Raw genomic sequence first — 56,273 nt, forward strand, 5'->3', positions numbered from 1 at the left:
CAACAACTGGCCATGGGTGGACTCACGCGGCAGGGATATGCTGAAGTAGAAACCCTGAAGCCACTTCAAGGTCAAGCCAGCATGAAAATCGGAGCCCTCGCCCTGGCCGCTCATTGCACCACCGAAACCATTCGATTTTATGAAAGCGCAGGCTTATTGCCGCCCCCCGCGCGCACGGCAGGCAATTACCGCCAATACGACGAGCAGCATCTGGACCGGCTGCGCTTTATTCGCAATTGCCGCGCGCTGGATATGACACATGCTGAAATCAAAACGCTGCTGCAATTGAGAGATATGCCGACTTCCGAATGCGGGCCGGTTAATGCGCTTATTGATCAACACCTGGCCGTCATTGATCGCCGCATTGCAGAACTACAGCATTTGCGCGCGGAAATCCGGGTTTTGCGTGACTGCTGCGTGGCGGTGCACGAAGTTTCAGATTGCAAGATCTTGCAGGGTATTTCGGAGATGCCCGCCGATGCCCGGCTTGGCCGAGGCCGCGTGGGCAATACCTAGAGGCAAAAAAGCCCGGAATAATCCCATTAATGGCGGGGTTTTCCGGGCTTTTGCGAAGTTTGGCGACTTCTGCGCAGGGCGCATTAAATGACTTTAATAACAGATGCTGATTGGAAATCCTTTTTCATCCTGGCTCTCAATGAGCTTGGCTGCGGCAGCTCGTCAGCCGCCAGGAGCTCATCCTGGTGCTCCTTGGACCACCTTCCAAAGGTTGACCGAAGACTGCGGGTACTGGCAAAGCGGATTGCCTCGCAAGATTGACATTTCTGATATTGGAATTGCTGATGGTGGCCCCTGGATGCAACCGTTCAATTATTCCGATATCGCCCATAATCATCCCTGCCGAGTTCTACTGGGAAATCCCCTCGCAAGCAGGATTTGAAAGCGGATTTCGTACTCAGAAAATCAGTGTTTTATCGGAAAGACTGGACAAGCCAAAACATTCCACACCGTCTTACTAACAGGATTCTTGAGATGAAATTTTATTAGGCGGGCCACCGCGCTCGTCTGCAAGAAGTCACATGCATTTGCACCACTTGAACGAAAGGCACCATAAAGACCGCGTGAACACGCCCGAGGCGGTCCAGTTCGCATACGCGCCCACGTATTCATCGAGAATGTGGGAGATCGATATGGCGATGATCGTGGGTCAGATATCAACCTTTATCATGTCGATAATTTCCTGGGTGGCGGCAAAGAAGTAGTCCGCGTCTGGAAGCTCGGCCCGGTTAACGGCACATATCAAAAAATCAAATTTATAGGTTAATCAGATGTTCAAACGATTTCTGTTTTGCTTTGTGCTGATGGCGGTGTCATCAATTTCGAATGCAAATGGCACTGTCGATTTCCAGACCGACATTATCCCATTGATAAACCAGAAGCCTTTCTTTGCAAAATTCCTGACCGATCACCTTGAGTTCTATCCTGCGGGTGACGCGATAACGATTGGCCGTGAAGTGAACCCCAATCTTGCGCTGGTGCGAATTGGCCCGTACACCCTGAACGCCCGTGAGAAGGGAAGCAAGGGACTATGACATTGAAGTCACCATCTACACGGTCACTCATTTTTTCCTGAAAAATGGCAAAGAAGTGAACGGGCCTCAAATCAAAGGCGTTGTTAAGTTCACGGAAGACTTCGACAGTATTGCTGTAGCAAAGTCAGAGACGCCAATGCGAGCGGACAAGGCAAACTGACCCTGCTCAATCGCCCGCGCGAAAAGTGCAAGAAACTGCAAGATTCCGCGCGAATCGCGCCCTCGCAAAACGGGCCGACCCGCCGCGCCAGCTAAAGGCGTTGGCCAAACTGCAAGACTGCAAGAAAAGTGCCCCATTTAGCGGGCAGGCGTGGCGGGGAGACGACTGCGCGCCACGGCGAAAGGACCAGCGCCGTTCGGCACCGTGGGGCCGCGGCTCAGGGCGTGATAAAAGCGAGCGCAGTTATTAACTCACACCGCTACGAGATCGAATTGCCCGACGGTTCAATCATTTCCGGCACGACCGACGAAGGCGGCTTGACCGATAAGGTTGCCGCTTCAAATGCAGGTCAGGCGAAGCTCAAGGTATTTGACTTTGAGGTAAGCGAAAATGACTAGGCGCGTATTGCACCGGCAAGCCGGCACGCTCACCCCAACCAGCGATGCCGCCCCATAAATGGCACGCGCTAACAATTTGCCGCAGTGACCGCATCGGATGTCTGACATCAAAAGGTCCTTAGAAAATAGAACGATCGTTCTATTTAGCCACATCAGCGATTAGAGGGCTGGCGCGAAAGTGTCGGTGTCAGCCATCAAACTGCGCAGGCCATGCCAAGCGCTTCAGTGACTCGTGGAAGCGTTCTTGGAATGCCGTAGCGCAATGGAAGGAATCTTGCGCGCGACCGCTCGCTAGATCCGCGCTGCCGACGATCAGCGCAAATTGACCCCCTGAACCAGCAGGCGCAACTTGCGCGTTTTGTAATGATTACAAACGCAATGGCTATGAAGCGAATCATCCGCGTCGGCGACAGAACCGATCACGGCGGCACGGTACTGGAGGGTTTCCCGGAGTGGGTTGTTGATGGCAAGGCGGCGTCAGGTGTCGGTCATCGGGGCACATGCCCGAAGTGCAAAAAGGAATTCGTAATCGTCGAGGGCGCCCAGACCGTAATCGTGTTCGGTCGGGCCGTCGCACTGGAAGGCATGATGACGAGCTGCGGAGCAGTCCTGATTGCATCGCAAGACATGGCGACGGTCGACGTTTACTCGGCAGCGGCCGCTGGATCTTCTGCGGCGATATCGGGCGCCTACGCAGCGATGCCTCAGCGCGCTCAAGCGCGGCAGTTGACCGCCGCCGAACGCGCGCAAGAACGCCTCGAACGCGCTGAGCAGCGCCAAGCTGACCGCCGTGCTGAAAATGAGCAGTATCTTCTGAATCCGAACGTGAAGGCCTTGCTGGATACAATCGCGTGGGCGGAGGGTGGCGAATACAATTTCAAGTATGGTGCGAATCCCGGTAACGCGCCCCGCTGGAGGTTTGATGACTACAGCACGCATCCGGGCGTGGGCTTGGGAGGACGGATGACCGCAGCCGGTCGCTATCAGATTACGCAGCCGAGCTGGCATCAGAATGGTGCCATCATGCAGGGGATTACCGATTTCAGTCCGCACTCTCAGGACTTGATGGCCGTCGAATTAATACGCTCCAATCACGTTCTTGATCGCTTGATTGCGGGCGACCTGCCCGGAACACTGGATAAATGCTCGTTCACCTGGTCATCGTTGCCAAGGGGGCCGGGTTTACCGAATCGTTACCCGGGTCAACCCTACAAGCATTACGAAGATGTACTGCACACCTTCATATCAAAGGGAGGCACCGTTTCGCAATGATTCTTGCTGCACGCAGTATCTGTCTGGCAGTTGTGCTAATCGGTGCGCAGCCTGCTATAGCCTCTGACAATCCTTCGTGGCTGAACAAGCAGATGACGTTCAAGCAAGCTCGCCGCGCCATTTTGCGCGCTGGCTGGCAGCCGATCCGCTCCGATGATCGAGACCATGACTATGGTGTTGTCAGCGCGCTGCATCACAAGGGGGTGAAAGAGATCACCCAATGCTCAGAAGGCGAGAGTTTCTGCAACTTCTATTATCGTAAACAAAATGAATGCTTACGCCTGATCACCATTGGCGAACAACTGCCCGCCCTCAAGGTCTACGATTGGACCTCGGAGTGCCCTGACGAATAGTGTGGCCCGGTGTTGGTCCACCGGTCAGTCCACCGGTCAGTCCACCGGTCCGTCCGCCGGTAGTTGTTCCCGCCCGGCGTATGCTGAACCACACTGGGCCCTTCGCCACAGCAAACCAGGCGAGGCCACACGATGGAAGCGATCAACTTTTCGCGACCCAGTGTCGAACGCATCATTCAGTCCATGCGCCAGCACATCGCAGGTTTACCGATGGACAGCATGGACGAGCGGCTCGAGCTGGCCGCATGCGCGCACCTCAAAGCCTCTTTCGACAACGGGACGTCGCGCGGATGCCCATTCTTGGTTTTTGGCAGATGCGCCAACCGACGGGAGAAATCCACGTAATGCCACTCGAGGGCGCATATCTCTCCCGCACGCATTCCGGTTTCAATCGCGAACAGCAAAGCCGCCCCGACCCGCGCCATCTGCGTGACGCACAATTCTTCGGCGCAATAGCCCGTCGCCAACGTTAGCCGCTCGATGTCATCAAGAGTAACGCGCCGAGTGCGTGCCGGCGCTTGCGGGGGCCGCTCAACACTCGACATGGGATTTTCGGCAAGCCAGCGCCACTCACATACAGCGATTCCGCAGGCGTGTGACAGGCTGGCCCACTCGCGTCGCACGCTATTTGGCGTGACCTCTTTCAGGCGACGGTTGCGCAAATCCGCGAAGTGCTCCGGTCCAAGGTCTGGCAGACGGATATTCGCAAGCTTTTCATCGCGCGCAATGCGTTGCATGCGAAGGGTGTCCGGCCGCGCCCCCGTTTGGTGGGAATCACTTCTTCGATATAACGTTCAAGCAATTCCCCAAAGGTGCGATTCGGTGCCGCGCCGCGTTTGCCGGCGGCAATATGGCTCTCTATCTTCGCCGCCCATGCAAGAGCTTCAGCTTTGGTGCGAAAGCTGTCAGAAACGTCAACCTCGCCTTTACGGATGCGAGCGCGATAGCGCCCAGCGCGCTTCTCAATGGTGGCCATCTTTTTTAGGACAACCAGTGGGACAAATTTGGGACAAGGCAGAGTGTAAAACGGGGGAAAACTGCGGTAAATAATGGCCGTAAAAGTAAAAAAGCCCGGAAACCCGTCAATGACGGGGCTTTCCGGGCTTTTGCGAAGTCTGGCGACTTCTGTGTCTGGTGCGAGCGGGGAGACTCGAACTCCCACGCCTTTCGACACTGGAACCTAAATCCAGGGCGTCTACCAATTCCGCCACGCTCGCATTGCCTTGTGCACCCGTTGCCGGGATGTCAAAACGGTCTGGCACCTACTTGTAAAGCCGTCCGCGCCGACCGCCGTTTTCAGGCAGACCGGGAGTATAAAGGATATGTCGCACCAAAAACAAACGCTGCGCTCGCCCCTGCTGGCCGCGCGCGGTTTATGGCATACTCGCGCCGTCAAACGGGGCTAAACTCCACGCCGATCTATAGTAAGCAAAGGCTGGCTTTTTTGCCGCATTCATCCTGCATTGAGTGACCGTATTCGTGAGCCTTTCCCCGACTTCTTTTGCCACCCTGCGCGTCGTTATCGACGGGCCGCCCTCGCCGGATACGCCGGTGCGCTGGTGTGGTATCGAGCCTTCCGGCCAGCTGCAACATGGCAGCGGCACGGTGGCGCAATGGCCGCACGCTGCCGCGATCGAGCTGCTGGTGCCCGCTACGCGTTATTCGCAATACCTGCTGGCGCTGCCGGCCCAATCGATGCAAAAGCTGCGCGCGCTCTTGCCGCATGCGCTGGAAGAACGCGTGCTCAGCGACACCAGCGCGCTACATCTGGCCGCAGGCCCGGCCGCCAATGCCGAAACGCGTGTGGTGGCCACGGATCGCAACTGGTTGCGCGGTTGGGCCGGTTTGCTGGCCAACACGCAGCATCGTCCGCGCGCGGCCTATGCGATTTCCGATCTGGTTGAACCCGCTGATGAAACCTCGCGCGCCGTGATGGATGGCGGCGTGATGCTGGTGCAGCACGACGAAGTGGCGTGGTTTGACGACGCGCAGGTGGCAACCGCCTGGATGGCCGACCGGCCGGTGCAGGATCTGGCATGGCCCGATCTGTGCGGCGATCCGGCGCGCGTTGACGCGATCAATCTGTTGCAAGGCGAGCTGTCGCCCAAAGTGCGCGTGCCTGTCGATGTGCTGCGCTTGCGTCGCGCCGGTATCTTGCTGGCGGCTGTGGTGTTGGTGGCGTTGGTTAGCGCGTTAATCAGTTGGTGGTCTTTGCGCAGCGATGTGGCCTCGCTGCAACGCGAGTTGCGCCAGACCTTTGCCGCCGCCTTCCCGGGCGTGCCCATTGTGGACCCGGTGTTGCAGTTGCAAAGCCAGTTGCACAGCAGCGGCGCGGATCGCGGCAACAACAGTACGGGCGATCTGACCGCAATGCTGCAAAAGCTCGATGGCATTGGTCCGCTTAGCCTTAAGCGTTTGCGCTATGACGCCGGCCAGTTGCAGATCGACGTCGCCACTGCGGACGTGGCCGCCGTGCAGCAAAAATTGACCAGCGCTGGCCTTAAAGCCGACGCGCAAGCCGGGGCCGGTGGCGTGACCACGCTGCGCCTGGGCGGAGCCGCACAATGAAAGCCAGATTCCTTGCCTTCTGGTTAGCACGCGCGCCGCGCGAACGCGCCATGCTGGGCGCGGCAGCGGCCGTTATCCTGATTGCCTTGTTATATGTGGCGCTGTGGGAGCCGCTGGTTAACCAGCGTGCCGTGCTGGCCAAACAATTGCCGCGTTTGCAGGCCGATCTGGCGCAAATGCAGCGCAGCATCGCCCTGATCAAAGCCGCTGGCGGCGCACCGGGCGTGGCGCGCAGTGACGATCTGCGCCAGGCCGTTACCGCTAGCCTGGGTCAACGCAATATCAAGGCTGATATCCAGGCCCAGCCCGACAATCGCTTGAAGATTGATGCCACTGAAGTGGCGTTTAGCCAGGTGCTCGATTTACTCAGCGGTTTGCAGCGCGAAACCGGCGCCCATGCCGTTAGCGCGGATATCTCCAGCCAGCAAAGCAATGGCATTGTCCACTTCACCGCGGTGGTGACTCGATGAAACGTTATCGTCACCCTTTGATGTGGCTGGGCCTGGTGCTGTTTGGTCTGTTTGCGTTGCTGCGCTTGCCCACCGTGTTGTTCGCGGCAACTTTGCCTGCGCCGATGCAGGCGGGTGATGTCAGCGGCACCTTATGGGAAGGCCGCATCGGCCAGTTGGGCATAGGCGGCCAGCAATTGCTGCAAGACGTGCGTTGGCGTTGGCAACCGGCCGCGCTGCTGAAAGGCGCGCTGGCTTGGCAACTGGATACACGTTATGCCGACACGCCACCGGGCAGCGCGCGTGCCGTTCTGTCGGCGGCAGGATGGCGACTGGAAAACGTGGCGCTCACCGTGCCCGCCAGCCCGCTGATGGCACAAGTCAAAATGCTGTCGCCGTTCCAGCTGGGCGGCGATCTGCAGATCCGCGCGCTGGCCCTGGCGCAAAACCATTACGAGCAGACCAGCGTGTTGTGGCAAGACGCCAGCTCGCTGGTTACGCCGCAGGTTAATCCGTTTGGCAATTATCTGATCAATGTGCAGCAACAAGGCAGCGCTACCAACTGGTCCATGCAACCGCAGGGCGGCATGCTGGCGATCAGCGGTGGCGGCGGCATCAGCAATAACGGCCCGACCGGCGCACTGACCTTTACCCCGACGGCAGGCAAAGAGGCGATGTTTGCCGCGCTGCTGGACCGCATGGGCCCCAGCCATACGCTGCAATTAGGATCACGCTGATCGACACGGTTGCCGCGCGCCGGGGCGCAGCTATACTGGCCACAGATTGCAGGCAACCCGCACACTCGTTTTTACAGGACCGAAAAAATGAAAAAAATCGAAGCCATCATCAAGCCGTTCAAACTGGACGAAGTGCGTGAAGCGTTGTCCGAGATCGGCATTTCTGGCCTGACCGTCACCGAAGTCAAAGGCTTCGGCCGCCAGAAGGGTCACACCGAGTTGTACCGTGGCGCGGAATACGTGGTCGACTTTCTGCCCAAGATCAAGGTTGAAGTGGTGCTACCGGCCGACAAGGTCGACGCCGCCGTCGAAGCCATCCAGGTGGCCGCGCGCACCGGCAAGATTGGCGATGGCAAGATTTTTGTCACCAGCGTCGAACAAGCAGTGCGTATCCGTACCGGCGAGACCGACGAAGACGCGATCTGATCGCTGGCTGCCACCGCCCCCCAAAAAAAACCGGCCCACGCCGGTTTTTTTATGCCTCAGACGGATCGATATCGATATACCAGCGCACGCCCGGCGCTTTCTTTTGCAATAACTCGCCCATCAAAAAACGCATGGCGCTTTGCAAGGCCGGCCGCGACGAGGAAGACACCAGCACCTGCGCACGTTCCTGATTGGCTTTGCGCATCATCAAAGCCGGGATCGGGGCACCGGCGTGGATGCCTGGTTGCGTGCGCAGCAACTGCACTGCCTCGCGCAGATAGGTGACCGCGCGCATCAATGTTTTTGATTCGGCGCGCAACATGGCCCACGCCGAATACGGCGGCAAATCGTTGGCCTTGCGTTCCTGCAATACGCGATCAGCAAAGGCCGCATAATCGCCCGACATCAGTTGCGGATAAAACGGATCATCGTGATAGCGCGTCTGGATCAGCACGCGTCCAGGCAAGCCCGCGCGCCCTGCCCGGCCCGCCACTTGCAGCAGTTGCGCAAACAGCCGTTCTTGCGCGCGGAAATCGGTAGAGAACAGCCCGGCATCGGCATTGACCACCACCACCAGGCTCAGCCCGGCAAAGTCATGCCCTTTGGCCAGCATCTGCGTGCCGACCAGCAAACGTGCTTCTCCGGCGTGCACTTGCTGCAACATTGCGTCCAGACTGCCCTTGCGCCGCGTGTTGTCGCGATCGATGCGCAGCGGCGGCGTGTCAGGAAATAAACCGGTCAGCGTTTCTTCCAGGCGCTGCGTGCCAAAACCCAACGGTTGCAGATCGGCGTTGCCGCAATCGGGGCATTGCGCGGGCGGCGGGCTTTCCCAACCGCAATGGTGACAGCGCAGGCGCCGGTCTTCGCGATGCAGCACCAGACGGGCGTCGCAGCGCTTGCATGATGCGATCCAGCCGCATTCGTGGCACGCCAGTACCGGCGAATAGCCTCTACGGTTGATAAACACCAGCGCCTGTTGCCCGGCATCCAGACAATCACGCAGCGTATTGATCGCGGTCTGCGTCAGGCCATCAAACAAGCGCTGTTGTTGTGTGGAGATCAAGGTCATCTGCGGCGGCTTTGCACCCGTCACTGCGCGCTGGCCCAGCGTCAGCAGCGTGTAGCGACCTTCGCGCATATTGCGCCAGCTCTCAATCGCAGGCGTGGCGCTGCCCAGCACGATCGGCACTTGCGCCTGGCGCGCCCGATACACCGCCACATCACGCGCGGAATAACGGAAGCCCTCTTGCTGCCGGTAGGACTGATCGTGTTCCTCATCCACCACAATCAGCGCCAGATGCGGCAAAGGCGTAAACACGGCCAGCCGCGTGCCCAGCACAATGCGCGCGCGGCCTTGCGCGGCCAGCAGCCAGTTGCGCGTGCGTTCGCCATCGGCCAGGCCGCTATGCAGCGCGACGATGTGTTCATGCGGAAAGCGCAGCCGAAAGCGCGCTTCCAGTTGCGGCGTGAGATTGATTTCGGGCACCAGCACCAACACCTGGCCACCATGCGCCAGTCGCGCTTCGATTTCGCGTAAATAGACTTCGGTTTTGCCGCTACCGGTTACGCCGTACAGCAAGAACGGTTGATAGCCTTGGGCGGCATTCAGCCTGGCCACGGCGCTGGCCTGGCATGCGGTTAGATCAGGATGTGCACTCGCCTGGGGCGGCGCGGTATCTGCTTGCGGCACGGCCTCGACCACCCAACCCGCCGCGATCCATTCTTTAAGCCAGCGTCCGCCATCGTGGGCCACGGCGCGCACTTGTTCGATGCTGCGCGGCACGGCCAGCGCCTCGGCCACGGCACGCTGCTTGTGCGCGCGGGGGCTCAGTTGGCCCAGCAATGCCGTCACGTCCAGCGCCTGCCAGAATTGCAGCGCCTGGCCGCCCTGCCACGGTTGTGGCTGGCGCAAGGCGCCGGGCAATGCCGCAGCAATCACTTGCCCTAATGGCCAGGCGTAATAGTCAGAACAGAATTTGCACAGCGCCAGGATGTCGGCGGGCAACGGCGGCATGTCGTCCAGCACCGCTTGGGACGCTTTGAGCTGGGCCACGGTCAGGCCTCGGGCGGGGTCGAGTTCGGCGCTGACGGCGACCACCACACCGGCCAGCGTCTGCTTGCCGAACGGCACGACAACGCGGCTGCCCACTGTTGGCGCAGGGCCTGCCCAAAGGTAGTCAAAAGTGCGCTGGAGCGGCACATCAAGTGCCACTTGTAAGTAACTGACGACCGCAGCGTGCACCAGTTTATGCCATCCAAAAATACCCACAGTTATTGTGGATAACTTTGTGAGAAAAATGCGGGTATGCGCCCCTAACCCGCATTACATCTTGATCACAGCTAGGTTGCCTATTTTTTACACGAGAAATTAAAGTCGTTTAAAAACAGCAACTTAGAAAAAATGACACGTTTTGTCGATTCATTGCGCAGAGGGCTTGACAAAGCCCGTTGAGGCTGCCCAACGCTGTGTATAACTCATCTCTACTTGACGCGGTGCCGCATTAGCGATACGGGCAAATGTATCGCTTTTAAAAAAACGGCAAAATCTTAGTCATGATAGGGTAATGAAAGCTTATGCACGCTTTCGACCAAGGCGGCGACATTTTCGGGCGGCGTAAACTGGCTGATACCATGTCCCAGATTAAACACATGGCCTGCGCCATGACCGTAGGAAGCCAGCAAGCGGCCCACTTCAGCTTTGATCGCATCGGGCGATGCCATCAGCGCATTCGGGTCAAAGTTACCTTGCAACGCGACGCGGTCACCCACACGGCGGCGGGCAGCGGCCAGGTCCACCGTCCAGTCCAGACCCAAGGCATCGCAACCGGTATCGGCCATCTGTTCCAGCCACAAACCGCCGCCCTTGGTAAACAGGATTACCGGCACTTTGCGGCCATCGGCTTCGCGCTTCAGCCCGCTGACCACCTGCTGCATGTAACGCAGCGAGAATTCCTGATACTTGCCGGCAGCCAGCGCACCACCCCAGGTATCGAAAATCATCAGCGCTTGCGCGCCGGCGTCTACCTGGGCATTGAGATACTCGACCACGGTGCGCGCATTCACATCCAGGATGTGGTGCAGCAGTTCGGGCCGGTCGTACAACATGGTTTTAACGCGGCTAAACGTATCCGAGCCGCCGCCCTCGATCATGTAGCACGCCAGCGTAAACGGGCTGCCACTAAAACCAATCAACGGCACACGGCCATCCAGCGCCTTGCGGATGCTGCTGACGGCGTTGAATACATAACCCAGTTCCGCGCCGACATCGGGCACGGTCAATGCCTTGATCGCGGCTTCGTCGCGCAGCGGGCGTTCAAACTTGGGGCCCTCACCTTCGGCGAAGTACAAACCCAGGCCCATGGCGTCCGGCACTGTCAGGATGTCGGAGAACAGAATGGCGGCATCCAGCGGAAAGCGTTCCAGCGGCTGCAGCGTGACTTCAGTCGCGTAATCCTGCGATTTGCACAGATCCAGGAACGAACCCGCCTTGGCGCGCGTGGCCCGGTACTCCGGCAGATAACGGCCCGCCTGACGCATCAGCCACACCGGCGTGTACGGCACCGGTTCGCACATCAAAGCGCGCAAGAAAACGTCATTCTGCAGTGGGCTAGCCATCGAGCGGGGTGTCCTGTTGTGGTCGCGTGGGCAAAGCCAACGCGGGGCCGGATGTTGCCAAGGGGCACGGATAATACCGGCTTGCGGCAACGGTGCCAAGCGGCAATCAGCGACAAAGCGCGGATTTATAACTCAAATCCGCACTTGGGCTGGCTGGGCCGCACTGTAAAGATCGGGTGTTACAGCGTCAGGTAAAAGCGCTGGCGCTCGCTGCAAGCAGTGCGTCGCAAAATCAGAATCAGCAAGGCCGCTGGGTCCAGCCGCCGCGCTGGCATTTCCAGTCTTGCCGTGCGTGCGTAATTTGCCAGGTCTTGCCGACAAAGGCTTGCTGCAGCTCATAGCGTTCGGCACTGCGCGGCGTGTTGCGCAGTCCTTGCAGCAACACCGTCACGCTAACGTGCTGCAAGTCTTTGCTATAAGCCAGTTGGGTAATCTGCAGGCGCTGATATTCAAACAAGCCGTGCTCGTCCGAAACATGCTCGTTCAGAAAACCCAGCGCCACCTGCACCGGATGTTCGCCTTCGCGCCCGATATACACAGGACGCGTCAGCGCCGCGGCCACGCTGGCGGTTGCCGGCGAGGGCGCTGCGCCAAGGTCCAGCGCGTCATCGTCGCCGGCCGCCAATACCAGCGCGGGCAACAGCGCCAGCGCCGCGCCGCAGCGCAACCAGCCCGCGCGCATCACGCCTGGCCCTGGGTGGCCCAGGTGTCTTTCAGCGTTACCGTGCGGTTAAACACCGGTTTGCCACCCGCCACATGGTCTTTGCGGTCGGTCACAAAGTAACCAAGGCGCTCAAACTGATAGCGCGTTTCGGGCGCGGCATCACGCACCACCGGTTCTACGTAACCGGTAATCACGGTCAGCGAAGCCGGGTTCATAAATTGTTTGAAGTCGACATATTCGCCGTCATCACCGCGCACCGCATCGGGCCGCGCCACGGTAAACAGACGGTCGTACATGCGTACTTCGGCCTCGATAGCGTGTTCGGCCGAAATCCAGTGGATTACGCCCTTCACTTTGCGGCCCACCGGGTTCTGGCCCAGCGTGTCTTTGTCCAGCGAGCATTTCAGCTCAACCACCATGCCTGCGCTGTCTTTGATGACTTCGTCACACTTGATCACATAGGAATAGCGCAAACGCACTTCGCCACCAGGCGTCAGGCGCTGCCACTTGGGCGGCGGCACTTCGGCAAAGTCTTCGCGCTCGATATAGATTTCACGCGCCAGCGGAATCTCGCGCTCGCCCCATTCTTCATGATGCGGATGGAATGGCGCGCTGCGGCTGCCGGTAACGCCCGGTTCAAAGTTGGTCAGCGTTACCTTGATCGGATCAAGCACGGCAATCACGCGCGGGCTGGCTTCTTCCAGCGTTTCGCGCACTGCGCCTTCCAGCGAGGCAAAGTCGACCACATTAGGCGTCTTCGACACACCGGCGCGCTGCGCAAACAGGCGGATGCCTTCCGGGCTGTAACCACGGCGGCGCATCCCGCTGATGGTAGGCATGCGCGGGTCATCCCAACCCGTTACCAGATGTTCTTCCACCAACTGGCGCAGCTTGCGCTTGGAGGTGACCACGCTGAGCAATTCCAGACGCGAAAACTCGATCTGTTGCGGGTGCGCCGGGATGGTGATGTTGTTCAGCACCCAGTCGTACAGCGGGCGATGGTCTTCAAATTCCAGCGTGCACAGCGAATGCGTAATGCCTTCCAGCGCATCCGAGATGCAATGGGTGTAGTCGTACATCGGGTAGATGCACCACTTGTCCCCGGTTTGATGGTGCGTGGCGCGGCGGATGCGATAGATCACCGGGTCGCGCAGATTGATGTTGCCCGAGGCCATATCAATCTTGACGCGCAAGGTCTTGCTGCCATCGGCAAACGCGCCATCGCGCATCTGGCGGAACAGCGTCAGATTTTCATCGGGCGTGCGGCTGCGATACGGGCTTTCTTTGCCCGGCTCGTTCAGGTTGCCGCGGTACTGGCGCATTTCTTCGGGCGTCAGATCATCCACATAGGCTTTGCCAGCCACGATCAGCTCTTCGGCATAGGCGTACAGCTGATCAAAATAGTTGGAGGCATAACGCACCTCGCCTTGCCACTGGTAACCCAGCCACTGCACGTCTTCCTGAATGGCGGCAATGTATTCGTCTTCTTCTTTTTCCGGATTGGTGTCATCCATACGCAAATTGCACAGGCCGGTGTAATCCTCAGCCAGACCAAAGTTCAGGCAGATGGATTTGGCGTGGCCGACGTGCAGATAGCCGTTGGGCTCGGGCGGAAAACGCGTGACGATGCTGGCGTGCTTGCCGGAGGCCAGATCGGCATCGATGACTTGACGGATGAAGTTGCTGATCGGTGCGGGGGCTTCGTGGCTCATAGCGGGCTTGCAGTAAGAGGCAAAGGAGCGATTGTAGCGGAATTTTGTGGCGGCCAATGCAACTGGCAATCCCGTTTGGGGGCGGGTATGGCGCGGGCCGCCTGGCGCGCCGGATCGAAGCAAACGTAAACCGGCTTTTGAGCACGTGCCCATCGCCAAGCCGGGCGGCATCGGGACGCCCTGCCAGACGCGTCCGTCCGCGCACTGCTGGACGGCAGATCGTTTGCCCGTATCAAACAGTCGAAGCCTGTGGCGTAGTCATGACGTTGGCATGGTGCCACACGCCGGTCACGCCACAAGGAGCTGACCATGGATCGTGCTGCCTTCTCTGATTATTCCCACATGCTGGTCTCCGACCATCAAGGCTGGGACCGCCTGCATGCGCATACGCCCACCGCGCGCCTCACCTTCTTGCGCATGGTATTGCCGCTCTCGGCCTTGCCCACGCTGATGTTGTTGTACGCCGGGGCCAGCAATGGTGGCTATTACGCGCCGGGGCTGGCGTTATCGGGCTGGGCCGGCTTTGCGCTGCTGTTTATGGCGGCGGAGTTGTTTACCGTGCGCTTGATGGGCGAGCTGATCCATCGGCTCGCGCGCGGCATCGCGCCGCACACCTCGTTTGATAGCGCGTTTTTACTGGCCTCGCTAGCGGCCGTGCCGTTGTGGATTTCGTCGCTGACGCTGTTCGTGCCCAATGTGCCGTTCAATATTGGTTGCGCGCTGGCGGGCATTATCGCGGCCTGCGCCATGCTGTATCACGGCGTGCCCGCGATGTTGAGCCACGCGCGCGATGAAGACACACGCGATTTGACCTGGCTAACCCTGTGGATCGGCGTGGGCGCGTGGGCCATCCTCAGCGCCATCGCAGCCTTGCCGGTGATGGTGCGCTGAGGCTGCGCGGGGCATGCGGCCAAGCCGCTACGCTCAGTTGGTCAGCACCTTTAGCGACAGCACGGTTTCCGCGATATACGCGGTGCCATCGAGGAAGTTGTCGCCAATAATCCGCTCCAGCGACAGCGACGGCACGATGGGTTGGCGCGGGCCGCTGCCGTTACCGGTGGCCAGCGAATAGTCGATGCCAAAGCGGGTAAGGCGCGAGAAACGGCGATTCATGCCCGGATTGATAAACAAATCCTTGGCGGCGTTGCTGGCGGCATGAAATTTAAGCCGCCACAAATAGCCGCCAGGGTAGTAATCGCCCTGGATGCCGATATAACCGCCGGCCGCCGTGCCACTGGTTTGCCCTTCCGGCACTTCGGCCAGATGGTCGACGTAAACGCCCGCCAGCGGATAGACAAACCACGACATACGGCCGCGCGTATACGGCTGCCCGGACACCAGCAAATTCGGCACGATCAACCGCGTATCCACCGCGATACCTTGCGTTAGCGTATCGGCTGCCTTGTCCTGGCGTATGTTGAAGTTGGCTGAAGTGCCCAGCGCAAAGCCATCGCGATCGGCATCGAACACCGTGCCCGCCGCGCCCACTTGCAAACCGCGTGAATTGGAGGGGCTGGACGACGCCGAATTGTGGTTGGCCCAGATTGACGAATACCAGCTCCAGCCCCAGTCGTGCAGTTGCTGTGGCAGAAATTTATTGCCCATCCGCCACGTCAGCGCGGCCTGAACCAGCGAGGACGAATTCTCGTCGCCGCTCTTGGTGACCGAGATCACCGCCGGGTTGGTGGCGTTGGGGCCGGGCGCATCGCGCAAGGCAAAGTCTTGCCAGAAATGATGCTCGGGCTTGGCGGCAGCCACGGCTGACGCGTCCGCGCCCGCAGGCGCCGAGGCGTCGGCCACCTTGGCGGCGGCCGGCGCGCTGGCGTCGGAAACATCGCCGCTAATGGGCGGAATGGCAGCGTCCGGCTTGCCAAACCACTGGTCATAGCAATTAAGGCGCTGGTTGTTATCCACCAGATCGTGACACGGTGTGGCGAACACAAACGCCGCACTGAACGTGGAGCTCAGCGCCAGCAAAAAGGTCGAAGTGCGCATGGCGGGCCGGACTTGGTTGTCTACGTTTGTCAGGCTAAAGACATCCTGCCGCCAACGCTATCGGCCGATGACCTACACGCTGCCGGGCAAAGCGCTCACCTGATACAAACGCGTTACAAGCCACCTCACAAATAGAATTCAAGGCCATTGTCGGGCACATCCAGTTCCATATGCGGCCACGTCATATTGGCGCTCTGGTACGGGTACAAAGGCTCGCCGCTGGTCTTGCGGAATTCGCTGGGGCTGACGCCCACGCGCTTGCGAAACACGCGCGAAAAGTAGAGCTGGTCTTCATAACCCACCGTGCCGGCGATGCGTGCGATCGGCGTTCGCGAGCTATGCAGCAAATGCTTGGCCAGAATAATGCGTTGGTCCTCGCGCCAGCGCAGGATATTGACGCCCACCTGCTCGCGAAACAGATGCGCCAACCGTGATGGCGACAGGCAAACATGCCGGGCTATTTCATCCAGACCAATATCCTGGCCCAGATTACGCGTAATAAACTGACAGGCTTCCTGCACCCGCGCATCCAGCGATTTGGGCTGGTTTTCGGGCGAGACTTCATACGCGCGGATCAGCAGGCGTTCCAGCAAATTGATGGCCAGCTCCTCGCTGGTGACACGGCCTTCCCGGTGCGTGCGATCGATCTGCTGAAAGAGTTCGTCAAACTCCGCCACCAGCTGCTTGTCCGGAAGCCGCAGTTTGCCCACCTGGCGCGTGTGGTCTTGCCACTTCAGCCACGGCGCCCAGTAGGCGCGTGGTCGGAAATAAATCCAGCGGTGATACCAGTTGGGGCTGCCGGGCGCGCGGCCGTAGTAATGCACGGTTTCCGGCGCAAACAACAATAGATCGCCCGGATCGGTATAGAAGGCATCTTCGCCATCAAACACCTTGCCCTGCCCGGCCACCGTCATATTAATGATGTAGCCCTGCATGCCTTTGGGCCGGTCGATCACAAAATCGAGCGGGCCATCTTCGATGATCGGCGTAATGCCGGCCACCAGATACAGATTGAACGAATAACCCGGCATCAAAGGATCTAGCGTCTGCGATTCTGGCGAGGACAGCGGCATGGTTATCCTGTTAGGTCAAAATCAGTGGCCACGCCCTCGTGGCGTGGCCTGAGCTGAATAGGGGGACGGAACTGGCTCGGCCTCAGCCGCCAGACTCAAACGCGCGCCTTGGCTTTCTGTTTGTAGCGATCAAAGATCACGGCCGCCAGCAGGATCAGACCACGCACCACGTATTGCGCAAACGGCGAGATATTCATCAGGTTCATGGCGTTTTCAACGGTGCCCAGAATCAGCACGCCCGCCACCACATAGCTGATCTTGCCGATGCCGCCTTTCAACGACACGCCACCCAGCACGCACGCCGAAATCACAGTCAGCTCCAGCCCCAGCGAAGTCATCGGCTGGCCGCTGGTCATGCGCGACGCCAGCACCACCCCCGCAAAACCCGAGATCAGACCCGACAGCGAGAAGATGGCAATCTTGGTGCGCACCACGTGCACACCGGCCAGCCGTGCGGCTTCTTCGTTGCCGCCAATGGCCAGCGTGTTACGGCCAAACAAGGTGCGCCGGATAATGAAGCCAAACACGATAAAGCACGCAATGGTGATCCATACCGGCGTGGGCAGGCCGAAGAATGACGAATTGCCCAACGTAAAGAAGCTCTCCTCGGATACGCCCACTGCCTTGCCGTCCGAAATGATATAAGCCAGGCCGCGCGCAATCTGCATGCTGGCCAGCGTGGTAATCAACGCATTGATGCCCAACCACGCCACGATAATGCCGTTGAGCAAGCCAAACACCAGCCCGGTGGCCAGGCCCGCGAGCACGCCCCACGTTACGCTGCCGGTGGCATTGATGATGGTGGCGCAAGACACGCCGGCGCACGCCACCACCGAGCCCACCGACAAATCAAAGTCGCCCGCGGCCAGACAGAACAACATGCCGCAGCCGACCATGCCCGCCAGCGACACCGCCAGGCCCAGGCCGCGCATGTTCATCATCGATAAAAAGTTGGGGATAGTGCTGGCGCACGCGATAAACACGACGGCAAACACCACCAACATGCCGTATTTGTCCCAGATATGGGCCAGCACATTACGGCTGGGTAATTCAATCGCCGGTACAGCGATACCGGGTGTTGCATTGGCTTTAGACATGATGGCGCCCTCAAGCGACGGAAGCAGAAACGGGATTGATCGGGTTATTGGCCGGCTCGCTCTGGCGCAACATCGCCAGGGCCAGCGCCTTTTGTTCGGTAGCTTCGTCGTGCAGCAATTCGCCCACGATGCGGCCTTCGCGCATCACGATGATGCGATCGGCCAGGCCCAGCGCCTCGGGCAGATCGCTGGACGCAAACAGCACCGAGATGCCGTGCTCAGCCAGGTCGTAAATCACGCGATAGATTTCATGTTTGGCGCCCACGTCGATGCCACGGGTGGGTTCGTCCAGCAACATGATTTTCATGTCCTCGGATAACCAGCGACCCAGGATGGCCTTTTGCTGATTGCCGCCAGACAGATTCATGATCAATTGATCATCGCTGGGGGTTTTGATGTTCAGCTCGCGCACCATTTTTTGTGCGTTGCTGCGTTCCCATTTTTCGTTGATCAAACAACCGGCGCTGAGCGTGCGGCGGCGCGCGCTGATATTGATGTTGTCGCGCACGCTATGCACCGGCACGATGCCCTCGGCCTTGCGGTCTTCCGGGCACAGCATCACGCCTTGAGCGATGGCGTCGCCCGGACCGCGGAAGCGGCGCGTTTTGCCGTCCACCGCGATATGGCCGGAGAACAAGGGCGATGCGCCAAAGATGGCCTTCATCAGCTCGGAGCGCCCCGCGCCCACCAGCCCGAACAGCCCGACGATTTCGCCGCGTTTTACCTGCAACGACGCGGGCGCGCGCAAACCGGGCGCCAGCACATCACGCACTTCCAGCCGCACTTCGCCGTGTTCGCGCGGGCGATAGCCATAGATATCACCCAATTCCCGCCCGACCATCGCTTGCACCAGCTGTTCGTTGGACACCTGGCTGATATCGCTCCACGTATTTACATAACGGCCATCTTTAAACACGGTAATCGCATCGCATAAATGAAAGATTTCTTCCATGCGATGCGAGACGTACAGAATCACACGGCCTTCGGTCTGCAATTCGCGGATAACGCGAAACAATTGTTCGATCTCGCGCGCCGATAAAGAACTGGTGGGTTCGTCAAAGGCAATCACTTGCGCATTACGCGTCAAGGCCTTGGCGATTTCCACCATCTGCCATTGCGCAATCGACAAGCGCCGCAATGGCGTATCGGGGTCGATATGCATGCCCAGATGCTGCAGGCGCTCCGCCGCCATGTCGCGCAGCCGCTTGCGATCCACCACGCCGAATTTATGCGGCAATTGCCCCAGGAAAATGTTTTCAGCCACGCTCATTTCGGCGGCCAGATGCAATTCCTGATAAATAATCGCCACGCCCGCATTCAAGGCATCAAGCGTGTTATTGAATTCAATCTTGTTGCCGCCGATTTCCAGATGCCCGCCGCTCGGCTGGTACATGCCCGACAGGATTTTAAGCAGCGTTGATTTACCCGCCCCGTTTTCGCCCATCAGCGCGTGGATCGAACCTTGCCCACAGGTAAACGAAATATCCTGCAGCGCTTTAACGCCCGGAAACACCTTGCTGATATTGCGAAACGCCAGATAAGCACGATCAGTATTCATGGCAGCAACTCTCATACAACTTGCATTCAGACAGTCTGGACCAACGCCAGAAAACGCGGGTGGCAGCGCCCGTGGCGCACCACCCGCCGGGGCGATTACAGACCCTTTTTCTTCAGCTCATCTTTGTAGTTGTCGCGCGTAATCAGCACGGCATCGGTTACTTCGGTGAACTTGGCTGGCGCTTTGTTATTGGCCACCCACTCGTGCAGCATCTTGATGGACTGATAGCCATGCACATCCGGCGCCGGCAGCAGCGAACCATAGAAGCCGGTGGCGCTGGATTTGCTCAGTTCGTTCTTGGCATCCACACCATTGATCCCGACGCCGATCACGTTAGCCGCCTTGAACCCCTGGCCCTCGGTGGCACGCACGCCGCCCAGCACGGTGTTGTCATTCATGCCGATGACCAGCCAGTTCTTGACGTTGGGATGTTGCACCAGCATCGAATTGGCAGCGTCCAGCGCGCCAGGGATGTCGTTGGTTTTGGTCGGTACGGTGTAGATCTGGCCAGCCGGAAAGCCCGCTGCCTTCAACGCGCTCATCGAGCCATCGGTACGGCGGCGTGCGGTATCGAGTTCGTTGGCGGTAATGGCCAGCACGCCGGTGTCTTTCACGTTCCAGTTACGCTTTTTCATTTCTTTGTACAGCTCTTGACCCTGACGCTCGCCCATCTTGGTGGCGGCCATCATCAGCAGCGGCACATCGGTCATCGGCGCGCCTTTGGCGTTGACGAACTGGTCATCCACCGTCACCACTTTAAGGCCCAGCGAATTGGCCTTGGCCATGATGGCCGGGCCCAGTTTCGGATCAGGCGTGCAGATCACAAAACCTTTGGCGCCGCCTGCGGCCAGCGTATCGATGGCGTTCAGCGTTTTTTCGCCATCGGGTACGGCAATCTTGATGACTTCGAAGCCCATGTCCTTGCCGGCTTTCTCGGCAAAGGCCCATTCAGTCTGGAACCACGGCTCTTCGGGTTGCTTGACCAGATAGCCCAGCTTTTCTGCGGCGTAGGCACTGCCTACCGACGCGAACATTGCACAGCTCAAGGCAAGAATTTTGACCATTTTGTTCATATTCGACTCCGTTATCAGTGTGCTTTGCGAGTGTTCGTACCTGATTTCCCTGTAATACGTGCCTGAACATCCCACACACGTCGCGCCGGGCATTTCTTATAAATCGGGCTGCAGGCCGCGCTATATAAGAATTCGACAATTCAGACGCTGCTCAAGCTGGGCGGATTATAGGGCCGCAAGTTCGTAGTCAAAATGATCAAATTACAGTTTAGCGAATTTGTGCATATGTTCGGCAGATTTGTGCGGGTTTGTCCATGTAAGCCACGTCAATTTACTGACATCAAGCGTTTAGTCCATATCTACAACCAAGCCTTCCTTATTTGACTGAGCGCAGCGGCCCTATTCTTGCGCAAAACCACAAACCACCAGAAAAAGGGCTGCGCTGTGACATCAGTCAATATATCCATAGGGCTGGATTTCGGTAGCGATTCGGTACGCGCACTGGCGGTGTCGTGTCAGGACGGATCCGAGCTGGCGACCACAGTTACTTACTATCCACGTTGGCAAAAGGGCCAGTTTTGCGTAGCCACGCAAAACCAGTTTCGTCACCACCCGCTCGACTACATCGAAGCCATGCAGTCCGCCGTGCGTGGCGTAGTGGCGCAGTTGTCGCCCGAACAGCGCCTGGCCATCGTCGGGCTGGGCGTGGACACCACGGGCTCAACGCCTGCGCCTGTGAATGCGAATGGCGATGTGCTGGCGTTGTTGCCGCAATTTGCCGACAACCCCAACGCCATGTTTGTGCTGTGGAAAGACCACACCGCGATCGAAGAAGCCGAACGCATTACGCGTCTGGCGGGCGAGCACGGCGACTACGCGCGTTATATCGGCGGGATTTATTCGTCGGAATGGTTCTGGGCCAAGATCATGCATGTATCGCGCGCCGACGCCGCCGTGGCCGAGGCCGCAGTCAGTTGGGTGGAGCTGTGTGACTGGGTGCCCGCCTTGCTAAGCGGCACCACTGCGCCGGACCAACTGAAGCGCGGCCGCTGTGCCGCCGGCCACAAAACCTTGTGGCATCCGCAATGGGGCGGCCTGCCACCCAAAGACTTTGTGCAAGCGCTCGACCCCATCCTGGTCGAACAACTGCCCTACCCGCTGTTTACCGATACCTACACCGCCGATGTGCCAGTGGGCCGCATTACGCCGGAATGGGCCAGCAAGCTGGAACTGCCCGAACACGTGATCATCAGCGGCGGCGCTTTTGACTGCCACATGGGCGCAGTGGGCGCCGGTGCGGGCGAACACGCGCTGGTTAAAGTGATCGGCACCTCCACCTGCGACATCCTGATCGCCGACGACGCGGTCATCGGCCCGCGCGCCATTGCCGGCATCTGTGGCCAGGTGGATGGCAGCGTGGTGCCGGGCAAGATCGGCATGGAAGCGGGCCAGTCGGCCTTTGGTGATATGTATGCCTGGTTTGGCCGCCTGCTGGCCTGGCCGCTGCAACAAGCCAGCACCGCCAAGCCCCATCTGGCGGCCGACCTGGCCGAAATCCAGGCCAACTTGTTGCCCGCGTTGGCCGAAGCCTGGGCCGCCAACCAGAACCTGCAGCATCTGCCGCTGGTGCTGGACTGGTTTAACGGCCGCCGCACACCGTATGCCAACCAGCGTCTGCAAGGCGTGATCGGCGGCGTTAACCTGGGCACCGACGCGCCCGCCTTGTTTGGTGGCTTTATCGCCGCAACCGCCTTCGGCGCGCGCGCCATCATGGAATGCTTTACCACGCAGGATGTGGCGGTCAGCAGCGTGCTGACGCTGGGCGGCATTGCGCGCAAATCGCCCACCATCATGCAAGCCTGCGCCGATGCAATGAACCGGCCGGTGGACGTGGTGGGCTCGGACCAGTGTTGTGCGCTGGGCGCCGCGATTTTCGGTGCGGTGGCTGCGGGCGTGCACGCCGACGTCGCCACGGCGCAAGCGGCCATGGCCAGCAAGATTGAACACACGTATCAGCCCGACCCCACGCGCGTACCGCAATACGAAGCGCTGTATCAACGCTATCGCCGCTGGGCCGCCGCCACCGAACCGCTGTACGCCAAGGAAGCCTGAAATGAGCCTGCTCGAGCTTAAACAGCAAGTGCTGGAAGCCAACCTCGATCTGCCGCGCCATGGTCTGGTGACGTTTACCTGGGGCAATGTCAGCGGCATCGATCGGGCGGCGGGCCTGGTCGTCATCAAGCCCAGCGGCGTGGAATACGAACGCATGCAGCTCGACGACATGGTGGTGCTAACGCTGGCGGGCGAGCGCGTGGAAGGCACGCTGCGCCCGTCCTCGGACACCCCGACGCATCTGGCGCTGTATCGCCATTACGCGGACATCGGCGGCATTGTGCACACCCATTCCACGCATGCCACGTCGTGGGCGCAAGCCTGCCGTGCCATCCCGGCGCTGGGCACCACGCACGCCGATTATTTTCATGGCGCAATTCCGTGCACGCGGCCGCTCACGCCGCAAGAGGTGGAAGAAGCCTACGAGGCCAAAACCGGCAGCGTCATCATCGAAACACTGGGCGAGATCGAGCCCTTGGCCATTCCCGGTGTGCTGGTCAGTGAGCATGCGCCGTTTGCCTGGGGCAAAGACGCCCACGCCGCCGTACACAACGCCGTGGTGCTGGAAGAAGTGGCGCGCATGGCCTTGTACACGCTGATGATCAACGCTAGCCAGCACGCCATTCCAGACCATCTGCTGGACAAACATTACTCCCGCAAGCACGGCAAGAACGCCTATTACGGCCAGACCAGCCAGCCTGCCTCCTCCACTCCCGTTTCCACGACCGCGGCACGCCGCGTGGCTTGATCGCCGTATATATCAAAGGACCTTCGCAATGGATTTTTTCAAACAACTGGAAGTCTGGTTTGTGGTTGGCAGCCAGCATCTGTACGGCAAAAAAACCCTGGCCCAAGTGGCGCAGAATGCCGAACGCATCGTTAATGGCCTGAATAGCGAAGGCAATCTGCCGATCAAGCTGGTACTGAAGGAAACCGTCACCTCGCAAGACGGCATTCTGCAAGTGTGCCGCGACGCCAACCACGACCAGAACTGTGTGGGCGTAGTGACCTGGCTGCACACCTTCTCGCCCGCCAAGATGTGGATCAATGGCCTGCAGGTGCTGGAAAAACCGATGATGCAACTGCATACGCAGTTCAATTCGGTGGTGCCGTGGAACACCATGGATATGGACTTCATGAACCTGAACCAGACCGCGCATGGCGGCCGCGAGTTCGGCTTTATCGGCGCCCGCATGCGCAAGGCCTATCACGTGGTGGTGGGCCATTGGCAAGACCCGCAAGTGGCCACCGAGCTGGGTGAGTGGATACGCGTTGCTGCCGCCGTGCATGACAGCAAGCAACTGCGCATTGCCCGCTTTGGCGACAATATGCGCGAAGTGGCCGTAACCGAAGGCGACAAGGTCGCCGCACAAATCCAGTTTGGCTACGCCGTACATGCCTACGGCCTGGGCGATCTGGCCAAAGTGGTAGAAGAAGTCACCACCGAGCAAATCGACGCGCTGGTGGGCGAATACGAAGCCACCTACCAACTGACTGACCATATCGGTTCGCAAGGCGAAAAACGCCAGCATCTGGTGGACGCCGCGCGTATCGAGATCGGCATCAAAACCTTTCTGGATAAAGGCAACTTCAAAGCCTTTACCACCACCTTTGAAAACCTGTACGGCCTGACCCAATTGCCCGGCCTGGCCGTGCAACGCCTGATGGAACAAGGCTATGGTTTTGGCGCGGAAGGCGACTGGAAAAGCGCGGCGTTACTGCGCGCCGTCAAGGTGATGGGCGCGGGCAAGCAAGGCGGGTCGTCCTTTATGGAGGACTACACCTATGACTTCACGCCGGGGAATGAACTGGTAATCGGCGCGCACATGCTGGAAGTGTGCCCGTCCATTGCCGGCGACCAGAAAGCGGTGCTGGATGTGCAACCACTGTCGATCGGTAAAAAAGCCGATCCGGCCCGATTGATTTTCAGCGCCAAAGCCGGCCCCGCACGCAACGCCACGCTGATCGATATGGGCAATCGCTTTCGCCTGATCGTCAACGAACTGGACGTGATTGACCAGCCGAAACCGCTGCCAGTGCTGCCGGTGGCGCGTGCGGTGTGGAAAGCGCTGCCCGATCTGCGCACTGCCGCTGCGGCCTGGATTTACGCCGGTGGCGCACACCACTCAATCTTTGCGCAAGACGTGAGCGCCGAACAACTGCGCTTGTTTGCCGAGCTGACGCGCATCGAATACCTGCACATCGGCGAAGAAACCACCATCAATGACTTCAAGAACCAGATCAACTGGAACGAGGTGTATTTCAAGATTTGCGACCAGTAAGTCCACGTACAGACCAGTTCACCGCAGGGGTATTCGGGGAATGGTGTCGCGGTGTTATCCCTGCGTCCTCCTCCACCGCGACGCGACATACGCAACTATCCAGAAGGCCGTTTGCGCCTTCACAGCGATCAACCCTGCGGGGTTGATCGCTGGTCATTTTTTACTTTTGTCCGCTTCAAAACTCGTCATCATCCAGAGCTGCCTTGCGAACGCGTTGCGCCAGCCCAACTTTGCTTAACAAAGACTGGGCGGGCATGGGCGCCAACAAATCCAGCGCGCCCAAGACCTTGAACGTGCTCAGCCAGATCGAAATCCGCACTGCGACGTCGCCTTTTTCCATGCGTACAACCGTCTGCTGCGCAACGCCAACCCTTGCGGCCAGATCGTCGAGCGTGATTTTTTGCTGCCGCCGCAAATTGGCCACGACTTGGCCCCACAGGCGAATACGTTCTTCAACTTGGGGATGCAGGACGGCGTCAGTCGTGGTTTGGCGCGGCATGGTTTGATGATATGTCAGTGATTAATGTATTTAACCTACGCCATATCATCGGACCAAATGACCTGAAATCACAGCCCCTGCCGCGCCGCCGACTCCGCACGCCCGCGCATCACCGAGCGATACAGCACCCAGGTCAGCACCACGCCCGCCACCGCAGCCAGACCCGCCATCAAGAAGATCGGCGGATAGCCGTAGCCGCTAATAATAAAGCCCGCAACCGGGCCGATCAGGCCAAGCGCCACGTCGAGGAAGACGGAGTATGCGCCCAGCGCCGAGCCACGGCTGGAGGCAGGCACCAGCGCCACGGCCTCGACGCCCAGCGCCGGGAAGATCAGCGAAAAGCCGCAACCCGTCAGCGCCGCGCCCAGCATGGCCCAGATCGGTTCGGGCGCCAGCCACAGCAGCATCAACCCGACAAACTCGACCCCAAACGACACGATGGCCACGCGAAAGCCGCCATAGACATTAATGCTGCGAGCAAACACCAGCCGAGTGCCCACAAAGCAGATGCCAAATACGCTTAGCGTAAACGCGGCATCGGGCCAGTGTTGGCTGGCATAAAACAAGGTAACGAAGGTGGCGATAACGCCAAAACCCGCCGAGCCCAGCGCCAGCCCCGCGCCATAGGCAAAGACGCGGCCAAGCACGCTGCTAAAGGGCAGGCGTTCACCATGCACGATGGGTGCGGGCGGACGCGGCCATGCGCACGCGATGCCGATCAGCCCCAAGGCCATGACCACGCCTGCGATCAGCTGGAAGCCGCCCCACTTCTGCAACGCCACGCCCAACGGAGCGCCCAGCGCCAGTGCGCCATAGGTGGCGACGCCATTCCAGGAAATCACCTTGGCGGTGTGGTTAGCACCCACGGTGCCGATGCCCCAGGCAATGGATCCGGTGCCCACGCAGCTTTCCGCAAAGCCCAAAGCACAGCGGCTGGCAAACACCAGCGCCAGGCTCAGCAACGGTATTTGCTGCGTCAGGGCCGCGCCCATCAGGCACACGCCACTGAGCACATTGCCGCACAGTCCGTACATGACGGTGCGCTTGGGGCCCAGATGATCGGCCATGCGCCCGGCCTTGGGCCGGCTAACCAGCGTGGCCAGGTATTGCACGCTGATCACCAGACCGGCCAGCACCGAGCCATAGCCCAGATCCATGTGCACATAGGTAGGCAGGATGGCCAGCGGCAGGCCGATGGTCAGATAACACAGAAAGGTGAACATCACGATGGAAACCACGCGCAGGGTAACGGGCCCTGCGCTGGCGGGTACGGCGGAAGTAGCGGACATGGGGGCAGTGGTAACGGCAGCAAAACAATGTTAACGATAACAAGCCCGGGCGGGTGGACACCGCCCGGGCTGCGTAAGGCGTCATGATAGGCCGATTTGGCGCGCTGCTGTTGTATGATGCCCGCCTCTTCAGCCGAACCGAGTGCACTGCAACATGCCGTATCTTGCCGCCATTACCCTGGTGTGGGCCGTGTCGTTCAACCTGATTGGTGTGTTTCTGGCGGGCCAGGTCGATAGCGACTTTGCTGTGCTGACGCGGGTGGCGCTGGCCGGGTTGGTATTTTTACCGTTCACGCGCTGGCGCAATCAGCCCACTGGCCGCGTGGTTGGCACCCTGCTGGCGGGCGCATTGCAGTTTGGTCTCACCTATCTGTGTCTGTATCGCTCGTTCCGTTTTTTGAGCGTGGCGGAGGTGCTGCTGTTTACCATCTTCACGCCAATTTACGTCACGCTGCTGGACGACCTGTTGCAACGGCGCTTTCAGCCACGCGCCTTTGCCGCGGCGTTGGTGGCGGTGATTGGCTCGCTGGTCATCCGTTACGATCATATTGATAGCAATGCCCTCACCGGTTTTTTGCTGCTGCAACTGGCCAACGTGACCTTTGCCGCCGGCCAGGTCGGCTATCGCTACGTGGTGCGCCGCTATCCAGACAACCAACCGCAATATCGCAGCTTTGGTTTCTTCTTCCTGGGCGCGCTATGCGTGGCACTGCCGTCATGGTTGATCTTCGGCAATATGGCCAGGCTGCCGCATACCCCCACGCAATATGAAGTACTGGCCTTCCTTGGCCTGATCTCGTCAGCGCTCGGTTTTTACTGGTGGAACAAGGGCGCAACCCGCGTCGATGCGGGCACTCTCGGCGCGATGAACAATATGCATATCCCGGTGGGATTGCTGATCAACCTGGTGGTGTGGAACCAGAACGAGAACATCCCGCGTCTGCTGCTTGGCGGCGCGATCATGGCCAGCGCTTTGCTGATCAACCGGCGGTGGCACTAACGCACTTTGCGGAAAGTGAGGTTGATGCGGCATTCACCCGTGGCGGCATGGCTGCCCGCGGCCAACGGGGCGACGCCGTGATACGCCAGCCGCGATGGCCCGCCCCATACCACCACGTCGCCATGTACCAGGCGATGCCGCGCGGTTTTGTCGTTGCGCTGCAGCCCGCCAAACAGAAAGGTGGCGGGTAAACCCAAAGACACCGACACGATGGGCGCCCGTTGGTCGAGTTCGTCCTTGTCCTGATGCAGCGACAAGCGCGCGCTGGCCACATAGCGATTGATCAGACAGGCCTGTGGCTCGAAGCCAGGGTAACCGGCCTCTGCAGCAGCACGGCGCGCCACATCAGCAAACAGCGCGGGTAAGGCGGGCCAATGCCGACCTGTCTGCGGATCGATCGGGTCGTAACGATAACCGCGCGCATCCGACACCCAGCCCAGCGCGCCGCTATTGGTCATGGCCACCGACATGGTGTAACCACCGGGCGTAATCAGATGGCGAAATGGCGCGACGGCCTCAATCTGCGCCACCTCAGCCAAAAGCTGGGGCGCTTGCGCCAGCACAAAGCCATGCAGCAACCATGCGCCCGCCGCCAGTTCGGTGCGCGTCTGCGCGGCGGGTTCTTCCGCGAAAAGATCAAGCGTATAGCCAGCCATCGTTATCCCGTAGCTTGCGTGGCGTGCGCCAACGTTGCGTTGCGTTCCGCCAGCGTTTTTTCCAGATCGATCAGCGCCTGTTTGCGCGCGATACCCCAGCGATACCCTGATAGCGCGCCGTCATTGCGTACCACGCGATGGCACGGAATCGCCACCGCCAGCGCATTGGCTGCGCACGCTTGCGCCACGGCGCGCACGGCTTTGGGCGACGCGATACGCGCCGCGATCTCGGTGTAGCTCACCGTGCTGCCGGGCGGAATTTCGCGCAGCGCCTGCCACACGCGTTGCTGGAATGCGGTGCCGCGGATATCCAGCGGCAAATCCAGCCCCAGTTGCGGCGCTTCGACAAAGCCGATCACTTGCGCCATCCATTGCTCAAACTGGCTATCCCCGCCGATCAGTTCAGCGCGGGCAAAGCGGTCTTGCAGATCAGCCACCAGCGCGGCCGGATCTTCGCCCAGCAAAATGCTGCATACGCCCAGCGGCGTGGCCGCCACCAGAATGGCGCCCAGACTGCACTGGCCCACGCCAAAGCGGATCTGCTGGCCCGGTGCGCCTTTACGATAGCCATCCGGCGTCATGCCCAGCATGTCTGGCGCGGCGGCGTAAAAGCGGCCGCTGGAATTAAAACCGGCCTCGTACAGCGTTTCGGTCACACTCGTGCCCGCCGCCAGTTGCTCCCGCACGCGGCAGGCGCGTTCTTGTTGCGCATAGGCCTTGGGCGTTACGCCGGTATGGGCCCTGAACAAGCGATGAAAATGCGCGCGGCTTAAGCCCACCGCAGCGGCCAGATCGGGCAATGCGGGCGGCTCGGCGCTGCTTTCCAGTATGCGGCAGGCGGCGGCGATGGCGGCGGCCTGCCGTTCGGCCAGCGAGGCCGCATCGGGATGGCAGCGTTTGCACGGACGCAAACCCGCCGCGCGCGCATCGGCGGTGCAGGCATAAAACGCCACATTCGGTCGCAGCGCATGGCGACTGGGGCAAGACGGCCGGCAATAGATGCCGGTGGTGCGCACGCCATACCAGAACACGCCATCGGCCGCGGCATCGCGCGCCAGCATGGCCTGCCAGCGTGCGTCGTCGGTCGCGTAATCAGTAATGCCGGTTTCTTGTTCCATAATGTCCAGATCGGTCATGGCGCAGCCCTCGGGTTGATTGCAATGTCTGCAGCTTGCCGCGCTGCCCCATGCTGCGCACTCCGCCGAGTGCTTTCAAATTTTGGCGTCTTACGCCCAGGATAAAACATGACAGAACGCGCCGCAGAACTCGCGCAAAAGCTGATCCGCAATTTTAACGAGGTGGCGTTAGACCACGATCAGCGCGCGCCCTTGTACGACACAATGTGCGCCCGCCTCGGCCCCGGCACCGTGGCGCGCAAACTGGGCGCCAGCATCGATACCGTCGCGCCGGGCAAGATGTCCTGTCCGTACCACGCGCACCATGCGCAAGAAGAAATGTTTGTCATTGTGCAAGGTACTGGCACCTTGCGCGTGGCCGATGAGCGTTTGCCGGTTAAAGCGGGCGACGTGATCTTTATTCCGCCCGGCCCCGAATATCCGCATCAATTAATCAATACCTCGGATGCGCCGTTGCAATATCTGTCGATCAGCACGCGCGATACCCCGGAGATTGTGGAGTATCCCGATTCCGACAAGTTTCTGGCCACTGCGGTATTGACGGACGGCACGCGATTCCAGGCTTTGCAAAAGCGCAATCGCGATCTGGACTATTGGGACGGCGAGCCCTGAAACAAATCAGGGCGGGCGTGGCTGTTGACCACACCCGCCCTGCTCATCCGCAAAAACCGCAGTGACTGGCAATCAAGCCTTGCTGCCCGTCGCCGCCGCATGGTCTCCACTGGCCAGCCGCATAAAGCTGACGCCCGCCGCTACCACCGCAAACGCTGCGCCCAATATCAGGCTCATGCGTGTGCCATGCAGCGGAAACAGGCCAAACATCAACGCCACCAGCGAAGCGCCCATGGTCTGCCCCACCAGCCGCGCCGTGCCCAACATGCCGCTGGCGCCGCCACTGCGTTGCGGTGGCGCCGAACTGAGCAAGGCGTAGTTGTTGGGCGACTGGAAAAAGCCAAAACCGATACCACACAAGGCCATGCGCCAGATGATGTCGCCATCGCCCGGTGCATTGGGCAGCATGCCCAGCAACAGCAAACCCAACGCCAGCAAGCCCAGGCCCACGCCGCCCAAAGCGCCGGGCGCATATTTCTTTTCCACCAGTCGCCCGGCCAACGGGGCGATCACCACAATCGCCAACGGCCACGGCGTGAGCAGCAAACCGGTTTCCGTGGCGCTGCGGCCCAGGGTTTCTTGTAGATAAAACGGCAGCGACACCATGCCCAGCATTTGCGCGCAGAACGAACAGATCGAGGTGCCCACCGACAAGGCAAAAGTGGGAATGCGCAGCAAATCCACCGGCAATAACGGCGATTGCAAGGTCAGTTGGCGTTTAACAAAGAAATAGCCCACCCCGATCGCAATCACCAGCATCGCTGTAATCAGCCAGCGATTGGCCTCGTGCCCAAAGCCATTAATGGCAAAGATCAGAAAACCAAAAGTAATCGCATTCAGCCACGCGCTTTGCATATCAAAACCATGGGTGGCTTGATGCGGATTGTCGGGCAGCGAGCGATAGCCCAACACCAGCGCCAGCAAACCAATCGGCAAGTTAACCGCAAACAGCCATTGCCACGATGCCACTGACAAAATCGCCGCCGCCACCGTCGGGCCTGCGGCGCTGGATAAGGCCACCACCAGCGAATTGATCGCCATGCCGCGGCCCAGATAACGCTTGGGATAAATGATGCGCACCAGCGCCGTGTTCACGCTCATGATCCCGGCCGCGCCAAACCCCTGCACGATGCGCGCCATGGTCAGCGTCACTAACGAATCCGACAGCGCGCACAACACCGACACCAGCGTAAACACCACCAGGCCCATCTGATAAATACGCCGGTAGCCAAAAATGTCGCCCAGCGAGGCAAACGCCAGCAGCGAAACGGTGGTGGCCAGCTGATACGCATTCACCACCCAGATCGAGCTGGCTGGCGTGGCGTGAAGATCGCGCGCGATGGCGGGCAAGGCCACATTGGCAATGGCGCCATCCAGCACCGCCATGGTGATGGCCATGGCAATCGCCAGAATGGCCCAAGTGCGTTGTGGCGGCGCAAGGCCGTCCTGCGGAACAGGGGATGATGAGGCGGAAGTGGTCATGCGGCGGTCCGGCGGTACGGCGAGGAGAGCAGCCAGTCTAGAAAAGCGCCCCTTTAATGTCGATAATATCAATCGACCCGTTTGATACGCCCTTCGACTCAATCGCCATCTGGAAAACACCGGCATGGAATTACGCCAACTGGAATACTTTGTGGCCGTGGCGGAAACGTTGCATTTCGGCCGCGCTGCCGAACGGCTGGGCATGACGCAGCCGCCGCTCAGCCAGCAAATCCAGGCGCTGGAACGCGATCTGGGCGCGCAGTTGTTCGAGCGCACCAACCGTCGCGTGCTGCTGACCGGCGCTGGCCAGGTGCTGCTGGATAACGCCCGCATCATCCTGCAAAGCGTGGCGCGCACGCGCGAACAAGTGCAGCGCGCGCATCGCGGTCAGACCGGCGAACTACGGTTGGGCTTTACGCCGTCCGCGCCGTTTACCGAGGCGTTTTCGCAAGTGCTGCGCGAGCTGCGCACCGAGATGCCGCAAGTCAACCTGGTGCTGAACGAGATGTCATCGCAAGCGCAGGTGAATGCGCTGATCGAACGGCAACTGGATATCGGCATGATCCGCGGCCTGAGCTTGCCGGCCGGCATTGAGGCGATGGAGGTCAACCACGAGCCCATGGTGGTGGTGCTGCCCACCGACCACCCCGCCGCGCAAGGCGACCCCAGTGTGCCGATTCCGCTGGCGCGTTTTGCCAATGACGATTTTGTCTGCTTTCCACGCAATATCGGCATCGCGCTGTACGAACAGATTCTGGCGCTGTGCCGCGCGGCCGGATTCAAACCGCGCGTGACGCAAGAGGCGCGCGAGCCCTCCACGCAGATTGCGCTGGTGGCGGCGGGCTTTGGCGTTGCCATCCTTACCGGCCTGCAGCAGCGGATTCAGGTGGACAAAGTCACCTACCGCACGCTGGCCGACGAAGGCGCGCGCACGGCGGTGTGGATGATTTATCGCAAAGAGCGCCACAGCGAACTGGTGCAGCGCGTTATTGATCGCGTGCGGGTGCGCAGCACCGGTCGCTAAGCGTACCGGAGATGCGCGCCCTGCCCGCTGGCCAGCAAAAAGCTCAGTCTTCCGCTTTGGCCGTGCATAACACCGGCTGCGCTGCAGCCGCCACAGCCACCGACGTCGCCGCAGCGGGCGCCACGCGCAGGGTAAGCCAGGCAATCACGCCAGCAATAAACGTTAACGCCGCCAGCGCCAGGGCCATATCGTGGAAGGCTTCGCCATAAATCGACACCCAAGCCGCATGCGCCACGCCCGGCCACTGCACGCCGGCCTGATGCAGATCGCCCGCAGCCAGGGTATTGGACAAGGTCACCACCGGCAGACCGCTGCCGCTGAGATGATTTAACAGCGCGCCTTGCAGCAATCCCACCAGCACGGCGCCGGTGATGGCCAGCGCTACCGATTCCCCCGCCACCCGCACGGTGGCGAAAAAGCCCGTGGCCATACCCGCCCGTTCGCGCGCCACCACGCTGATGGCCAGATCGTCCATCAAACCCCACGGCAAGCCCGCGCCGATGCCAATCAGCAACATCGGCCACGCAAACGTGCTGCCGGCCGAGCCCGGTTCGATATTGGCCAGCCACAACATGCCGACGGTGGAGATGGCAAAGCCGGCCAGGCATAAGGTGGCGGCGCTAAACCAGCGCGTCATCAGCGCGCCCACAAACGGCACGATCAGCATGGGTGCGGCCAGCGCCACCATCATCAAGCCGGCGTGCACCGGGTCCCAGCCTTCCACGCCAATAAAGCGCACCGGCAGCAAGATCAGCGGCACCACAAAGCTGAAGGCAGTGCCAAACGGCAACGCCTGAGCGCCCAGAAAGCGGCGGTTGCGAAACAGGCTCAAATCCAGCATCGAACGCGGATGGGTGCGTTCCACCTGGATAAACACCGCCAGAAAGACAGCCGCGCCCGCCAACAGCGCCAGCGTCGGCAAGCTGGTCCAGCCCGATTGCGGGCCTTGCATGATGCCCAGGTTGAGCAGCAGCAACAGCGCGGTAAACGACAAGGTGCCCCACACATCCACGCCTTTGGCATCGGGGTCGCGCGACTCATGCATGCGCGGCACGCCAAACAGCAGCACCAGCGCGCTGATCACCACGCTGGTCATAAAGATGGAGCGCCAGCCCATGTTTTCGATCAGAAAACCCGCCCACACCGGCCCGAACGCCAGGCCCACGCCAAAGCTGGTGCCCAGCAGACTGTAGGCATGCGTGCGCGCCGGGCCTTCAAATTCATGCGCAATCGAGGCCGAACCGCCCGCCATGGTGGTGGCCGCCGCGATGCCTTGCAGCGTGCGCAATACAATCAGCGTGGTTAGATCGGGCGAGAAGGTTTGGGCCAGCGAAGTCAGCCCGAATGCCACCGTGCCCCACGCAAACATACGCTTGCGGCCAAAGCGGTCGGCCAGTGCACCGGCCGCCATCACCGCGCTGCCAAACGCCAGGATAAACGCGTTCACCACCCAGGCCAGCGCCAGCGGGCTGCCGCCAAAGGTTTTGCTGATGGCCGGGATGGCGATGCCGGGCGCGGTAAAGCTCAGCGGCATCATCATGCCCGCCAGGCAAACGGCGGCCAGAATCAACGCTTTGCTGCGGCTCTGCGCGGCCGTCTGGGCGTGGGGAGGATGTGCGAGAGGAATGCGGTCGGATGGCATGGGTGTGGCTCCAGGTTGGCAATGAGAACAACACGCCTGGCCAACAATCGCTTGCAGTGCCAGGCATCGTCGCAATATATTTGTAGTGATCGACACAAATATGATTGCCACGCTCAAATGCGCTGTCAATCATTTTTTGTAATGGTCGTTACAGAAAGGAATCCGCATCATGGCTGAAAGAGGCCGTCCGCGCTGTTTTGACCGGGAAGCCGCCCTGCGCAGCGCCATGACTATTTTCTGGCGTTACGGCTACGAAGGCTCTTCGCTGGCGCAATTGACGGAAGCGATGGGCATTAATTCGCCCAGCCTGTATTCCAGCTTTGGCTCCAAACAAGGTTTGTTCCGCGAAGCGGTGGACCAGTACGACGCCGAAGAAGGCGCCACCATCCGCGAAGCGCTGGATGCGCGCGCCGACGTGCGCGAGGCCATCCAGCACATGCTGCACACCAGCGCGCAATGCTTTAGCGTGCCCGGCAAACCCGCTGGCTGTATGGTGCTGCTGGCCGCCACCAACTGTACGCCCGAGAACGCCGGCATCTGGGAATATATGAGCGACCGGCGCAAGCGTTCCACCGCCATCCTGCAAGCGCGGCTGGACCGTGGCATTGCCGACGGCCAGATTGCCGCGTCAGTCGATACCGAAAAACTGGCCGCGTTTTTTGGCGGCATCCGCAATGGCATGAGCATCCATGCGCGCGATGGCGCGTGCCGCGATTTGCTAATGGCGATGGCCGACGCCGCCATGGCTGGCTGGGACCAGCTGACGGCGGCGCCGGTGCTCACGTCGTAACACGCGCGGGCAATTACGGCGCGGTCACGATCTTCGTCGCGGGCGCATACCCGGCAGGTTGGCTGTGCACCGGCACATTGCCGTGAATGCGGTGCTGATGGTTGTCGGCAAACATGTAATACGGAAACGCGGTGGCGGGCGCGCTGGCAACATCCAGCCGCGCCACCAGTTCGGGTGGAATCTCAAACTGGTTGGATTGCAGCGTCTGGCGCAACTGCTCGGGCTTGGTGGCGCCCACGATCACGCTGCTGACGCCTTTGCGGTGCGACAACCAGTTCAGCGCTACTTGCGCCATCGGCTGGCCCAGTTGCTGCGCCACGTTTTCCAGCTCGGCCACAATCGCAAAATTGCGCGGCGTTAACTTGTCAAAACCGGGTGCGGGATTGGCCGCCATATCCTGCAAACGTCCTGCCCCAAACTGGCCGCTGCTGCTGGGTTTGTATTTGCCTGAGAGCAAACCGCTGGCCAGCGGGCTCCACGGCACCAGCCCCATGCCCAGCTCGACCGCCAGATCGGCAAACTCGTGCTCGGCGTTGCGCTCAATCAAGGAGTATTCCAGCTGCATGGCCGCCACCGGTTCAAAGCCGCGCCATTGCGCCAGCGTTTGCGCGCGCGCCGCATACCAGGCCGGCGTATCCGACAAGCCCACATAGCGAATCTTGCCCGCGCGCACGGCATCGTCCATGGCGCGCATCACCTCATCCACCGGCGTCAAGCGGTCCCACGTATGCAGGTAATACAGATCGATGTAATCGGTGCCGAGGCGCTTGAGCGAGCCTTCCAGCGCACGCAGCAAGTTCTTGCGGTGATTACCACCGGCGTTGGGGTTGCCAGGCTCGGCGTTGTAGCTGTACTTGCTGGCCAGCACCACGCGGTCGCGCACGTGGGCGTCGGCAATCATCTGGCCCAGCCATTGTTCGCTGGTGCCGTTGGTGTACATGTCGGCGGTATCAATAAAGTTGCCGCCGCTATCCAGATACACATCCAGCAAGGACTGGGCGACATCGCGCTCCACGCCAAACCCCCATTCGGTGCCAAACGTCATTGCGCCCAGGGCAAACGGGCTAACGCGTAATCCAGAACGACCCAGCAATTGATAATTTTGCATGATGCTTCTCCGTGTGAAGGTGGCGATGGCTTGAAGACCATGGCAAGCATCATGCGCGCTGCTATTCTTCGGAGAAACCCATGCTGGATGGATAGACCATGAAGTCAGGCTTCAAAATAGACCCGGCGCAACTGCCCGCTTTGCTCGCGTTTGAACGGGTAGCGCGGCATGGCCAGTTCAGCAAGGCGGCGGATGAGCTGGGCGTGTCGCCGTCGGCCTTGTCGCAAACGCTGCGCACGCTGGAAGCCCGCGTCGGCGTGCAGTTGCTGACCCGCACCACACGGCGCGTCAGCGTGACCGAAGCGGGCATGCGCTTGCTGGCCGGCGCCGCACCCGGGCTGGCGCAAATCGAAGCCGCGCTGGCCGAGCTGGAAGATTTGCGCGATCAGCCCAGCGGCACCTTGCGCATCAATCTGCCGCGCATTGCTTATCGACTGGTCATCGCGCCGCATCTGGCCGGCTTTATGCAGGCCTATCCCGAGTTACGCGTCGAATTTCGCCTGGACGAAGGCTTTAGCGATATCGTCGCCGACGGCTTCGATGCGGGCATGCGCTTTGGCGAGAGCGTGGCGCGCGGCATGGTGGCGGCGCGGCTGGGCGGTCCACGGCGCATTGCGGTGGCGGGCACGCCCGAGTATCTGGCGCGCTACGGCACGCCGCACGCGCCGGAAGACTTGCAGCGCCATGATTGCCTGCACTACCGCTTTATCAGCAGCGGGCGGTTATACGCGTGGCAATTTACCCGCGACGGGCGCGAGTTCGAGATCGAGCTCGAAGGCCGGCTGGTTTACAACGATATTTACGATATGGTCGACGCCGCCCGGCGCGGCTTGGGCCTGGTACATATCACTGAAGACCTGATCGCCGCCGACCTGGCCGCAGGCACCTTGCAACGCGTGCTGCACCCCTGGTGCGCGCCGTTTGCGGGCTTCTATTTGTACTATCCGCACCGCGCGCAGATGCCACGCAAATTGCGCGTGTTTACCGACTGGTTTCAAAGCAAAAACAACAGCTGAAAACAACAAAGGCGCCATTTTTAGCGCCTTTGTTGTTATTACCTGACCCGGCCACGATTACAGCCGGAACTTGCCCACCATCTGGTTCAACCGTTGCGCCACCAGTTCGATTTCGCCGGCGGTATCGGTCGCGCGGTGAATCGACGCCGTGGTTTCTTCCACCATCTGCGAAATTTCTTCCACGCGACCGGCAATGCTGTTGCTGGCCTCGCTTTGTTCGCGCGTGGCGGTGGCCATTTCGTTCAGGCGCGCCAGCGTGGCTTCGGCGCCGCCATGAATGCGCTGCAGCGATTCCGCCACGTGTTGCGCCAGCTCCACGCCGTGCTGCACTTGCGGCAACGCTTCGTCCATCACCGTCACCACCGAATCGGTCTCGGATTGCACCGCAGTCAGCATTTTTTCGATATCGACGGTAGCGCTGCTGGTGCGTTCAGCCAGCTTGCGGACTTCATCGGCCACCACCGCAAAGCCGCGGCCTTGTTCACCGGCGCGCGCCGCTTCAATCGCCGCATTCAACGCCAGCAAATTGGTCTGGCCCGCAATCTCTTTAATCACGGCGGCGATGCTGGAAATCTGCCTCGCCTTGGCGTCCAGATCACGAATCTGGCCGGAAGCCCGCGCCACGCTATCGGCAATATGGCCCATCGACGACGACGCCAGATTAACCTGCCCCACGCCTTCGCCCGCCAGTTCGGTGGCCATGCGTGAGGTTTTCTCCGCGTCGCCCGTGTTATCAGAAATATGGTTGATGCTGACCGTCAGCTCTTCCATCGCCGCGGCCATGGTGGAGGTGGAATCGGTCTGGCGGCCAGCGGCGACCGAAATCTCGCGGCTGGAGGTGGCGATTTGCGAAGCGTGTTGTTCCAGCTGACGCGCGTCGCGCGCGATCTCGCTCATCACGCCGCCCAGCGTGGACTGCATGCGTTCCACTTCGCCCAGAATGCTGCCCTGGCGTGCGCGCGGGCCGCCGGTTTGCACCAGATCACCCGACGCGACGCGGCTGACCAGTTTAACCACCTGATCCGGCTCGCCCCCCAGCGTTTGCACCAGCTGGCGCACCGCGTAAATCAGGACCGCGCCAATGATCGCGGCCAGCACCAGACACACAATCACCTGCCAGCGCGCGTTGCTCCAGAAGCGCGCATCGGCCTCGGCAAAGCTGATGCCACTGCCGACCACCCAGCCCCACTTGGGCGTACGCACGGCCACCGACAGCAGATCGACCACCTTGCCGTCGCGTTTGGAATCCCACCAGTATTCGGTCAGCCCGCCCCCTGATTTATCCAGTGCGGCGGCGGCAATTGCGCCCACGCTATTGCCTTTGGAATCCTTGAAATCATTAAAGCTGGTGCCGTGCAATTGCGGGTCCAGCGGCGCGGCCACAAACAGCAGTTTGTCGTCGGTGACGTAGACGTATTCAGAATCGTGATATTTGTTTTCGCGCAGGATTTGCGTGGCCACCGCCTTGGCGTCGGCTTCGCTCATCTTGCCGCTGGCCGCGACATTTTCCAGCTGCACGATGGTGTTGTAAGTGGTCTTGACCAGTTGCGTAATGCGCGCATGGTTATCGGTGTTGCTGGCCGTGCGCAGCACATACAGGCCCACCAGCATGGTGCCGAGCAAGAACACCAACACCAACACTGTAAGGCTCCACGCCTTTTGTTTTAAAGTCATGACCACTTCCTCTGGGTTTGCTTGCAGATCGTAATTTTAAAATGCCCTGCTATTCGGTCAGCAATATGACGCATTCATGACACATTGAGAATAGCGCCTCGCCCTGTTTGTACGCGCGACATGCAGCGCAAGCGACGCCTCACACGTCGGCGCCGGTTTGCTGCTTTTCTCGATAACGCGCCAGGGAAGTGCGCGCCTGCTTACGAATTGACGCTTGTACTGGCGGCAACCAGCCCAGCAGCACGCCTTTTAAACCCAAGGCCTGACGTGCCCAGCGGTACAAATCAAAGTGGTCCACATGCGTGGCAATGCGGCCGTCTTCAAAGGTAAATTCGGCGTGCACACGGTTAATCACTTGCCGACCAGTCTGACTAAAGCGGTAAACCGCCACCCAATCCGCGCTGCCGCTGCGCTGGTCTGCTTTGACATGGTCGAAGGTTAAAGAAAAGTCTTGCGCGCGTTCGGCCAGCATCTGCCACATCGCCGCAATTTCGTCGCCGTGCAAGGTGCCAAAGGCCGGATCGGTAAAAATCGCGTCGCGGCTATAACACGCCGCCATGCTGCGGGCGTCGCGCTGCTGAAACGCGGTGTAGAACTGGTGTATCAAGTCGCTATGCGGATGAGCCATCGTCTGATCTGGGTTATAAGTATGCGTACAGCATAGTCGATCAACGGTCACGTGCGGGTTCCGCGCATGCGGCGCAGCGCGCGCGCCACACAATCGTTGCTGTGCTGCCATTTTCCGCCCGCAGATGATCAGGCCGCCCCACACCTCATGAACCTCGATCCCAAACAGACCGATGCATTACGCGCCGTGATCGAAACCGGCAGTTTTGAACAAGCCGCACAGGCCTTGTTTGTGACGCCGTCCGCCGTGTCGCAACGCGTGCGGGCGCTGGAAATCGCCTTGGGCAGCGCGCTGTTGCTGCGCACGCGCCCGGTGCGCGCCACGCAGACGGGCCAGCGGCTGCTGCAATATCTGCGCCGCGTGGCCTTGCTGCAACATGATCTGGACGAGGAACTCAATCAGGCCGGGCGCGCGCCCTTGTCGATCAGCGTGGCCGTCAACGCCGACACGCTGGCGACGTGGTTTATGCCTGCGTTGGGCGATTTGCTGAGCAAAGAACAGCTGTTGCTCGATCTGATCGTGGAGGATCAGGAACATACCTATGCCTTGCTGGAATCGGGCATGGCCATCGGCTGCGTCAGCACCCAGACCAAGCCCATGAAAGGCTGCGTGGCCGAACCGCTGGGCGCGATGCGGTATTGCCTGGTGGCCTCGCCCACCTTTGCGCAACAGTGGTTTGCCGCCGGCCTGACTCGCGCCAGCGCGCGCAATGCGCCAGTGGTCGCGCAAACGCATAAAGACGAATTACACGTCTCGTTTCTGCAAAAACAGCTGGGTTTGCCCGCAGGCAGCTACCCCTGCCATTACGTGCCCGGCGCCGAGCCGCAACGCAGCGCGATTCTGGCGGGCATCGGCTACGGCATGCTGCCGGAAAGCTTGATTGCGACCGCACTGGCCGATGGCGCGTTGGTCGATCTGGCGGCCGCGCACGCGGTTGAAGTGGCCTTGTTCTGGCATGTCTGGCAAGTGCAGTCGCCGCGGCTGGAGGCCTTATCCAGCCAGTTTGTGGCACGCGCCCGCACGCTGTTGGCGCGCTAGCCTGCTTTCAGCATTCGACGATATTGACTGGCACTTCCACCACATTGATGGCCAGACCGCCACGGGCCGTCTCTTTATATTTGCTGTGCATGTCGCGGCCGGTATCACGCATGGTTTTGATCACGCGGTCCAGCGACACAAAATGACTGCCATCGCCGCGCAAAGCCATGCGGGCGGCATTGATGGCCTTGATCGACGCCATGGCGTTGCGCTCGATGCACGGCACTTGCACCAGGCCGCCGACCGGATCGCAAGTCAGGCCCAGGTTGTGTTCCATGGCGATTTCGGCGGCGTTTTCCACTTGCTGCGGCGTGCCGCCCAGTACTTCGGTCAGCGCCCCGGCCGCCATCGAGCAGGCGGAACCCACCTCCCCCTGGCACCCCACTTCCGCGCCCGAAATCGAGGCATTCAGCTTGAACAAAATGCCGATCGCGCCCGCCGTCAGCATAAAGCGCACGATGCCCGCGTCATTGGCGCCCGGCACAAAGCGCGCGTAGTAATGCAGCACTGCGGGCACGATGCCGGCGGCGCCATTGGTGGGCGCGGTAACCACACGGCCACCGGCCGCATTTTCTTCGTTAACGGCCAATGCATACAGATTGACCCAATCCAGCACCGTTAGCGGGTCGGTCAGCGCGGCTTCGGGTTTGGCCAGCAACTGGCGGTACAAATCGGGCGCGCGGCGCCGTACTTTCATGCCGCCAGGCAAAATGCCATCACGCGCCACGCCACGCGCCACACAGGCTTGCATCACCCGCCAGATCTCCAGCAACTGCGTGCGGATGCTGGCTTCATCGCGCCAGGCCAGCTCGTTTTGCAACATCAAGTCGCTGATGCCAAGGCCATGCTCGCGACACTGCGCCAGCAATTCGGCCGCATTGCTGAACGGATAGCGCAGCGCCGTCGCCCCCGGTGGCACAAAGCCTGCGGCCACTGCGGCCTCGTCCACCACAAAACCACCGCCCACCGAATAGAACGCGCGCTGGTCCAACTGGCCGCCTGCGGCATCAAATGCGGTAAAGACCATGCCGTTGGGGTGGTACGGCAGCGCTTTGCGCTTATGCAAAATCAGATCGGTGCTTTCGATAAAAGCCAACCTGTGCTGGCCCAGCAGCGCCAGTTGTTGTTGCGCGCGGATTTGCTCAACCAAGGCGGGCACGATATCGGGGTCGATCTGGTCGGGCGTTTCGCCTTGCAAACCCAGCAGCACGGCAATATCCGAACCGTGACCTTTGCCCGTTGCACCCAGCGAGCCAAACAACTCGGCCCGCACGCGCGCCACCTGCCCCAGCACACCGTCGCGTTGCAAACGCTGCGCAAACTGCCGCGCCGCCCGCATCGGGCCGACGGTATGAGAACTGGAAGGGCCGATACCGATCTTGAACAGATCAAACACGCTGATGGCCATGCGCACGCCGCTATCAATAAGGGGGATCGGCGGCAGCCTGAGCCGGAGCCCCTGCAGCGTCAACCTGCCAACAACCCGTACGCCCGCACGCCCACCGCCGATACGCCAGCGATACATATCAGGCGCAAACCGACAAACGTGCGATACATGCTGGGGGTTTAATGTGCAGTGCGTTCATGCGCCCACGGTGGGCGTACTCGGAGGGTTCATCATGGTTAGCGCAGTGTCGTCCAGCAATTTCAGCCTTGGCTCACTCGCCGCGTCGTCCTCGTCAGGCAGCAGCAAAAACGCCACGCAAGAGGCCGCATTGCAGCGCCAGTTGGCAGCGCTGGAAAAATCGCTGAGCAAGATCACGCAAAACAGCAGCGGCGCCGATCAGCAAACGGTGGAAGCGCAAACGCGGCTGATCGAGCAGCAAATCGAAGCAATCCAGCAGCAGATTGCGGCTTTGCAGCAGCAGGACTCCGCGTCGCAAACCAATTCCACCACCACCTCGGTCAGTAGCACCACGGGCGATACCACGACCACCACCAGCGTGACCACGTCGAGCAGCAGCAACAATCTGATCGATACCTACGCCTGAACGGTTTACGCCGAATATCGGCGCCAGGCGGCAGCCAGGGCCGCACTGGTATTGTTGCTGCGCCGCGGGTGGGGCCTTGCATGCACTATTTGCCCGGCGCAAGCACATATGCACATGGCATAGCGCGGGGCGCGCTTGCATGCTGGCGGCGCTGCCCGGTCACAAGTGGTATTGCACATCGCGCCACAGTCTTGCGATAAACGGTATTAGCCATCGCGCTTAATCGCGGCGCTTAATTGGCGCCCAATAAAATTAATCGCGTAATTACCGTTTTTTGCTTATCTTTGCAGAAATGCGGATATATATGGCGCGACGCCGTATAAGGATTTTCGCATTTACCCCGTCGCCTGTGCTGTATTGATCGGGATTTTGCTTTTGGCCGCTTGAAAACATTGCGGCCCGATGCCATCTCGCAGCAACAAAGAGGAACTTCTCTTTGCCTATGGTGCCGGACTACAGGCCGCATACAGCGGCGCTGACGCACGTTATTCGAGAGATCTGGATTCCATGATTTATCCCGCATTACCCGAAGGCGTATTGCCGACCGATCACCCGTCCGTATTGTTTCTGACCCCCGCCGAGCGCGAGAAAAGAAATGGTGCGCCCCAATCCGATGCAGCAGCACCGGTTGATGCGATTACGCGACGGATACAACGCCAGGCCGTACGCCGTGAAATTTTACTTAAAGTGACTGAGCGCGCGCGCATGCTTGGCGAATCGCCAGATCAATTGCTGGAATGGGTTTATGCCCAAATCCAGCCGGTGCAAGCCTGACCGCCAGGCATAAAAAAACCCCGCAGTGGCGGGGCTGGAAATTTCCATTTTGTATTGCCTGAGCGTGCTCACGATCAGACTCGTCCGATTATAAATGTTGCAGCGCAACGCGCAACCAATGCGGCCGCCACGGGCCCGCTGCTGCTCCATCAGCGGCAGCGCGAGCGTGGCAAGGAAATCCGGACACTCGATTCGACCCTGAGCGCCGCCTGGTTAGTCCGTCTGCCCGTTCAGGCTGGACCAACGGCGTAGCGCACGGGACGAGCGCAACCATCTCAATATTAATTTTCGCTTATATTGGCGCACAGCCATGTCGCGGCGTGCCCTGCCCATTTCACGCGCCCGGTTTGGCCGCTCAAGGCTCAATACATCACAAAAAATAAAAGAGGAGCATCGCATGCGCCGATTCTGCCTGCCTGCCCTGTTCACGAGCGCATTGCTATTGAGTGCGTGCGCTCTCGAACCCATAACCAGCCCCGAAATAGCCATGGGCAGCCCGATTGTGCTGCCCAATCGCGTGCCGACTTACGCGACCCTCGTCGTTGCCGCACCGGAAAAACCACGCCACAAACCCAAAGCGGCCAAAGCCAGCAAAGTGGCCAGCGCACGCGCTGCGCCAGGCAGTTTGTTTGCGCGCCTCAAGCCCGGCATGAGCCGCCGCCAAGTGGAAGCGCTGATCGGCTTGCCCGGCGACGTACGCAGCACACGTGCAGCGCAAGGCAAAGCGGCCAGCAGCCCGAGCGAACTGGTGGTGGTATCGGAAGAGACCTTTTACAAGCAGGAAGGCAGTCTGGTGTTTGGTAAAGGCGGCACAGTGTTAACGCGCATCAATGTGGACACCGGCGCCAACGGCATTCAGTAAACCGGCGGTTGGGAACGCGCCGCGATGCTCGCTTGCGGTAACAGCGTTTGCGTAACGATGTCGCGCAGCCGTTGCACGGCCGGTGCCGGGTTGGCGTGATGCCGGTGCAGCGCCAGTCCCAGCTGCGGTAAGGCGGGCAGTGGCGGCAACGCCGCGCTGACCGTGTTGCTATCCAATGCGCGCAAGCTGGAAGGCAGGCCTGCGGGCGTACGCACCGTCACCCCCAAACCTGCCGCCACCGCCGCCCATACGCCGCTAAGGCTGTGACTGGTAAACGCAATGCGCCACGCAATCCCGGCCGCATCCAGCGCCGCGGTCGCTGCGCTACGCATCAGACACGGCGCGTCAAACACCACCAGTGGCAAGGGCTCGCCCGGCTGCAACAAAAGCGGCTGTGCGCGCGCGCCAATCCATTGCATCGGCCATTGCGATAAATGCTCCGACCACGACGAAGTGCCCACGCCCTCCCACGCCAGCGCCAGATCCAGTTGCCCGGTTTGTACTTGCTGCAGCAGCGTGGCGTTACGCGCCACTTGCGCTTCGATGCGCACGGCCGGATGCGCCCGGGCAAAGCGGCCTAGTACCTCGGGCAATAACTGCTCGCCAAAGTCCTCCTGCAAGCCAATCTTCACCACGCCATCCACTTGTGCGCCGCGTAATGCGCTGACTGCTTCATCGTTCAGCGCCAGCAAACGCCGGGCGTAGGCCAGCAAGGTCTCGCCCGCGTCGGTGGGTACCACATTGCGACCGGCTTTACGCAACAACGGCAATCCTGCCTGCTCTTCCAGCTTTTTAAGTTGCGCGCTGACGGCCGAAGTGGAACGCCCCAGCGTCTCGGCCGCGCGGGCGTAGCTGCCCAGCTCAATGCCTGCGACAAAGGTGCGCAGATTATCGATATCAAAGTGGGTGTGCGCCATCGCCATCATCCTGTTTTATCGAACTATACATCCATAACTTTCCAATTTTCAGGACAGATTGAGCGCGTTAAGGTGGCTGCATGTCAACCGCGGAGAGTTAACGATGGAAAACGCAAGCAGCATGCGCGGCATGGGCCAGGCCGGCTTTGGCCAGATCGCGCCGCATTTTGCCGAGATTACCGACGCCGTTTTATTTGGCGATATCTGGCAGCGGCCGCAGCTCACGCCACGCGATCGCAGCCTGATTACGGTCGCCGCGCTGGTGGCGCTGTATCGCACCGAACAACTGCCGTTTCATCTGCAGCGCGCCTTGTTGCATGGCGTAACGCAGGCGGAACTGGTCGAACTGATCACGCATCTGGCGTTTTATTCCGGCTGGCCTACGGCGGCCTCAGCACTAGCCGCCCTACAAAACCTGCCCAACCCCGCCACCGGAGAATAAATATGCCTTTCGCCCATATCCATTTAAACGCCAGCCAGCCGGTCGAATGGCTGGATGCAATTTCGAGCCAGTTGCAAACCGCGCTCGAAACCACGTTTGAGGTACCGGCCAACGATCTATTCCAGGCCTTCTACCGGCATCAGCCCGGTGAATTGCGCTATCACCCCACCTACCTGGGCGGCCCGCGCACCGAGCAATTTGTGCTGATCCATCTGTTTACCGGCCGCGCACGCAGCAATGCCGTCAAACAGACGTTTTATGCGCGACTGGTGCAGTTGCTGGGCGTGACACCGGGCATTGCGCCGGAGAATGTGATGATCCTGATCAACGACATGCCGATGAGTAACTGGTCATTTGGTGGCGGTGTGTCTGCCGCGCCGCAGGAGGCGTAATCATGCTGGCCATGCAATATCGCTTTGTGCTGCCCGCCGATTACGACATGGACATCATTGCGCGGCGCATAGCGGATAAAGGCCCGTTGCTGGATGACTTTGACGGCTTGATTCTCAAAGCCTATCTAAGCAGTCGCCGCGACACTGCCCACGCGCCGGCCGCAGAAAATAGCTACGCCCCGTTTTATCTATGGCAAGACAGCGCCGCGATGTTCCGCTTTTTAAGTGGCCCCGGCTTCAAAGCGCTGACGCAAGATCTGGGCTGGCCCATCATCCAGACCTGGGCAGTGCTCGACAGCTGGTTTGCCCCCGATGCACGCAGCGCCCGTTACGCCGCATGCAGTCTGAATCCGATTACGCCGTACTCCGACCTGGCCCGATTACGCGAACCCATCCCGAAAACGCCCGATTTGCTGGGCTGGATCAGTGGTTTCGAAATGGTGACATGGCATCAGGTAAAATTCACACTATGGCGCGAGGCCACTTTAGCGAATACGGGGGCCGCCGATGATCGGCGCTGGCAGGTTGGCCATATCGCAGCGCCAGCATTGGCGCGGCCTGGCGCTTAGGTAGCGATCGCCGTTTATCGCGCTCAACGGCATAGGTAACGCTGCCTAGGTAGAACGCCGTATGTAATATTGCTACATGGTTTTTGCGGTAGTTTCTTTAGTTTAACTACACGTTTATGATCGCTACATACCCCAACGCCACAAGGCTAACGATCATGATCACGCAACCTCGTACTACTGAGCCCGCTCCGGTTGTGCGCGTCGCCGGCTGGCAGATTCTGGTAATGCTGATGATGATCGTCGGCGTCGGCTTCTCGTTTTACAAGGCAGGCACCGGCAGCGATTATTACACCGAAGCGGCGGCATCGACCCCGGCGCAGGTGGCGATCAAATAATCGCCCGCGCGCTTGCAACCCGCGCGCTACGCGTAATTAATAAAAAACGGGCAGATTGCTGATCTGCCCGTTTTTTTTTATGGCCGCTGCACCACATCACTTCATCGTCGGCATCACAAACTCGGCCCCGGCCGCTACGTTATCCGGCCAACGTTCGGTGATGGTTTTAAGCCGCGTATAAAAGCGCACACCTTCCGGGCCATGCATATGGTGGTCGCCAAACAGCGAGGCTTTCCAGCCGCCAAAGCTATGGAACGCCATAGGCACCGGAATCGGCACATTCACCCCCACCATGCCAATCTGCACATGGCTGGCAAAATGCCGCGCCGTCGCCCCGTCGCGAGTGAAAATGGCCGCGCCATTGCCAAACTCGTGGGCGTTAACCAGATTTAGCGCGGTCGCGTAATCGGGCGCGCGCGTTATCGCCAGGACCGGGCCAAAGATTTCTTCGCGATAGATTTTCATGCTGGGGGTAACGTGATCAAACAAGCTGCCGCCCAGAAAGAAACCGGCCTCGTGCCCGGCCACGTGCAGACCGCGACCATCCACCACCAGATCGGCGCCTTCCGCCACGCCACTATCGATATAGCCACGCACCTTGTCGCGGTGCGGCGCGCTAATCAGCGGGCCCATTTCCGCCTGACTATCCAGCGAATACGACACACGTAATTTAGCCAGCCGCGCCACCAGTTTTTCGCGCAACGCATCGGCCGTCGCCGCGCCCACGGGCACCACCACCGAAATCGCCATACAGCGCTCGCCCGCCGCGCCATAAGCCGCGCCCATCAAGGCATCGGCGGCCTGATCGAGATCGGCATCGGGCATCACTACCATGTGATTTTTGGCGCCACCCAGCGCTTGCACACGTTTGCCATTGGCGGTGCCGCGTTGGTAGATATAACGCGCGATGGGCGTCGAACCGACAAAGCTCAGCGCCTGGACGTCCGGATGGTCCAACAAGGCGTCCACCGCCACCTTGTCCCCTTGCACCACGTTAAATACGCCATCCGGCAGGCCCGCCTGTTTAAGCCATTGCGCCAGCAACAGCGACGCGCCGGGCACGCGCTCGGACGGCTTCAGCACAAAGCAATTGCCGCTGGCCAGCGCCACCGGAAACATCCACAGCGGCACCATCGCCGGAAAGTTGAACGGCGTGACGCCCGCCACCACGCCCAGCGGCTGACGCAAGGAATAGCTATCAACGCCGGTGCCGACGTTTTCGGTCATCTCGCTTTTAAGTAACGACGGGATACCGGTGGCAAACTCCACCACCTCCAGCCCGCGCTGGATTTCGCCGACGGCGTCGGCCAGCACTTTGCCATGCTCGGTCGCGATCAGATGCGCCAGCGTATCGATATTGTCTTCAACGATCTGGCGAAAGCGGAACATCACCCGCGCGCGGCGCAGCGGCGGCGTGGCAGCCCAGGCCGGAAACGCCGCTTTGGCACTGGCCACGGCGCTGGCCACTTCGTCCACATTGGCCAGGCTAACGCGGCCACTGACTTTACCCTCGGCCGGGCAAAACACTTCGCCAAAGCGGTCGGACTGACCCGCGACGGCCAGGCCATTAATCCAGTGGCCGGCCAGCTTGAGTTGTTGCAAATCTTGATTGGATGTCATGCGGGGGCCTTGGTCAGTGATTGGGCACGCTGCGGATCAGGTCGCGCAGGCAGGCAGTCATGGTTTCGATTTCGGCAGGCTGGGCAATAAACGGTGGGCCCATCGCCACGGTGTCGCCGGTCACGCGGAACAGATGGCCTTTTTGCAAACCGGCCTCAAACACGCGATAGCCGCGCAAACCAGGCTGACCGGGGATGGGCGCCAGGTCCACTGCCGCCGCCAGGCCCATATTGCGGATATCGGTGATGCTGCTTTCATCGCGCAAGGCATGTACCGCATTTTCGAGCACGGGTTCCAGTGCGCGTGCATGCTGCAAATGGCCTTCACTATCGATCAGATCAAGCACCGTATTGCCCACAGCCGCCGCGAGCGGGTGGCCGGAATAGGTGTAGCCGTGCATGAATTCCACCGCGTGAGCCGGGCCGGTCATAAAGGCCTGATAGATTTCGGGACGCACAATCACGCCGCCCAAGGGCACCACGCCATTGGTGATGGTTTTGGCAAAGCAGATCATGTCGGGCGTCACCCCAAAGCGCGATGCGGCGAACCAGTCGCCCAGGCGGCCAAAGCCGCAAATCACTTCATCAAAAATCAGCAAAATGCCGTGCCGGGTGCAGATGTCGCGCAAGCGCTGCAGGTAGCCTTCGGGCGGTGCCAGGACGCCGGTTGAACCCGCCATCGGCTCAACGATAACCGCGGCAATCGACGAGGCATCGTGCAAAGCCACCAGCTTTTCCAGTTCGTCGGCCAGATGGGCGCCCCATTTGGGCTGGCCGCGGCTGAATGCCATTTCCGACAGATTATGCGTATGCGGCAAATGGTCGACGCCATTGAGCATCAGCGGCGCAAACATCTTGCGGTTGGCCACCATGCCGCCCACCGACACGCCGCCAAAGCCGACGCCGTGATAGCCGCGCTCGCGCCCGATCATGCGAAACCGCGTGGCTTCGCCGCGCAGACGGTGATAGCCGATGGCGATCTTGAGCGCGGTATCAATCGATTCCGAGCCGGAATTGGTAAAGAACACATGATCAAGCCCAGCCGGTGCGCGCTCGGCAATGCGCTCGGCCAGGCGTAAGGTCTGCGGATTGGAAAACTGGAAACCGGTACCGTAATCCAGCGTTTCAGCCTGGCGTTTTAACGTTTCCACAATGGCGGGATGGCCATGGCCCAGCGGCGTGCACCACAAGCCCGACAAGCAATCAAACAGCGTCTGGCCGGCCGCATTCTGGTAATACGCGCCTTTGGCCGACACCAGCGTGCGTTGTGCCGGGTTGTCCTTAAAGGCGCGGTTGCCCGTAAATGGCAACCAGGCGGCTTCGGCATTGATGACGGGGATGTCGTGCGTGGTGCCCATGCGCTGCTCCTATCGATAATGCTCAACAGCCTAAAACCCGCGCTGCCGATTGCCTATATACAGTGCGACGGTTAAGCGCTGGGGCTGTCTATAGCGATGCAGCAATACAGTTGGCCGGAGATGGCTTGCTTGCGCGGCGATATAACGATCTGGCACAGTAAGACGCATCAATCTGTATATAAACACTGCCATGACCGAATCGCTGTCGCTGCGTCTTGATCCTGCCCATACCCTGCCCTTGGTAAGCCAGTTACACGATGCATTGGCGCGTCGCATTGAGAGCGGCGCGCTGCGGCCCGGCACCCGCTTGCCCTCGGTGCGCACGTTGGCGCGCGAATGCGAGATCAGCACGCTGACGGCGACCAATGCCTATAACCGGCTGGTGGCGTCGGGGCATGTGGAGGCACGTCGGGCCAGCGGCTATTTTGTGCTGGCACGCACCCGCAAACGCAATGCAGCCCCGACTGCCGGCCCGCGCGCGCAAGACGCACTACTGCTATTACAACGCGTGTACGGCGACGACAGCCTGACGCTGCAAGCCGGTAGTGGCTGGCTGCCCGAAACGCTAGTGTTTGCCGATGGCATCAAACATGGCCTGGCGACGCTGGCGCGACGACAACCGAGCGCCTTCACCCGATACGGCCATGCCTATGGTTATGTGCCGCTGCGACAGCAAATCCAGACCCGGCTTGCCGCACGCGAAATCGAAGCCGCCGAACAACAGATTGTGCTGACCCACGGCGCCAGCCACGCGCTGGACCTGATCGCGCGCGCCTTGTTGCAAACCGGCGATACCGTACTGGTGGACGATCCCGGTTATTGCAATTTGCTGCCCGGCTTACGCGCGCTGGGCGTCAATATCATCGGCGTGCCGTTTACCGCGCAGGGCCCCGACCCGCTGGCGCTGGAACAGATCGCACGCCAGCACCAACCCAAGGCGTTTTTTACCAATAGCAATCTGCAAAACCCGAGCGGCGCATGCTGTACGCCAGCGACCGCCCACCGCCTGCTGCAACTGGCCGAGCAGCATGATTTTTATATTGTGGAAGACGACATTTTTGCCGAGCTGCACCCCGGCACCGCGCATAGCATCGCCAGCCTGGACCAGTTGCGGCGCGTCATCCACGTCGGCAGTTTTTCCAAAACCATCTCGCCCGCATTACGCGTCGGCTTTATTGCGTGCGAGACCGGACTCGCGGAGCGGCTGGTATCGCTAAAAATGGCGCAAGGCCTGACCACTTCCGAAATCAACGAACAACTGGTGCACGTCATCCTGAGCGAAGGCACGTTGCGTGGGCATTTAACGCGTGTGCGCACGCGGCTGGCGCAAGCGCAGCAGCAAGTTAGCGAGGCGTTATTGGCGGCGGGCTATCAGTTGGCGCATCGGCCAGTGGGCGGGATGTTTTTGTGGGCGGGCGTGCCCGATGGGGTCGAGGTGAACCGGCTGGTGGAGCAGGCGTCGGCTGAGGGCATCTTGTTGGCGCCGGGTTATTTGTTCCGGCCCGATTTACGTGCCGAAGCGGCCTTGCGTATCAATGTGGCGCATGCCGACAACGCGGCGTTTTATCGCTTTTTGCAGCGCCAATAACAAAGGCCGGGGCACGAATCCAACATCGTGCCCCGGCCTTGTTGGCCAGCGTGTTATTTATTCGCCCGCTTCATCGCTGGCGTCATAAAACTCGCCTTCCACTTTATCGAACGCCGCACCCACCGGCGCATCGATGAAAGGAACAATGCTCTGATCGTAATTGGCCAGCACATTCAGATCGAGCAAGCTGAAATTTTTCGGGTTATCGATATATTTATCGTCCTCGTCGCCGGCAAAAAAGCGCCAACCACTGTCCTGGTCGTCTTCGGGTTCTTCTCGCACCATATAACCGACCGGTGCACCGTCGACCACTATCTTGTCGGTGGTCACACAGAGGCCGCGCCCGCTGGCCAGATCGGCCAGTTCTTTATGATTGAGCTTGTAGTGTTTTTGCATGATGGCTCCTGCGCGTTGTACTGGGAACAGCCAGCATACCGGAGCGCTGGCGGCGGCTAAAGCACTTGTATTGTTGTATTGCCGCCGCCCCGGCGTACACCCGATTGCGTTTGCAGCAGCCTTCATCGATATTCGGCTGACCACATGCGGCGGCGGGAACAATGAATGAGAAAGGCACGGGGCTGGCTGCTGAACCTGGTTCTGACGGCGTTGATGCTGGTCCACAGCGCGGCCGGGGCGGCCACGCACAGCGCACCCAACCAGGTGTTGATTGGTGCGGAAGACGACTGGTATCCGTACTCGGGCCGCATCGATGGCGTGGCGCGCGGCATGGCCGAAGACATCGTGCAGGCGGCGTTTGCTGCAGTGGGTGTGCAGGCACAATTTGTGTCGCTGCCTTACGCGCGTTGTATCCGCATGGTGCGCGCGGGCGAGCTGGTCGGCTGTTTTGATACATCACGCACTGCGCTCAACGAGGCCGACTATCTGTGGCCGCAACATCCCTTGTTTAACAGTCGCGCCCTGATCTTTGCCCGCGCCAGCCGCACCACGGTGCGCCACGATCTGGGCGTGGCCGATCTGATCGGCAAACGTGTGGCCATTACCAACGGATACGAATACGGCACCGAGTTCGATAGCAATCAGGACATCCGCAAGGAAGTCACCTCGCAAAGCATTATGGGATTACGCATGCTGTTGCTTGGCCGCGTCGATTACGCCCTGGCTTTCGAGAAAGTCGCGCAATCCCTGCTGCGCACCAACCCGGAAGAACTGGGCGGCAAGGTGGAACCGGTAGGTCTGGCGGCCGAGACGTCACTGTATTGCGTGTTCAGCCGCAGCCATCCGGATAGCGTTTTTTTTCTGCAGAAATTCAACGACGGCATGAGCCGTATCATCGCCAGCGGCGAGTACAAAACGATCGAAGCACGCTGGAAATGACGCAAAAAATCCCGCCACACGATCTTCACATTTGTTGATCAAAGTCGGGTTGTTCGCCAATTATCCCGCACTACGATGCCCTCCGAGACGCCAGCCCACCCCCATGTGCTGGCGTCATTTTCCGGAGGCGCCATGCGCAAAAAAACAACCGCTCTCACCGCACACCACCTCTCTGCCCTGCACCGTAGCGCCGCGTTTTACGCCGCGCCCACCACGGAGGGCACCCTGTGAAACACAACTACATCGCCGTCGATTGGGGCTCCACCAATCTGCGCGCCTGGCGCGTTCAGGACGGCGTCTGCACGGATCACCTGCAATCAGAACTGGGCGTGACCCGGCTGGCGGGCGCAACACCGCACGCCGTGTTCCAGCGGCTGTTGTCGCCATGGCTGCACCAGCACGCCATGCCCGTGGTGATGGCTGGCATGGTGGGCAGTAACGCGGGCTGGATCGAAGCGCCCTATCTGCCCTGCCCGGTCAGCCTGGACGAACTGGCGGGCCAGATGCTGCCGGTGACCGAGGTGTTTCCGGTCAAGGCCTGGATCGTGCCCGGTCTGTGCGTTAACCGGCACGAAAACCACAACGTGATGCGCGGCGAAGAAACGCAGCTGCTGGGTGCCTATCGCGAACAGCCCGCCCCGTATTACGTGCTACCCGGCACCCACAGCAAATGGGCCCAACTGGACGGCGCACGCGTGCTGGATTTCCGCACCGTGATGACCGGCGAGCTGCATCACCTGCTGCTGACGCAATCATTGCTGGGCACGGGCCTGCCGTCGCAACGCGCGGCACCCGAGTGGTTCCATCGCGGCCTGCAAAGCGGCCTGACTGATCGCAACATCCTGCGCGCCTTGTTCGAAACCCGTGGCGCGCGCGTGCTGGGCGCATTGCCCCCCACCGCCGTCGGCGACTGGTTGTCGGGCTTGCTGATCGGCAATGAAGTCGGCGGCATGCTGGCGCAGTGGGCGATTCCGGCGGGCGCCAGCATCAACGTCATCGGCAATCGCAACCTGGGCCAACGCTATCTGCAAGCGTTTGCGCTGGCGGGCATCGACGCCACCGCCGTGGATGGCGAGGCCGCATTCCAGAACGGCATCCGGAGCCTGATCCATGAGCAATAACTCCCCCCTTCCGCTCATCGCCATCCTGCGCGGCATTACGCCGCAAGAAACCCCGGCGCATATCGAAGCGTTGATCGACGCGGGTTTCGGTCTGATTGAGATACCGCTTAATTCGCCCGACTGGCACAGCAGCATTGCGCTGGCGGTGCGCCAGTTTGGCCAGCGCGCGCAGATCGGCGCAGGCACCGTGCTGCAGCCCGCGCAAGTGGACCAACTGGCGCAACTGGGGGCACGGCTGATCGTCACGCCCAACACCAACCCGGCGGTGATTTCGCGCGCGGTGGGCCATCAGCTGCAGGTGTACGCCGGCTGCGCCACCGCCACCGAGGCGTTTACTGCGCTGCAAGCGGGCGCACAGGCGCTGAAGATTTTTCCGTCCAGCGCCTTTGGCCCGGCCTATATCAAGGCGCTGAAAGCGGTGCTGCCCGCCGCCGTGCCGGTGTATGCCGTTGGCGGTATCACCCCCGCCAACCTGGCCGACTATATGGCCGCGGGCTGCGCGGGCGCAGGCCTGGGCGGCGACTTGTATCGCGCAGGCCAGAGCGTAGCGCGCACCGCCGAACTAGCGCGCGAATTTGTGACTGCTTACCGGAGTATCCAATCATGAAAATCACCCGTCTGAGCACTTATCGTCTGGCCCCACGCTGGATGTTTTTGAAAATCGAAACGGATGAAGGCATCACCGGGTGGGGCGAACCCGTCATCGAAGGCCGCGCCCGTACGGTGGAAGCGGCGGTGCACGAGCTGGGGGAAATGCTGATCGGGCAAGACCCGCATCGCATCAACGACCTGTGGCAAACCATGTACCGCGGCGCGTTTTATCGCGGCGGCCCCATCCTGATGAGCGCCATTGCCGGCATTGACGAAGCGCTTTGGGACATCAAGGGCAAAGCGCTGGGTGTGCCCGTGTACCAACTGCTGGGTGGATTGGTGCGCGACAAGATCAAGGCTTATAGCTGGGTGGGTGGCGACCGTCCCGCCGACGTGATCGCGGGGATCAAAACGCTGCAAGCCACCGGCTTTGATACCTTCAAGCTGAACGGCTGCGAAGAGATGGGCATTATCGATAACATCCGCAAGGTGGATGCCGCCGTGGCGGTGGTGGCGGAAATTCGCGCTGCCTTTGGCAATACCATCGAATTCGGGCTCGATTTTCACGGCCGCGTCAGTGCCCCGATGGCGCGCGTGCTGATCAAGGAACTGGAGCCGCACCGACCGCTGTTTATCGAAGAGCCGGTACTGGCCGAGCAAGCCGAGTACTACCCGCGTTTGCAAGCCGCCACGCATATCCCGATCGCAGCCGGCGAGCGCATGTTCTCGCGCTTCGACTTCAAACGCGTGCTGGCCGAGGGTGGCCTCGGCATCGTGCAGCCCGATCTGTCGCACGCGGGCGGCCTGACCGAATGCCACAAGATCGCCGCCATGGCCGAAGCCTATGACGTCGCCGTGGCGCCGCATTGCCCGCTGGGCCCGATTGCGCTGGCGTCGTGCCTGCATCTGGACTTTGTGGCGCGCAATGCCGTGCTGCAGGAACAGAGCATGGGCATCCACTACAACAAGGGCGCCGAGCTGCTCGATTACGTGCTCAACCCGCAGGACTTCAGCATGGCCGACGGGCACTTCCGCCCGCCCACCAAGCCGGGCCTGGGCGTGGAAGTGAACGAAGCGCTGGTTATCGAACGCAGCAAGAGCGCGCCCGACTGGCGTAACCCGCTGTGGCGCTATCCCGACGGCGCAGTCGCCGAATGGTAAACACGGGCGCGTCAATGATTACCCCTGACGGCGCGCCGTAACCCGAAGTTTTATCCCGCAACACCATAAAAAATCGTGGGCAACGGCTCCGCGAGGAGCCGCTACGCCCCCGTCAACCGCTCTCTTTTGGAAAGTCGATCATGCAATCCTCTCAAACTGCTACTCCGTCCTCGCCGCAAAACACCGCGCCAACCGCGTTACAAAAACCCACCCGACGCCGCTACCTGACGTTGGTGATGATTTTTATTACCGTGGTCATCTGCTACGTCGACCGCGCCAACCTCGCCGTCGCGTCAGCACATATCCAGAAAGAGTTCGGCATCAGCCGCGCGCAGATGGGCTATATTTTTTCCGCGTTTGCATGGACCTACACCGCGTGCCAGATTCCGGGCGGCTGGTTTCTCGATCGCGTGGGTTCCAAGCTCACGTACTTTATTGCGGTGATGGGCTGGTCTGTCGCCACCCTGTTCCAGGGCTTTGCCGGTGGGCTGGCTTCGCTGGTCGGGCTGCGCGCCATTACCGGTCTGTTTGAAGCGCCCGCGTTTCCCACAAACAATCGCATGGTCACCAGTTGGTTTCCCGAGCAGGAA

Annotated in this window: 57 protein-coding genes and 1 tRNA gene (2 of these 58 cut by a window edge); 31 read left to right on the top strand and 27 right to left on the bottom strand. The window is 60.5% G+C overall.

The window, feature by feature from the left end:
* Nucleotides 1-14 carry the start of a cation diffusion facilitator family transporter gene (locus tag WG78_RS06945; RefSeq protein WP_083458838.1) on the bottom strand. The gene continues 682 nt to the left of window position 1, outside the view, so 14 of the gene's 696 nt are visible here — the first part of the coding sequence; it begins with the start codon at nt 12-14; the stop codon falls past the left edge of the window.
* Here WG78_RS06945 and cadR point away from each other — a divergent pair.
* From cadR to WG78_RS06975, 4 genes are all read left to right on the top strand, one after another.
* Nucleotides 13-516: a Cd(II)/Pb(II)-responsive transcriptional regulator gene (gene cadR / locus WG78_RS06950; protein WP_201782385.1), complete on the top strand. Its 504-nt coding sequence runs from the start codon at nt 13-15 to the stop codon at nt 514-516. The two genes, WG78_RS06945 and cadR, sit on opposite strands and share 2 nt — an antisense overlap.
* A 770-nt stretch (nt 517-1,286) precedes the next feature.
* Nucleotides 1,287-1,550 (top strand): hypothetical protein, encoded by a 264-nt coding sequence (locus WG78_RS06960; protein ID WP_053937087.1) that lies wholly within the window; start codon nt 1,287-1,289, stop codon nt 1,548-1,550.
* Nucleotides 1,551-2,492: 942 nt separating this feature from the next.
* The gene (locus WG78_RS22035; protein ID WP_201782386.1) at nt 2,493-3,380 is read left to right on the top strand and encodes a PAAR domain-containing protein; all 888 of its coding nucleotides are present in this window, start codon (nt 2,493-2,495) and stop codon (nt 3,378-3,380) included.
* Entirely contained in the window at nt 3,377-3,733 is a 357-nt protein-coding gene (locus WG78_RS06975; RefSeq protein WP_053937089.1) for a hypothetical protein, read from the top strand. Before WG78_RS22035 ends, WG78_RS06975 begins: the two co-directional genes overlap by 4 nt.
* 176 nt (nt 3,734-3,909) lie before the next feature.
* Here WG78_RS06975 and WG78_RS06980 read toward each other — a convergent pair whose 3' ends face one another.
* From WG78_RS06980 to WG78_RS06990, 3 genes are all read right to left on the bottom strand, one after another.
* Complete coding sequence (locus tag WG78_RS06980) at nt 3,910-4,470, bottom strand: tyrosine-type recombinase/integrase (protein WP_083458839.1); 561 nt, start codon at nt 4,468-4,470, stop codon at nt 3,910-3,912.
* Nucleotides 4,377-4,907 (bottom strand): hypothetical protein, encoded by a 531-nt coding sequence (locus WG78_RS22660; protein WP_161805078.1) that lies wholly within the window; start codon nt 4,905-4,907, stop codon nt 4,377-4,379. The genes WG78_RS06980 and WG78_RS22660 overlap by 94 nt, the downstream gene beginning before the upstream one ends.
* Nucleotides 4,866-4,950 (bottom strand) — tRNA-Leu (locus tag WG78_RS06990). The genes WG78_RS22660 and WG78_RS06990 overlap by 42 nt, the downstream gene beginning before the upstream one ends.
* 262 nt (nt 4,951-5,212) lie before the next feature.
* On the opposite strand from WG78_RS06990, the gene gspL reads away from it, so the two are divergent.
* The 4 genes from gspL to WG78_RS07010 all read left to right on the top strand — a co-directional run bounded on the left by gspL (nt 5,213) and on the right by WG78_RS07010 (nt 7,913).
* Nucleotides 5,213-6,301: a type II secretion system protein GspL gene (gene gspL, locus WG78_RS06995; protein ID WP_161805079.1), complete on the top strand. Its 1,089-nt coding sequence runs from the start codon at nt 5,213-5,215 to the stop codon at nt 6,299-6,301.
* A complete protein-coding gene (locus tag WG78_RS07000) occupies nt 6,298-6,771 on the top strand; it encodes a type II secretion system protein M (protein WP_053937093.1) in 474 nt (157 codons plus the stop codon). Before gspL ends, WG78_RS07000 begins: the two co-directional genes overlap by 4 nt.
* On the top strand, nt 6,768-7,487 hold the full coding sequence (gene gspN / locus WG78_RS07005) for a type II secretion system protein N (protein WP_053937094.1): 720 nt from the start codon (nt 6,768-6,770) through the stop codon (nt 7,485-7,487). Before WG78_RS07000 ends, gspN begins: the two co-directional genes overlap by 4 nt.
* Nucleotides 7,488-7,574: 87 nt before the next feature.
* On the top strand, nt 7,575-7,913 hold the full coding sequence (locus tag WG78_RS07010; RefSeq protein WP_053937095.1) for a P-II family nitrogen regulator: 339 nt from the start codon (nt 7,575-7,577) through the stop codon (nt 7,911-7,913).
* A 49-nt stretch (nt 7,914-7,962) separates the two neighbouring features.
* Here the strand turns inward: WG78_RS07010 and WG78_RS07015 are convergent, their stop codons facing one another.
* From WG78_RS07015 to WG78_RS07030, 4 genes are all read right to left on the bottom strand, one after another.
* Nucleotides 7,963-10,182 (bottom strand): primosomal protein N', encoded by a 2,220-nt coding sequence (locus WG78_RS07015; RefSeq protein WP_308417192.1) that lies wholly within the window; start codon nt 10,180-10,182, stop codon nt 7,963-7,965.
* A gap of 278 nt (nt 10,183-10,460) precedes the next feature.
* On the bottom strand, nt 10,461-11,528 hold the full coding sequence (gene hemE / locus WG78_RS07020) for a uroporphyrinogen decarboxylase (RefSeq protein ID WP_053937096.1): 1,068 nt from the start codon (nt 11,526-11,528) through the stop codon (nt 10,461-10,463).
* Nucleotides 11,529-11,766: 238 nt separating this feature from the next.
* Complete coding sequence (locus WG78_RS07025; protein WP_053937097.1) at nt 11,767-12,210, bottom strand: hypothetical protein; 444 nt, start codon at nt 12,208-12,210, stop codon at nt 11,767-11,769.
* Nucleotides 12,210-13,904, bottom strand: a complete 1,695-nt coding sequence (locus tag WG78_RS07030) for a glutamine--tRNA ligase/YqeY domain fusion protein (RefSeq protein WP_053937098.1) — start codon at nt 13,902-13,904, stop codon at nt 12,210-12,212. The genes WG78_RS07025 and WG78_RS07030 overlap by 1 nt, the downstream gene beginning before the upstream one ends.
* A gap of 309 nt (nt 13,905-14,213) precedes the next feature.
* On the opposite strand from WG78_RS07030, the gene WG78_RS07035 reads away from it, so the two are divergent.
* Nucleotides 14,214-14,795, top strand: a complete 582-nt coding sequence (locus tag WG78_RS07035) for a YIP1 family protein (RefSeq protein ID WP_083458840.1) — start codon at nt 14,214-14,216, stop codon at nt 14,793-14,795.
* 33 nt (nt 14,796-14,828) lie between these two features.
* Here WG78_RS07035 and WG78_RS07040 read toward each other — a convergent pair whose 3' ends face one another.
* The 5 genes from WG78_RS07040 to WG78_RS07060 all read right to left on the bottom strand — a co-directional run bounded on the left by WG78_RS07040 (nt 14,829) and on the right by WG78_RS07060 (nt 20,661).
* A complete protein-coding gene (locus WG78_RS07040) occupies nt 14,829-15,899 on the bottom strand; it encodes a hypothetical protein (protein ID WP_053937100.1) in 1,071 nt (356 codons plus the stop codon).
* A 125-nt stretch (nt 15,900-16,024) separates the two neighbouring features.
* Nucleotides 16,025-16,972, bottom strand: a complete 948-nt coding sequence (araC, locus tag WG78_RS07045) for an arabinose operon transcriptional regulator AraC (protein ID WP_053937101.1) — start codon at nt 16,970-16,972, stop codon at nt 16,025-16,027.
* A gap of 95 nt (nt 16,973-17,067) precedes the next feature.
* Nucleotides 17,068-18,069, bottom strand: a complete 1,002-nt coding sequence (araH, locus tag WG78_RS07050) for an L-arabinose ABC transporter permease AraH (protein ID WP_053937102.1) — start codon at nt 18,067-18,069, stop codon at nt 17,068-17,070.
* A gap of 10 nt (nt 18,070-18,079) precedes the next feature.
* Nucleotides 18,080-19,627 (bottom strand): L-arabinose ABC transporter ATP-binding protein AraG, encoded by a 1,548-nt coding sequence (gene araG / locus WG78_RS07055; protein ID WP_053937103.1) that lies wholly within the window; start codon nt 19,625-19,627, stop codon nt 18,080-18,082.
* Nucleotides 19,628-19,722: 95 nt separating this feature from the next.
* The gene (locus WG78_RS07060) at nt 19,723-20,661 is read right to left on the bottom strand and encodes an arabinose ABC transporter substrate-binding protein (protein ID WP_308417193.1); all 939 of its coding nucleotides are present in this window, start codon (nt 20,659-20,661) and stop codon (nt 19,723-19,725) included.
* A gap of 423 nt (nt 20,662-21,084) precedes the next feature.
* Between WG78_RS07060 and WG78_RS07065 the strand changes: the two genes are divergently transcribed.
* From WG78_RS07065 to araA, 3 genes are read left to right on the top strand one after another with little or no spacing between them, the layout of a single operon-like run.
* Nucleotides 21,085-22,752, top strand: a complete 1,668-nt coding sequence (locus WG78_RS07065; RefSeq protein ID WP_053937167.1) for a ribulokinase — start codon at nt 21,085-21,087, stop codon at nt 22,750-22,752.
* Between the two features lies 1 nt (nt 22,753).
* Complete coding sequence (locus tag WG78_RS07070) at nt 22,754-23,500, top strand: L-ribulose-5-phosphate 4-epimerase (protein WP_053937105.1); 747 nt, start codon at nt 22,754-22,756, stop codon at nt 23,498-23,500.
* A gap of 28 nt (nt 23,501-23,528) precedes the next feature.
* Nucleotides 23,529-25,034, top strand: a complete 1,506-nt coding sequence (araA, locus tag WG78_RS07075) for an L-arabinose isomerase (protein ID WP_053937106.1) — start codon at nt 23,529-23,531, stop codon at nt 25,032-25,034.
* A gap of 175 nt (nt 25,035-25,209) precedes the next feature.
* On the opposite strand, the gene WG78_RS07080 is transcribed toward araA, so the two are convergent.
* Together WG78_RS07080 and WG78_RS07085 are read right to left on the bottom strand one after the other, a co-directional pair.
* A complete protein-coding gene (locus WG78_RS07080; RefSeq protein WP_053937107.1) occupies nt 25,210-25,533 on the bottom strand; it encodes a helix-turn-helix domain-containing protein in 324 nt (107 codons plus the stop codon).
* A gap of 68 nt (nt 25,534-25,601) precedes the next feature.
* Nucleotides 25,602-26,822, bottom strand: a complete 1,221-nt coding sequence (locus WG78_RS07085; RefSeq protein ID WP_053937108.1) for an MFS transporter — start codon at nt 26,820-26,822, stop codon at nt 25,602-25,604.
* Nucleotides 26,823-26,976: 154 nt separating this feature from the next.
* Here WG78_RS07085 and WG78_RS07090 point away from each other — a divergent pair, with 154 nt between their 5' ends.
* Nucleotides 26,977-27,822, top strand: a complete 846-nt coding sequence (locus WG78_RS07090) for a carboxylate/amino acid/amine transporter (RefSeq protein WP_053937109.1) — start codon at nt 26,977-26,979, stop codon at nt 27,820-27,822.
* Here WG78_RS07090 and alkB read toward each other — a convergent pair.
* Complete coding sequence (gene alkB / locus WG78_RS07095; protein WP_053937110.1) at nt 27,819-28,478, bottom strand: DNA oxidative demethylase AlkB; 660 nt, start codon at nt 28,476-28,478, stop codon at nt 27,819-27,821. The genes WG78_RS07090 and alkB overlap by 4 nt on opposite strands.
* A gap of 2 nt (nt 28,479-28,480) precedes the next feature.
* Entirely contained in the window at nt 28,481-29,614 is a 1,134-nt protein-coding gene (gene ada / locus WG78_RS07100) for a bifunctional DNA-binding transcriptional regulator/O6-methylguanine-DNA methyltransferase Ada (protein WP_053937111.1), read from the bottom strand.
* Between the two features lie 108 nt (nt 29,615-29,722).
* Here ada and WG78_RS07105 point away from each other — a divergent pair, with 108 nt between their 5' ends.
* Nucleotides 29,723-30,226 (top strand): cupin domain-containing protein, encoded by a 504-nt coding sequence (locus WG78_RS07105; RefSeq protein WP_053937112.1) that lies wholly within the window; start codon nt 29,723-29,725, stop codon nt 30,224-30,226.
* A 72-nt stretch (nt 30,227-30,298) separates the two neighbouring features.
* Here WG78_RS07105 and WG78_RS07110 read toward each other — a convergent pair whose 3' ends face one another.
* Entirely contained in the window at nt 30,299-31,708 is a 1,410-nt protein-coding gene (locus WG78_RS07110) for an MFS transporter (protein WP_053937113.1), read from the bottom strand.
* A gap of 124 nt (nt 31,709-31,832) precedes the next feature.
* On the opposite strand from WG78_RS07110, the gene WG78_RS07115 reads away from it, so the two are divergent.
* Nucleotides 31,833-32,732 carry a LysR family transcriptional regulator gene (locus WG78_RS07115; protein WP_053937114.1) on the top strand — a complete coding sequence of 300 codons (900 nt, stop codon included), beginning with the start codon at nt 31,833-31,835 and terminating at the stop codon, nt 32,730-32,732.
* Between the two features lie 43 nt (nt 32,733-32,775).
* Here WG78_RS07115 and WG78_RS07120 read toward each other — a convergent pair whose 3' ends face one another.
* The gene (locus WG78_RS07120) at nt 32,776-34,374 is read right to left on the bottom strand and encodes an MFS transporter (RefSeq protein WP_083458841.1); all 1,599 of its coding nucleotides are present in this window, start codon (nt 34,372-34,374) and stop codon (nt 32,776-32,778) included.
* Between the two features lie 169 nt (nt 34,375-34,543).
* Between WG78_RS07120 and WG78_RS07125 the strand changes: the two genes are divergently transcribed.
* Nucleotides 34,544-35,164 carry a TetR/AcrR family transcriptional regulator gene (locus WG78_RS07125; protein ID WP_053937115.1) on the top strand — a complete coding sequence of 207 codons (621 nt, stop codon included), beginning with the start codon at nt 34,544-34,546 and terminating at the stop codon, nt 35,162-35,164.
* Between the two features lie 13 nt (nt 35,165-35,177).
* On the opposite strand, the gene WG78_RS07130 is transcribed toward WG78_RS07125, so the two are convergent.
* The gene (locus WG78_RS07130; protein WP_053937116.1) at nt 35,178-36,272 is read right to left on the bottom strand and encodes an aldo/keto reductase; all 1,095 of its coding nucleotides are present in this window, start codon (nt 36,270-36,272) and stop codon (nt 35,178-35,180) included.
* Between the two features lie 98 nt (nt 36,273-36,370).
* Here WG78_RS07130 and WG78_RS07135 point away from each other — a divergent pair, with 98 nt between their 5' ends.
* A complete protein-coding gene (locus WG78_RS07135; protein ID WP_053937117.1) occupies nt 36,371-37,288 on the top strand; it encodes a LysR family transcriptional regulator in 918 nt (305 codons plus the stop codon).
* Nucleotides 37,289-37,345: 57 nt separating this feature from the next.
* Here the strand turns inward: WG78_RS07135 and WG78_RS07140 are convergent, their stop codons facing one another.
* Both WG78_RS07140 and WG78_RS07145 read right to left on the bottom strand, forming a co-directional pair.
* Nucleotides 37,346-38,962, bottom strand: a complete 1,617-nt coding sequence (locus WG78_RS07140; RefSeq protein ID WP_152969104.1) for a methyl-accepting chemotaxis protein — start codon at nt 38,960-38,962, stop codon at nt 37,346-37,348.
* A gap of 139 nt (nt 38,963-39,101) precedes the next feature.
* Nucleotides 39,102-39,590, bottom strand: coding sequence for a nuclear transport factor 2 family protein (locus WG78_RS07145; protein ID WP_053937119.1), 489 nt, complete (start codon nt 39,588-39,590; stop codon nt 39,102-39,104).
* Nucleotides 39,591-39,737: 147 nt separating this feature from the next.
* Between WG78_RS07145 and argP the strand changes: the two genes are divergently transcribed.
* Nucleotides 39,738-40,628: an HTH-type transcriptional regulator ArgP gene (gene argP, locus WG78_RS07150; protein WP_053937120.1), complete on the top strand. Its 891-nt coding sequence runs from the start codon at nt 39,738-39,740 to the stop codon at nt 40,626-40,628.
* Nucleotides 40,629-40,635: 7 nt separating this feature from the next.
* Here argP and WG78_RS07155 read toward each other — a convergent pair whose 3' ends face one another.
* Nucleotides 40,636-42,036 (bottom strand): L-serine ammonia-lyase, encoded by a 1,401-nt coding sequence (locus tag WG78_RS07155; protein WP_053937121.1) that lies wholly within the window; start codon nt 42,034-42,036, stop codon nt 40,636-40,638.
* A 211-nt stretch (nt 42,037-42,247) separates the two neighbouring features.
* On the opposite strand from WG78_RS07155, the gene WG78_RS22665 reads away from it, so the two are divergent.
* The 3 genes from WG78_RS22665 to WG78_RS07170 all read left to right on the top strand — a co-directional run bounded on the left by WG78_RS22665 (nt 42,248) and on the right by WG78_RS07170 (nt 44,255).
* Nucleotides 42,248-42,619, top strand: coding sequence for a FlxA-like family protein (locus WG78_RS22665; protein ID WP_053937122.1), 372 nt, complete (start codon nt 42,248-42,250; stop codon nt 42,617-42,619).
* A gap of 402 nt (nt 42,620-43,021) precedes the next feature.
* Nucleotides 43,022-43,393: a hypothetical protein gene (locus WG78_RS07165; protein ID WP_152969106.1), complete on the top strand. Its 372-nt coding sequence runs from the start codon at nt 43,022-43,024 to the stop codon at nt 43,391-43,393.
* Between the two features lie 487 nt (nt 43,394-43,880).
* Nucleotides 43,881-44,255: a hypothetical protein gene (locus WG78_RS07170; protein WP_053937124.1), complete on the top strand. Its 375-nt coding sequence runs from the start codon at nt 43,881-43,883 to the stop codon at nt 44,253-44,255.
* Here the strand turns inward: WG78_RS07170 and WG78_RS07175 are convergent.
* Nucleotides 44,249-45,172 (bottom strand): LysR substrate-binding domain-containing protein, encoded by a 924-nt coding sequence (locus tag WG78_RS07175; RefSeq protein WP_053937168.1) that lies wholly within the window; start codon nt 45,170-45,172, stop codon nt 44,249-44,251. The genes WG78_RS07170 and WG78_RS07175 overlap by 7 nt on opposite strands.
* Before the next feature lie 103 nt (nt 45,173-45,275).
* Here WG78_RS07175 and WG78_RS07180 point away from each other — a divergent pair, with 103 nt between their 5' ends.
* From WG78_RS07180 to WG78_RS22365, 4 genes are all read left to right on the top strand, one after another.
* Nucleotides 45,276-45,614: a carboxymuconolactone decarboxylase family protein gene (locus tag WG78_RS07180; RefSeq protein ID WP_236691996.1), complete on the top strand. Its 339-nt coding sequence runs from the start codon at nt 45,276-45,278 to the stop codon at nt 45,612-45,614.
* A gap of 2 nt (nt 45,615-45,616) precedes the next feature.
* The gene (locus tag WG78_RS07185; protein WP_053937125.1) at nt 45,617-46,006 is read left to right on the top strand and encodes a tautomerase family protein; all 390 of its coding nucleotides are present in this window, start codon (nt 45,617-45,619) and stop codon (nt 46,004-46,006) included.
* A gap of 2 nt (nt 46,007-46,008) precedes the next feature.
* Complete coding sequence (locus WG78_RS07190) at nt 46,009-46,575, top strand: DUF4865 family protein (RefSeq protein ID WP_083458843.1); 567 nt, start codon at nt 46,009-46,011, stop codon at nt 46,573-46,575.
* Between the two features lie 155 nt (nt 46,576-46,730).
* Nucleotides 46,731-46,910, top strand: coding sequence for a hypothetical protein (locus WG78_RS22365; RefSeq protein ID WP_152969107.1), 180 nt, complete (start codon nt 46,731-46,733; stop codon nt 46,908-46,910).
* 96 nt (nt 46,911-47,006) lie between these two features.
* Here the strand turns inward: WG78_RS22365 and WG78_RS07195 are convergent, their stop codons facing one another.
* On the bottom strand, nt 47,007-48,530 hold the full coding sequence (locus WG78_RS07195) for a CoA-acylating methylmalonate-semialdehyde dehydrogenase (RefSeq protein ID WP_053937126.1): 1,524 nt from the start codon (nt 48,528-48,530) through the stop codon (nt 47,007-47,009).
* A 13-nt stretch (nt 48,531-48,543) separates the two neighbouring features.
* Nucleotides 48,544-49,887, bottom strand: coding sequence for an omega-aminotransferase AptA (gene aptA, locus WG78_RS07200; RefSeq protein WP_053937127.1), 1,344 nt, complete (start codon nt 49,885-49,887; stop codon nt 48,544-48,546).
* Between the two features lie 190 nt (nt 49,888-50,077).
* On the opposite strand from aptA, the gene WG78_RS07205 reads away from it, so the two are divergent.
* Nucleotides 50,078-51,475, top strand: a complete 1,398-nt coding sequence (locus tag WG78_RS07205) for an aminotransferase-like domain-containing protein (RefSeq protein ID WP_053937128.1) — start codon at nt 50,078-50,080, stop codon at nt 51,473-51,475.
* Between the two features lie 57 nt (nt 51,476-51,532).
* Here WG78_RS07205 and WG78_RS07210 read toward each other — a convergent pair whose 3' ends face one another.
* Complete coding sequence (locus tag WG78_RS07210) at nt 51,533-51,871, bottom strand: DUF2185 domain-containing protein (protein ID WP_053937129.1); 339 nt, start codon at nt 51,869-51,871, stop codon at nt 51,533-51,535.
* Nucleotides 51,872-52,036: 165 nt separating this feature from the next.
* On the opposite strand from WG78_RS07210, the gene WG78_RS07215 reads away from it, so the two are divergent.
* The 5 genes from WG78_RS07215 to WG78_RS07235 all read left to right on the top strand — a co-directional run.
* Entirely contained in the window at nt 52,037-52,810 is a 774-nt protein-coding gene (locus WG78_RS07215) for a substrate-binding periplasmic protein (protein ID WP_053937130.1), read from the top strand.
* A 227-nt stretch (nt 52,811-53,037) separates the two neighbouring features.
* Nucleotides 53,038-53,931, top strand: a complete 894-nt coding sequence (locus tag WG78_RS07220; RefSeq protein WP_053937131.1) for a 2-dehydro-3-deoxygalactonokinase — start codon at nt 53,038-53,040, stop codon at nt 53,929-53,931.
* On the top strand, nt 53,921-54,538 hold the full coding sequence (locus tag WG78_RS07225) for a 2-dehydro-3-deoxy-6-phosphogalactonate aldolase (protein ID WP_053937132.1): 618 nt from the start codon (nt 53,921-53,923) through the stop codon (nt 54,536-54,538). Before WG78_RS07220 ends, WG78_RS07225 begins: the two co-directional genes overlap by 11 nt.
* A complete protein-coding gene (gene dgoD, locus WG78_RS07230) occupies nt 54,535-55,683 on the top strand; it encodes a galactonate dehydratase (protein ID WP_053937133.1) in 1,149 nt (382 codons plus the stop codon). Before WG78_RS07225 ends, dgoD begins: the two co-directional genes overlap by 4 nt.
* Nucleotides 55,684-55,823: 140 nt before the next feature.
* Nucleotides 55,824-56,273, top strand: partial view of an MFS transporter gene (locus WG78_RS07235; RefSeq protein WP_083458844.1) — the 5' portion only. The gene runs 885 nt beyond the window's last position; the window shows 450 of its 1,335 coding nt (coding positions 1-450); the start codon lies at nt 55,824-55,826; the stop codon falls past the right edge of the window.

This window comes from Amantichitinum ursilacus (genome assembly GCF_001294205.1).
Classification (GTDB): Bacteria; Pseudomonadota; Gammaproteobacteria; order Burkholderiales; family Chitinibacteraceae; genus Amantichitinum; species Amantichitinum ursilacus.

Coding starts and splice junctions, on each gene's coding strand:
- gspN (WP_053937094.1), top strand. CDS start 6,768: ATGAAACGTTATCGTCACCCTTTGATGTGGCTGGGCCTGGTGCTGTTT.
- WG78_RS07180 (WP_236691996.1), top strand. CDS start 45,276: ATGGAAAACGCAAGCAGCATGCGCGGCATGGGCCAGGCCGGCTTTGGC.
- WG78_RS07210 (WP_053937129.1), bottom strand. CDS start 51,871: ATGCAAAAACACTACAAGCTCAATCATAAAGAACTGGCCGATCTGGCC.
- WG78_RS07135 (WP_053937117.1), top strand. CDS start 36,371: ATGAAGTCAGGCTTCAAAATAGACCCGGCGCAACTGCCCGCTTTGCTC.
- WG78_RS07085 (WP_053937108.1), bottom strand. CDS start 26,822: ATGTCCGCTACTTCCGCCGTACCCGCCAGCGCAGGGCCCGTTACCCTG.
- WG78_RS07225 (WP_053937132.1), top strand. CDS start 53,921: ATGAGCAATAACTCCCCCCTTCCGCTCATCGCCATCCTGCGCGGCATT.
- WG78_RS22035 (WP_201782386.1), top strand. CDS start 2,493: ATGAAGCGAATCATCCGCGTCGGCGACAGAACCGATCACGGCGGCACG.
- WG78_RS07125 (WP_053937115.1), top strand. CDS start 34,544: ATGGCTGAAAGAGGCCGTCCGCGCTGTTTTGACCGGGAAGCCGCCCTG.
- WG78_RS07110 (WP_053937113.1), bottom strand. CDS start 31,708: ATGACCACTTCCGCCTCATCATCCCCTGTTCCGCAGGACGGCCTTGCG.
- WG78_RS07080 (WP_053937107.1), bottom strand. CDS start 25,533: ATGCCGCGCCAAACCACGACTGACGCCGTCCTGCATCCCCAAGTTGAA.
- WG78_RS07040 (WP_053937100.1), bottom strand. CDS start 15,899: ATGCGCACTTCGACCTTTTTGCTGGCGCTGAGCTCCACGTTCAGTGCG.
- WG78_RS07170 (WP_053937124.1), top strand. CDS start 43,881: ATGGGCAGCCCGATTGTGCTGCCCAATCGCGTGCCGACTTACGCGACC.
- WG78_RS07195 (WP_053937126.1), bottom strand. CDS start 48,530: ATGACATCCAATCAAGATTTGCAACAACTCAAGCTGGCCGGCCACTGG.
- WG78_RS07090 (WP_053937109.1), top strand. CDS start 26,977: ATGCCGTATCTTGCCGCCATTACCCTGGTGTGGGCCGTGTCGTTCAAC.
- araA (WP_053937106.1), top strand. CDS start 23,529: ATGGATTTTTTCAAACAACTGGAAGTCTGGTTTGTGGTTGGCAGCCAG.
- dgoD (WP_053937133.1), top strand. CDS start 54,535: ATGAAAATCACCCGTCTGAGCACTTATCGTCTGGCCCCACGCTGGATG.
- WG78_RS07120 (WP_083458841.1), bottom strand. CDS start 34,374: ATGCCATCCGACCGCATTCCTCTCGCACATCCTCCCCACGCCCAGACG.
- WG78_RS07115 (WP_053937114.1), top strand. CDS start 31,833: ATGGAATTACGCCAACTGGAATACTTTGTGGCCGTGGCGGAAACGTTG.
- WG78_RS07130 (WP_053937116.1), bottom strand. CDS start 36,272: ATGCAAAATTATCAATTGCTGGGTCGTTCTGGATTACGCGTTAGCCCG.
- WG78_RS07010 (WP_053937095.1), top strand. CDS start 7,575: ATGAAAAAAATCGAAGCCATCATCAAGCCGTTCAAACTGGACGAAGTG.
- WG78_RS07215 (WP_053937130.1), top strand. CDS start 52,037: ATGAGAAAGGCACGGGGCTGGCTGCTGAACCTGGTTCTGACGGCGTTG.
- WG78_RS07185 (WP_053937125.1), top strand. CDS start 45,617: ATGCCTTTCGCCCATATCCATTTAAACGCCAGCCAGCCGGTCGAATGG.
- WG78_RS22365 (WP_152969107.1), top strand. CDS start 46,731: ATGATCACGCAACCTCGTACTACTGAGCCCGCTCCGGTTGTGCGCGTC.
- WG78_RS07140 (WP_152969104.1), bottom strand. CDS start 38,962: ATGACTTTAAAACAAAAGGCGTGGAGCCTTACAGTGTTGGTGTTGGTG.
- alkB (WP_053937110.1), bottom strand. CDS start 28,478: ATGGCTGGCTATACGCTTGATCTTTTCGCGGAAGAACCCGCCGCGCAG.
- araC (WP_053937101.1), bottom strand. CDS start 16,972: ATGCCGCTGTCCTCGCCAGAATCGCAGACGCTAGATCCTTTGATGCCG.
- WG78_RS07070 (WP_053937105.1), top strand. CDS start 22,754: ATGAGCCTGCTCGAGCTTAAACAGCAAGTGCTGGAAGCCAACCTCGAT.
- WG78_RS07165 (WP_152969106.1), top strand. CDS start 43,022: ATGCCATCTCGCAGCAACAAAGAGGAACTTCTCTTTGCCTATGGTGCC.
- WG78_RS07190 (WP_083458843.1), top strand. CDS start 46,009: ATGCTGGCCATGCAATATCGCTTTGTGCTGCCCGCCGATTACGACATG.
- aptA (WP_053937127.1), bottom strand. CDS start 49,887: ATGGGCACCACGCACGACATCCCCGTCATCAATGCCGAAGCCGCCTGG.
- WG78_RS07060 (WP_308417193.1), bottom strand. CDS start 20,661: ATGTTCGCGTCGGTAGGCAGTGCCTACGCCGCAGAAAAGCTGGGCTAT.
- WG78_RS07205 (WP_053937128.1), top strand. CDS start 50,078: ATGACCGAATCGCTGTCGCTGCGTCTTGATCCTGCCCATACCCTGCCC.
- cadR (WP_201782385.1), top strand. CDS start 13: ATGGGTGGACTCACGCGGCAGGGATATGCTGAAGTAGAAACCCTGAAG.
- WG78_RS07000 (WP_053937093.1), top strand. CDS start 6,298: ATGAAAGCCAGATTCCTTGCCTTCTGGTTAGCACGCGCGCCGCGCGAA.
- WG78_RS07175 (WP_053937168.1), bottom strand. CDS start 45,172: ATGGCGCACACCCACTTTGATATCGATAATCTGCGCACCTTTGTCGCA.
- hemE (WP_053937096.1), bottom strand. CDS start 11,528: ATGGCTAGCCCACTGCAGAATGACGTTTTCTTGCGCGCTTTGATGTGC.
- WG78_RS07025 (WP_053937097.1), bottom strand. CDS start 12,210: ATGCGCGCGGGCTGGTTGCGCTGCGGCGCGGCGCTGGCGCTGTTGCCC.
- WG78_RS06980 (WP_083458839.1), bottom strand. CDS start 4,470: ATGCAACGCATTGCGCGCGATGAAAAGCTTGCGAATATCCGTCTGCCA.
- ada (WP_053937111.1), bottom strand. CDS start 29,614: ATGACCGATCTGGACATTATGGAACAAGAAACCGGCATTACTGATTAC.
- WG78_RS07035 (WP_083458840.1), top strand. CDS start 14,214: ATGGATCGTGCTGCCTTCTCTGATTATTCCCACATGCTGGTCTCCGAC.
- WG78_RS06975 (WP_053937089.1), top strand. CDS start 3,377: ATGATTCTTGCTGCACGCAGTATCTGTCTGGCAGTTGTGCTAATCGGT.
- WG78_RS07155 (WP_053937121.1), bottom strand. CDS start 42,036: ATGGCCATCAGCGTGTTTGATCTGTTCAAGATCGGTATCGGCCCTTCC.
- WG78_RS22665 (WP_053937122.1), top strand. CDS start 42,248: ATGGTTAGCGCAGTGTCGTCCAGCAATTTCAGCCTTGGCTCACTCGCC.
- WG78_RS06960 (WP_053937087.1), top strand. CDS start 1,287: ATGTTCAAACGATTTCTGTTTTGCTTTGTGCTGATGGCGGTGTCATCA.
- WG78_RS07030 (WP_053937098.1), bottom strand. CDS start 13,904: ATGAGCCACGAAGCCCCCGCACCGATCAGCAACTTCATCCGTCAAGTC.
- araH (WP_053937102.1), bottom strand. CDS start 18,069: ATGTCTAAAGCCAATGCAACACCCGGTATCGCTGTACCGGCGATTGAA.
- araG (WP_053937103.1), bottom strand. CDS start 19,627: ATGAATACTGATCGTGCTTATCTGGCGTTTCGCAATATCAGCAAGGTG.
- WG78_RS07105 (WP_053937112.1), top strand. CDS start 29,723: ATGACAGAACGCGCCGCAGAACTCGCGCAAAAGCTGATCCGCAATTTT.
- WG78_RS07145 (WP_053937119.1), bottom strand. CDS start 39,590: ATGGCTCATCCGCATAGCGACTTGATACACCAGTTCTACACCGCGTTT.
- argP (WP_053937120.1), top strand. CDS start 39,738: ATGAACCTCGATCCCAAACAGACCGATGCATTACGCGCCGTGATCGAA.